Annotated in this window: 43 protein-coding genes and 1 tRNA gene (2 of these 44 cut by a window edge); 14 read left to right on the top strand and 30 right to left on the bottom strand. The window is 34.9% G+C overall.

From position 1 onward, the window contains the following. On the bottom strand, window positions 1-98 hold the 5' portion of the coding sequence (locus tag M4I44_RS09465; protein WP_249967131.1) for a hypothetical protein. The gene continues 160 nt to the left of window position 1, outside the view; the window shows 98 of its 258 coding nt (coding positions 1-98); it begins with the start codon at window positions 96-98; its stop codon lies off the left edge, out of view. A 206-nt stretch (window positions 99-304) separates the two neighbouring features. Here M4I44_RS09465 and M4I44_RS09460 point away from each other — a divergent pair, with 206 nt between their 5' ends. The 3 genes from M4I44_RS09460 (at window position 305) to M4I44_RS09450 (ending at window position 2,551) form a co-directional block, all read left to right on the top strand. Beyond that, window positions 305-1,831: a glycosyltransferase family 39 protein gene (locus tag M4I44_RS09460; RefSeq protein ID WP_249967130.1), complete on the top strand. Its 1,527-nt coding sequence runs from the start codon at window positions 305-307 to the stop codon at window positions 1,829-1,831. Then, a complete protein-coding gene (locus tag M4I44_RS09455) occupies window positions 1,828-2,352 on the top strand; it encodes a DUF4269 domain-containing protein (protein WP_249967129.1) in 525 nt (174 codons plus the stop codon). Before M4I44_RS09460 ends, M4I44_RS09455 begins: the two co-directional genes overlap by 4 nt. 126 nt (window positions 2,353-2,478) lie before the next feature. Next, window positions 2,479-2,551: transfer RNA gene (locus M4I44_RS09450), tRNA-Met, on the top strand. Window positions 2,552-2,799: 248 nt separating this feature from the next. Here M4I44_RS09450 and M4I44_RS09445 read toward each other — a convergent pair. The 4 genes from M4I44_RS09445 to M4I44_RS09430 all read right to left on the bottom strand — a co-directional run bounded on the left by M4I44_RS09445 (window position 2,800) and on the right by M4I44_RS09430 (window position 5,114). Then, entirely contained in the window at window positions 2,800-3,270 is a 471-nt protein-coding gene (locus tag M4I44_RS09445) for a hypothetical protein (protein WP_017497828.1), read from the bottom strand. A gap of 1 nt (window position 3,271) precedes the next feature. Next, window positions 3,272-4,186 carry a GDSL-type esterase/lipase family protein gene (locus M4I44_RS09440; RefSeq protein ID WP_249967128.1) on the bottom strand — a complete coding sequence of 305 codons (915 nt, stop codon included), beginning with the start codon at window positions 4,184-4,186 and terminating at the stop codon, window positions 3,272-3,274. Window positions 4,187-4,252: 66 nt separating this feature from the next. Continuing rightward, window positions 4,253-4,546, bottom strand: a complete 294-nt coding sequence (locus tag M4I44_RS09435) for a transcriptional regulator (protein ID WP_017497826.1) — start codon at window positions 4,544-4,546, stop codon at window positions 4,253-4,255. A gap of 4 nt (window positions 4,547-4,550) precedes the next feature. Then, on the bottom strand, window positions 4,551-5,114 hold the full coding sequence (locus tag M4I44_RS09430) for a hypothetical protein (RefSeq protein WP_017497825.1): 564 nt from the start codon (window positions 5,112-5,114) through the stop codon (window positions 4,551-4,553). 669 nt (window positions 5,115-5,783) lie between these two features. Between M4I44_RS09430 and M4I44_RS09425 the strand changes: the two genes are divergently transcribed. Beyond that, window positions 5,784-6,302 carry an endonuclease V gene (locus tag M4I44_RS09425; RefSeq protein ID WP_249967127.1) on the top strand — a complete coding sequence of 173 codons (519 nt, stop codon included), beginning with the start codon at window positions 5,784-5,786 and terminating at the stop codon, window positions 6,300-6,302. A gap of 163 nt (window positions 6,303-6,465) precedes the next feature. Here M4I44_RS09425 and M4I44_RS09420 read toward each other — a convergent pair whose 3' ends face one another. After that, on the bottom strand, window positions 6,466-7,014 hold the full coding sequence (locus tag M4I44_RS09420) for a hypothetical protein (RefSeq protein WP_249967126.1): 549 nt from the start codon (window positions 7,012-7,014) through the stop codon (window positions 6,466-6,468). Between the two features lie 137 nt (window positions 7,015-7,151). Between M4I44_RS09420 and M4I44_RS09415 the strand changes: the two genes are divergently transcribed. The 4 genes from M4I44_RS09415 (at window position 7,152) to M4I44_RS09400 (ending at window position 9,398) form a co-directional block, all read left to right on the top strand. Then, on the top strand, window positions 7,152-8,042 hold the full coding sequence (locus M4I44_RS09415; protein WP_249967125.1) for a winged helix-turn-helix domain-containing protein: 891 nt from the start codon (window positions 7,152-7,154) through the stop codon (window positions 8,040-8,042). A gap of 117 nt (window positions 8,043-8,159) precedes the next feature. Then, on the top strand, window positions 8,160-8,564 hold the full coding sequence (locus tag M4I44_RS09410; RefSeq protein WP_017497821.1) for a helix-turn-helix transcriptional regulator: 405 nt from the start codon (window positions 8,160-8,162) through the stop codon (window positions 8,562-8,564). Between the two features lie 275 nt (window positions 8,565-8,839). Continuing rightward, window positions 8,840-9,166, top strand: a complete 327-nt coding sequence (locus tag M4I44_RS09405; RefSeq protein ID WP_249967124.1) for a hypothetical protein — start codon at window positions 8,840-8,842, stop codon at window positions 9,164-9,166. Further along, window positions 9,156-9,398: a hypothetical protein gene (locus tag M4I44_RS09400; RefSeq protein WP_017497819.1), complete on the top strand. Its 243-nt coding sequence runs from the start codon at window positions 9,156-9,158 to the stop codon at window positions 9,396-9,398. The genes M4I44_RS09405 and M4I44_RS09400 overlap by 11 nt, the downstream gene beginning before the upstream one ends. A gap of 74 nt (window positions 9,399-9,472) precedes the next feature. Here the strand turns inward: M4I44_RS09400 and M4I44_RS09395 are convergent, their stop codons facing one another. Together M4I44_RS09395 and M4I44_RS09390 are read right to left on the bottom strand one after the other, a co-directional pair. Further along, on the bottom strand, window positions 9,473-11,485 hold the full coding sequence (locus M4I44_RS09395; RefSeq protein ID WP_249967123.1) for a M13 family metallopeptidase: 2,013 nt from the start codon (window positions 11,483-11,485) through the stop codon (window positions 9,473-9,475). Between the two features lie 197 nt (window positions 11,486-11,682). Then, window positions 11,683-12,417, bottom strand: coding sequence for a bifunctional 2-polyprenyl-6-hydroxyphenol methylase/3-demethylubiquinol 3-O-methyltransferase UbiG (locus M4I44_RS09390; protein ID WP_249967122.1), 735 nt, complete (start codon window positions 12,415-12,417; stop codon window positions 11,683-11,685). A gap of 514 nt (window positions 12,418-12,931) precedes the next feature. On the opposite strand from M4I44_RS09390, the gene M4I44_RS09385 reads away from it, so the two are divergent. Then, on the top strand, window positions 12,932-14,029 hold the full coding sequence (locus M4I44_RS09385; protein ID WP_249967121.1) for an exopolyphosphatase: 1,098 nt from the start codon (window positions 12,932-12,934) through the stop codon (window positions 14,027-14,029). A gap of 99 nt (window positions 14,030-14,128) precedes the next feature. Here M4I44_RS09385 and M4I44_RS09380 read toward each other — a convergent pair whose 3' ends face one another. From M4I44_RS09380 to M4I44_RS09360, 5 genes are all read right to left on the bottom strand, one after another. Beyond that, on the bottom strand, window positions 14,129-16,078 hold the full coding sequence (locus M4I44_RS09380; protein WP_249967120.1) for an outer membrane beta-barrel protein: 1,950 nt from the start codon (window positions 16,076-16,078) through the stop codon (window positions 14,129-14,131). Then, a complete protein-coding gene (locus M4I44_RS09375; protein ID WP_371923044.1) occupies window positions 16,075-16,425 on the bottom strand; it encodes a MauE/DoxX family redox-associated membrane protein in 351 nt (116 codons plus the stop codon). The genes M4I44_RS09380 and M4I44_RS09375 overlap by 4 nt, the downstream gene beginning before the upstream one ends. Window positions 16,426-16,467: 42 nt before the next feature. Further along, window positions 16,468-17,466, bottom strand: coding sequence for a hypothetical protein (locus M4I44_RS09370; RefSeq protein WP_249967118.1), 999 nt, complete (start codon window positions 17,464-17,466; stop codon window positions 16,468-16,470). 68 nt (window positions 17,467-17,534) lie between these two features. Next, window positions 17,535-17,699 carry a hypothetical protein gene (locus M4I44_RS09365; protein ID WP_249967117.1) on the bottom strand — a complete coding sequence of 55 codons (165 nt, stop codon included), beginning with the start codon at window positions 17,697-17,699 and terminating at the stop codon, window positions 17,535-17,537. Between the two features lie 436 nt (window positions 17,700-18,135). Further along, window positions 18,136-19,845 carry a hypothetical protein gene (locus M4I44_RS09360; RefSeq protein ID WP_249967116.1) on the bottom strand — a complete coding sequence of 570 codons (1,710 nt, stop codon included), beginning with the start codon at window positions 19,843-19,845 and terminating at the stop codon, window positions 18,136-18,138. Between the two features lie 254 nt (window positions 19,846-20,099). On the opposite strand from M4I44_RS09360, the gene M4I44_RS09355 reads away from it, so the two are divergent. Both M4I44_RS09355 and M4I44_RS09350 read left to right on the top strand, forming a co-directional pair. Then, window positions 20,100-20,816, top strand: coding sequence for a S24 family peptidase (locus tag M4I44_RS09355; RefSeq protein WP_249967115.1), 717 nt, complete (start codon window positions 20,100-20,102; stop codon window positions 20,814-20,816). A gap of 123 nt (window positions 20,817-20,939) precedes the next feature. Then, window positions 20,940-21,488 carry a DUF4494 domain-containing protein gene (locus M4I44_RS09350; protein ID WP_017497813.1) on the top strand — a complete coding sequence of 183 codons (549 nt, stop codon included), beginning with the start codon at window positions 20,940-20,942 and terminating at the stop codon, window positions 21,486-21,488. 749 nt (window positions 21,489-22,237) lie between these two features. On the opposite strand, the gene M4I44_RS09345 is transcribed toward M4I44_RS09350, so the two are convergent. From M4I44_RS09345 to M4I44_RS09275, 15 genes are all read right to left on the bottom strand, one after another. Then, window positions 22,238-25,792, bottom strand: coding sequence for a DUF6443 domain-containing protein (locus M4I44_RS09345; protein WP_249967114.1), 3,555 nt, complete (start codon window positions 25,790-25,792; stop codon window positions 22,238-22,240). Between the two features lie 4 nt (window positions 25,793-25,796). Further along, the gene (locus tag M4I44_RS09340) at window positions 25,797-29,054 is read right to left on the bottom strand and encodes an RHS repeat domain-containing protein (protein WP_249967113.1); all 3,258 of its coding nucleotides are present in this window, start codon (window positions 29,052-29,054) and stop codon (window positions 25,797-25,799) included. 372 nt (window positions 29,055-29,426) lie between these two features. Beyond that, on the bottom strand, window positions 29,427-30,431 hold the full coding sequence (locus M4I44_RS09335) for an isoaspartyl peptidase/L-asparaginase family protein (protein WP_070908807.1): 1,005 nt from the start codon (window positions 30,429-30,431) through the stop codon (window positions 29,427-29,429). A 116-nt stretch (window positions 30,432-30,547) separates the two neighbouring features. Next, a complete protein-coding gene (locus M4I44_RS09330; RefSeq protein ID WP_233430752.1) occupies window positions 30,548-31,450 on the bottom strand; it encodes an ROK family protein in 903 nt (300 codons plus the stop codon). 173 nt (window positions 31,451-31,623) lie between these two features. Then, on the bottom strand, window positions 31,624-33,084 hold the full coding sequence (locus M4I44_RS09325) for a glycoside hydrolase family 125 protein (RefSeq protein ID WP_249967112.1): 1,461 nt from the start codon (window positions 33,082-33,084) through the stop codon (window positions 31,624-31,626). A gap of 4 nt (window positions 33,085-33,088) precedes the next feature. Next, window positions 33,089-35,374: a GH92 family glycosyl hydrolase gene (locus M4I44_RS09320; RefSeq protein WP_249967111.1), complete on the bottom strand. Its 2,286-nt coding sequence runs from the start codon at window positions 35,372-35,374 to the stop codon at window positions 33,089-33,091. 138 nt (window positions 35,375-35,512) lie between these two features. Then, window positions 35,513-37,789 carry a GH92 family glycosyl hydrolase gene (locus tag M4I44_RS09315; RefSeq protein WP_249967110.1) on the bottom strand — a complete coding sequence of 759 codons (2,277 nt, stop codon included), beginning with the start codon at window positions 37,787-37,789 and terminating at the stop codon, window positions 35,513-35,515. 236 nt (window positions 37,790-38,025) lie between these two features. Then, the gene (locus M4I44_RS09310) at window positions 38,026-40,014 is read right to left on the bottom strand and encodes a glycoside hydrolase family 2 protein (RefSeq protein ID WP_249967109.1); all 1,989 of its coding nucleotides are present in this window, start codon (window positions 40,012-40,014) and stop codon (window positions 38,026-38,028) included. 549 nt (window positions 40,015-40,563) lie between these two features. Continuing rightward, on the bottom strand, window positions 40,564-42,081 hold the full coding sequence (locus M4I44_RS09305; protein WP_070908741.1) for a SusD/RagB family nutrient-binding outer membrane lipoprotein: 1,518 nt from the start codon (window positions 42,079-42,081) through the stop codon (window positions 40,564-40,566). A gap of 15 nt (window positions 42,082-42,096) precedes the next feature. Beyond that, window positions 42,097-45,186: a SusC/RagA family TonB-linked outer membrane protein gene (locus tag M4I44_RS09300; protein ID WP_026110041.1), complete on the bottom strand. Its 3,090-nt coding sequence runs from the start codon at window positions 45,184-45,186 to the stop codon at window positions 42,097-42,099. Between the two features lie 311 nt (window positions 45,187-45,497). Continuing rightward, window positions 45,498-46,508, bottom strand: a complete 1,011-nt coding sequence (locus tag M4I44_RS09295; protein WP_249967108.1) for a LacI family DNA-binding transcriptional regulator — start codon at window positions 46,506-46,508, stop codon at window positions 45,498-45,500. Between the two features lie 298 nt (window positions 46,509-46,806). Further along, window positions 46,807-47,775 (bottom strand): type I phosphomannose isomerase catalytic subunit, encoded by a 969-nt coding sequence (locus M4I44_RS09290; protein ID WP_249967107.1) that lies wholly within the window; start codon window positions 47,773-47,775, stop codon window positions 46,807-46,809. Window positions 47,776-48,006: 231 nt separating this feature from the next. Next, window positions 48,007-50,109, bottom strand: coding sequence for a glycoside hydrolase family 97 protein (locus M4I44_RS09285; RefSeq protein ID WP_249967106.1), 2,103 nt, complete (start codon window positions 50,107-50,109; stop codon window positions 48,007-48,009). Window positions 50,110-50,320: 211 nt separating this feature from the next. Further along, entirely contained in the window at window positions 50,321-50,626 is a 306-nt protein-coding gene (locus M4I44_RS09280) for a hypothetical protein (protein WP_017496961.1), read from the bottom strand. Window positions 50,627-50,863: 237 nt separating this feature from the next. Continuing rightward, a complete protein-coding gene (locus M4I44_RS09275; protein WP_249967105.1) occupies window positions 50,864-51,577 on the bottom strand; it encodes a Two component regulator three Y domain protein in 714 nt (237 codons plus the stop codon). Between the two features lie 179 nt (window positions 51,578-51,756). On the opposite strand from M4I44_RS09275, the gene M4I44_RS09270 reads away from it, so the two are divergent. After that, the gene (locus tag M4I44_RS09270) at window positions 51,757-52,245 is read left to right on the top strand and encodes a DUF1761 domain-containing protein (RefSeq protein ID WP_249967104.1); all 489 of its coding nucleotides are present in this window, start codon (window positions 51,757-51,759) and stop codon (window positions 52,243-52,245) included. Window positions 52,246-52,362: 117 nt separating this feature from the next. Then, the gene (locus M4I44_RS09265) at window positions 52,363-53,508 is read left to right on the top strand and encodes a peptidogalycan biosysnthesis protein (RefSeq protein WP_249967103.1); all 1,146 of its coding nucleotides are present in this window, start codon (window positions 52,363-52,365) and stop codon (window positions 53,506-53,508) included. A gap of 264 nt (window positions 53,509-53,772) precedes the next feature. Here the strand turns inward: M4I44_RS09265 and M4I44_RS09260 are convergent, their stop codons facing one another. Beyond that, window positions 53,773-54,642: a diacylglycerol kinase family protein gene (locus tag M4I44_RS09260; protein ID WP_249967102.1), complete on the bottom strand. Its 870-nt coding sequence runs from the start codon at window positions 54,640-54,642 to the stop codon at window positions 53,773-53,775. A 62-nt stretch (window positions 54,643-54,704) separates the two neighbouring features. Here M4I44_RS09260 and M4I44_RS09255 point away from each other — a divergent pair, with 62 nt between their 5' ends. Continuing rightward, complete coding sequence (locus M4I44_RS09255; protein ID WP_017496966.1) at window positions 54,705-55,667, top strand: App1 family protein; 963 nt, start codon at window positions 54,705-54,707, stop codon at window positions 55,665-55,667. 181 nt (window positions 55,668-55,848) lie between these two features. Here M4I44_RS09255 and M4I44_RS09250 read toward each other — a convergent pair whose 3' ends face one another. Further along, window positions 55,849-57,671 carry the 3' portion of an ABC-F family ATP-binding cassette domain-containing protein gene (locus M4I44_RS09250; RefSeq protein WP_249967101.1) on the bottom strand. It continues 91 nt past the right edge of the window, so only the last 1,823 of its 1,914 coding nucleotides appear in the window; the start codon falls outside the window, past its right edge; the stop codon is at window positions 55,849-55,851.

Below are 57,671 nucleotides of genomic sequence, written 5' to 3'. Positions count from 1 at the left end.
GCAGGGCTTTTAATACCATCACCATTTAACACAAACAATTGTTCTCTTTTTAAAGTACAGTTTTTAAATTTGTCTAATTTCAAACTTTCCAGTTCCATAATTAATAGCATTTAAGTTTATAAATAATTGATTGATGCAAGTTAACTAATTTGTAAGCATAATCTTAACCTATTATCGGTTAATTATGTTCTATTTTAGAAGAATTCTAATGAAACAAATCTTACCACAAAACCCAAAATAAGCTTATATTAGCTTTAATTTTAAACTATTACCAAAAACGACCGCTCCAAAACCAAAAACCACCATGACCAAAAAAACTGCCATTCTACTCGGGTTTATCGCTTTAAAATTTATACTGCAATACCTTTTAATAAGCCCCGAATATGATTTGCAGCGCGACGAATACCTGCATCTGGATCAGGCGCATCATTTGGCATGGGGATATTTATCGGTCCCTCCGGTTACTTCCTGGATTTCTTACCTTATCCTTTTACTTGGAAATTCCGTTTTCTGGGTAAAGTTTTTCCCTGCCCTTTTTGGAGTTTTAACGCTCTTGATGGTTTGGAAAACTATTGAAACTTTAAAAGGAAACTTATACGCCTTGATTTTAGGCGCCACCTGCATTACGTTCTCGACCTTGTTAAGAATCAATATCTTGTACCAGCCCAACTCGTTGGACATCTTATGCTGGACTTCTTTTTATTATGTGATTGTGCAGTACATGACCACCGAAAATAAAAAATGGTTTTACATTGGCGCTGTTGTCTTTGCTTTTGGTTTTCTGAACAAATACAACATTCTTTTTCTAATCATTGGGCTCTTGCCTTCTCTTCTCCTATCTGGTCAAAGGAAGATATTTACAGAGAAAAAACTCTATTGGGCACTCCTTTTAGGGCTAGTTCTGATTTTACCAAATATTCTATGGCAATACAACAACCATTTCCCCATTGTACATCACATGAAAGAATTGGCCAAAACACAGCTTGTTAATGTAGATCGAATGGAATTTTTGAAAAAGCAATTGTTATTTTTTATCGGTTCTTTCTTTGTTCTTCTTGCGGCTTTGTATGCTTTGTTGTTCTACAAACCATTCGAAAAATACCGATTCTTTTTTGCTTCGATGATTTTTACACTGGCAGTGTTTCTGTATTTCAAAGCCAAAGCTTATTATGCTATCGGTTTGTACCCTGTTTATATTGCTTTTGGAGTTGTTTTTCTTTCTCAGGTACTGCAAACAGGCTGGAAACGTTATCTAAAACCTGTTTTCATCATCCTTCCGTTGTTATTTTTTATTCCCATGTACAACTTAGCCTTCCCTAATAAAAGTCCGGAATATATCGTAAAAAATCCGGAGGCCTATAAAAAACTTGGTATGCTGCGTTGGGAAGATGGAAAAGACCACGAACTGCCACAGGATTTTGCCGATATGCTGGGCTGGAAAGAACTCGCCCGAAAAACAGATTCTGTTTATGCCCTAATTCCAAATCCAAAAACAACTCTGGTACTCTGTGATAATTACGGACAAGCCGGAGCCATAAACTATTACTCTAAAAAAGGAATCAAAGCGGTGTCTTTTAATGCCGATTATCTCAATTGGTTTGTTCTTGATGTACCCTACAAAAATGTCATTAGAGTTAAAAACTCTTGGGAAAGAACTGCTGAACTTGAGGAAACCAGTCCTTTCTTTCAATCTTCCCGTATTGCAGGTGAGATCACCAACAAATATGCAAGAGAGTATGGAGCTACCATTTTTGTTTTTATCAATGCCAAAATCGACATCAACAAAAGACTCAAAGATGAAATTAAAGAAGAAAAGAACTATAGTAAATGATCGATTTTACCACTATTGATTATCTAAAAAATGGAAATAACAGACAAATTCAGGCTTATGAAATCCTGACTCAGCATCATATTTTGTCTGATATTGCCGAATTCGAACCTATTTTAGCAGGCACCATCCCCATTGCGATCGATATCGAAAGTAGTGATCTGGACATCATTTGTTACTGGAAAAACAAAACTAAATTTATCGAGAAACTCCATGTTGCTTTTGGAAGCAAAAACAATTATACCATTCGGGAAACAATGATTGATAACAGGGAATCAATTATTGCTAGTTTTCGAATAGATTTTTTTGAATTTGAAATCTTTGGACAAAATATTCCAACTCAACAACAGAATGCCTATCTGCACATGCTCATAGAACATAAAATTCTGCAATCGAAAGACGAAAATTTCAGATCAAAGATCATCCAACTGAAACAAAAGGGATACAAAACCGAGCCTGCTTTTGCCTTTTTATTAGGTCTAAATGGAGATCCGTATGCTGAATTACTGAAATATAAAATTTAAACTTTTTCAAACGAAACATAACTAATTACAAACCAATAATTTACACCAAAAACCAAGATATTTAAAAATATTTTCATTTTTTGCTTGCATAACCGTATTTACTGTGTATCTTTGCACCCGAAACATCGCGGGATAGAGCAGTAGGCAGCTCGTCGGGCTCATAACCCGAAGGTCACAGGTTCGAGTCCTGTTCCCGCTACTAAGATAAAGCTTCAGAGAAATCTGAAGCTTTTTTTTTACGATAGTATTAATCTAGTAAAGATTACGGATGCGAAGTCAGGAGACATTTGCACAGCTTTCCATAATTACACTTCGAAGAGCGGATTTTCAAAGCACAATTTTCAATAAACTGCAAATGTGAATTAGAACTACTAATGTTTAAATTTAGCACTTGTGCCCCAATTTTACAAACCCCTCTTTAGCAATCCTTTGCTCTTCATTTCCTTATCATACTTGTTTGTATAACACAGGACGTGAAAGCGCTATAAGCAATAATATTTCAATTATTATCATCAAAATTGGTCTGTGCCACGAAACTGCTATCCAAAGATTAGTTTGCTTTTGAAAGTCAATATTGTCTGTCATATTTTTAAATATTTCCAATTTTTTCGCAAAGAATATGCTTATTATTGTGATATACATGTAGCAGATGAATGCTGACAGGACTAATTTTTTTCGAGTTGGGGTTTTCCAATTAAAAATTAATGATAACACCATTGTAAGTAAGATCAGAAGATGAACGGGTATCCAAAATTTTACAGCTTGTCCCAATTGGTTATTACTTTTGGTTATCATCGTTGACGGATTTTTTAGCATTTCCGGAATACCAAATAAATGTTCATAAAGCCCTGCTGATGCACTTATACTTAAAAAGATAATACAGGCAATTAAAATCGGATTTGTCAATTTCGTTTTCATACTATTTTGTGTTTGATAATTTATTGATTAAAGATTTCGCTATTGCTTTTTGCCCATCAATTGTAAGGTGTATACCATCATACTGAACGAATTCAGTATTTACAGGATTCCCAAATTCTTCTGTTAAATTAATTACAGGTTCTGGTTGGGCTTTCAAATATTTACTAATTTCATTTAAATCTGAATTTTTCAAACTCAATTGTTGAGTTTTGAATGGCTGAAAATTTTCTGCTTTTTTCTCGTCAATTGATACTGGTGTAAGCCAAACAATATTTGCTTTTGCGTCTTTATTAATTAACTCTTTTATAGCATTTAGGTTTGCAATCGTCTCTGTTAAAGAAACGGTTGTTTTTTGGTTTCCATAACGCATACAATCATTTGTGCCCAAATGACAAATTACCCAATCGGGACTTAATTTTACTTGTGTCGTTATTTTACGAAGTGCTTCTGTTGTAGTTTGTCCTGAAATCGCAGCATTAATTACACGAATATTGTCTTGTGGTCGTCTTTGATTTAAAAGATATTTCAGAATATAAACCCAGGAATTTAAAGCATCTGCTGTACTTTCGCCAATTACTAAAACAGTCTGATTTTTCTTGAAAGGGAGTTTATCAATTTTAAATGCAAAGTCTGAATTTATTAAAAGTTCCGATGCTGCATTTTGAGCCTGGTCATCATAAACTTTTTTAGCTAATTGATATTCTTCTATTGACATACCGTATAGGTGTGCAATTTGCTCATCATTTAAGTTTGGCAAAAAATTCAAGAACTTTTCCGGGTGCATATGAAGCAATATCTTGTCTGCGTATGCTATTTTTTTTGTCTCCATTTTGTTAGTTGTTTTTTCTTGTGCGTTTACGTTTCCTATGTTATTTAATAAAACTAGCGTGAGAAATACTTTGTTTATTGTTTTCATAATAGCTAAATAATTTTAGTTTGTAAATAATTCTAGTTTGTATAGCAAACCAAAAAAGCAAAAAAATTAGAGGTGCAAATATTTTTTTATTGTTTCTACATAACTTTCAAAGGCAATTTTCCCCGTTTTTGTTAGTTTACAAATTGTTTGCGGATAGTTTCCTTTAAATGTTTTTTCTATTTCAATATATTTTGCTTCATTTAGTTTTTTTATCTGATGACTTAAATTGCCTTGTGTTGTTTTGGTTATCTCTTGTAAATAACCAAAATCAGCTTGTTTCATTTTAACAAGTGCAGAAACAATAGCCAAACGAACTGGTGCATTCAAAACAGGGTCTAGTTCCTCAAAAGTCTCCGCCATTCTATTATAATTTTGAATTTTTAAGTATGTATCCCGGAATTAAATAACCTACAGCAATTGCAAAACCGTGAAGCAAAACTTTGAATTCATCTGTAATAAAAACACAACAAATAGATGCAATAAGAAAACAAACACCACCAAACATCAACGGTTTAAATTTCATTGCCATTCCCGAAACTGTTGTGCCAATCGCAGCTAATATCAATGTATAAGTAAAGGGTTCAATTTTTTGATAAACACTTACAAATACTATCGCAATAAATCCAAAAGCCAAAGCCATCCAAAGTTTTTTAAGAAAAAAATTCAAATGAGTTTCTGATGTTTTATTTCGGTTGTAATTAATTGTGATTATCAATGCAATAGCTACCAAAATAGGGAATGGCAAAAAATAGTATTTAAAATCAGTTTTTGTTCGAATCAAAAATTGAAAAATACTTGCCATAGCCAAAATCCAACCCCAAAGCAAAAATATAAAGCTATGTGATTTGATGTTTTCTTTTGTTTGATTAATTACTTCTGTAATAAGCTTCAAACTCTGTTCCGGTGTCAATTTGATTTCTTTTTCCATAAAGAAGATTTTAATTTACTCTGTAAATGTAAAGTAGTTTGCAATACAAACCAAATTTTTAGCAAAATTTTAAACTCGTTTGTATGTATGTTTCAGAGTGTAGTAGTTCTGCAATAACTGCTAACTTGCATATATTTCTGAGAAATGTTGGTGTTTGTTTGTTTTCAAAAACAGAATTTTATTTGATAAATCATCAAATACTTTTATTTATTGAATACTTTTGGCATTAACAAGGGGGAAATTTCAGCGGTCTTACTACTTTAATTACTTAATGAAACCTATCTTTGTTTTCAGCCGTGTCCGGAAGATCCCAAAGTATCAAAGTCTGGCTCCATGCAGAACCCTTCAGTTTTTTTTATTCTAGCGATCAATTCGGGATTTTTTTCAAACATACTGTCACGATCTTTCACAACCAACAATAAGACTCTCATTATAAACACCATAACAATCCTCAATAAACTGGTTAGATATTTGAAAGTTTCCCGCTACTAAGTAAAAACACCACTTCAACAAGTGTTTTTTTTACCCCTATTTATTAACATTTCGTTGCGTTCACGAACGAGGAATTTTACACTTTGAAAAAGATCGAAAAAACAATAGCTTAAATTTCATTTGTCCAATATAACCGTACATATTAAATACCTTTGATACAATAAAACCAATAAAATTATGATAGAAAATTTTGTGCTTTTAGCATTTGACACTTATTATTTTGACGGAAAGGCTAAAACCGTTTGTATTGAATTCAATCAATGGAATCAAGACAAAGATTATAAAGTACATTCAGAAATAATTGACAATATTGAAGACTATATCCCAGGAGAATTTTATCGAAGAGAATTACCTTGTATCTTAAGTCTTTTACAAAAGATGGATCTGAAAAATATTGACGCTATTATTGTCGATGGGTATATTTATCTGGATGATGATAAAAAATATGGCTTAGGAGGTTATCTGTACGAAAAACTAAACCAGAGAATTCCAATAATTGGTGTTGCCAAAACTAACTTTGCCTCACTAAACAAAGACAAAAAAAGCTTGTTTAGAGGCGATAGTAAAAAACCTCTTTTTATTACTTCAATCGGTATTGATTTGGACGATGCATTTACAAAAGTCGAAAATATGGCGGGAGAATTTAGATTCCCTACCTTATTAAAAGAATTAGACAGACTGACAAAAGAAATATAGGTTATTCACAAATAATTTTACAAAAATCATTCATAAGTTCGTCAAACATTTGAATGCTTCTAAGTACTAAGACAAAAGCTTCAGATTTCTCTGAAGCTTTTTTTTCTTAAATAAAAAAGTCACAACAAAGCGTAAATTTTGAATGTCTTTCGTAATTTATTTACTAGCAACCGTCTTTAGGAATTACACGTTTATAAACTACCTTACCATCACGTTCTACATAATCACCCGATAGTATTGGGTAGGAATACTTGGGAGAATGCGATACGCTATGGCTTTTTACAATTATTCTGTCGTTAACTTTTAGGCCATGTAATTGCCAAAACCCATCGTCATTAAAGTTTTCTGGTCCAAAACTAAGTATATAATCATCCCCTTTAATCCTTACCATTACCCCGAAACCTAATCTCGAGTCAGGCGGAAGAGAAAGTGAGGTTATAATTCCATCCATGTTGGTAAAATCACTAATGGACTTTCTTATTTTTACTTCACTGGCGTATACTTTTTTACCTGCGGGAGACTCTTCCCATTTTTTGTACACAATACCATCTGGCGTAGTCTTCCATTTCTTCAATTTGACTTCCCTCTCAGCAATAGAGATTGGTTTTTGAGTTAATTTTTTAGGAGTTTCAGTTTTGATTTCACGATTCGCAAATACCAGTCCGCTTACCGCAACCAGCGATAAGATCAGCGCATAAATGATTTTTTTCATGTTCTTTTTGGTTTAATTAATAACATCCTTATATCTCTCTTTAAAGTTTATACGGCTAAATTACTTTGACATTTTTCGGTTTAATAGATTTAAATTGTAAATAAAAATGTAAACTTTGTAAATAAAACATTGACAATATGCTTAATAGCCAAAAACTTCTTTATGGAAAACGCAGATACCTGTTTACACTAATAGTATTCTTATCTATCTCTGTAATCTGTGTGGCTTTGGATATGGGAGATGATAATGATTTTGATATTTCGAGAAGAGAAGTTTTACTCCGCAGGATCGGACACGAACTACTTTTACAGTCGGGTGACAGTACATCAAGGGTACTTCCTGTAAAAAAGATTGCCGAAAATGAATATCAAATCAATTTTGAGAATGACTTTACTTTTCAGCCAGATTCTCTACTAAATATTACCAGCCGTTTTTTGGACAAAGCTCCCGGCGCAAGTAATTATATTGTTAATGTTCTTAATTGTGACAATGGTAGCGTAACTTACGGATACGCTATCTCAAAAAATAAGAAAGATGCTATTGTAGCTTGTATTGGGAGAAAACAACCCAAAACATGTTACAGGATTAATATTAAGTTTAAATCAACGGGCATTATTACGGCAAAAAACGGCTATCTTCTTGGGGGACTTTCATTTTTAGCATTTGTTGGATTTATTTTTTTGAAATCAGTTAAACCTCGAAAACATTTACCCGAAAGTCAACACGCTACTACATTCACTTTGGGTTCAGTATTGTTCAATGCAAACGATCGTAAGCTTATCATCAATGAAAAGACAATAGACCTGACTGTTACGGAGACCCGTGTATTGCTCATTTTTGCATTGTCTCCCAACAAGACCATAGAGAGAAGCCGACTGCAAAAAGAGATATGGGAAGACGAAGGCGTTATTGTGGGCCGTAGTCTGGATATGTTCATATCAAAACTTAGAAAAAAACTGGAAAATGATCCGAACATCAAAATTGTTGTGGTGCGCGGCAAAGGATATAAACTTGATATCCCTTTCTAATTTGAGCATAATATCTGGCAAAAAAGACATTTCTATGAGATGTTTTTTTATCTTTGAAATTAAGGCTTTTAGTCCAGATAACTTTATCTTTGAACCTTCAGAAAAATAATATTCATTATGGAACAGAAAATTCATCAGGGAAGAAACGTTAAACGTTTTAGAGAAATGCTTGGTATCAAACAGGAAGCACTGGCTTATGATCTGGGAGAAGACTGGAACCAGAAGAAAATTTCAATGCTGGAGCAGAAAGATGTTATTGAGGATAACCTCTTGAAGCAAATCTCAAACTCATTAAGAATTCCTGTTGAAGCCTTTCAGAATTTTGATGAGGAACAGGCAATAAATTTTATATCTAATACTTTTAATGATCAATCTAACGGATACAATTATTATCCAACTTTTAATGTAAACCCAATAGAAAAATGGATCGAAGCTTTGGAAGAAATTAAGAGGTTAAATTTAGAACTTTTGAAAGCCAAAGATGATCAGATTAAGGTTTTAGAAAAATTAATCAATAAGTAATTTCAAAACTATTTTCTCAATTCAATTCTGAAAGCCGTAAGCATAAACTTCACTCCTTCAAATAAATACACTTAAAGACATCTCGAAAAAAGTCAGAGACTTTTGAGGTGTTTTGTATTTAAAATTATAAAAAAATACGCAAAGTCAGAGACATTTGCGTAGCTTTTCATGAGGAACTCTTACGGAGCGGAGCATATTTTCTTTAACACTTTGCAATAATGGGCAAATTCGAAATAAGTGTAAAAAAATCATTACTTTTGTTAAAAACAACTGAGATGAAAGATGTTATAGAAATTAAAAATGGTAAAATTACCGCTCGCCTTTCAGTGACTGTAAAAAAAATAGATTCTTCTTATATAGGATATATCCCTTCTTTCGATATCCCTTTTACTTCTCCAACTGAAGAAAAAGTCAGTGAGATAGCTAAAGGCCTTATTAATGTATTATTTAAAAGATGGTTAGAAAAGGGAAAAATAGATTTTTTTAAAGAAAAGTTAGAAAAACACGAATTCTCTCCTCACGATAGATTCCACCAAGTTCGTTTTGAGCACTCAACCCCTTCAAAATCAACCCAATTCAAAGAAGAGTTATATGTTGTTTGAACCTAGTTGTTTCATTAAATTTATCGAAGATCATGATGTTGGTGTAATTGAATATACAGACAACTGGACAGATGGCGCTGTGGTAAAATACCATTTTTTTAATGATGATTTAGTTATAGATATGCAACATTGTATTCATATTGAAGTTGCTAAACACTATTTAAAAAAAATCAACGCCGCTTTTCTTATTAATAAATTAGAAAACATAGATTGTCCTTGTTCCGATAAGTAGAACCCAAAAAAATGCGCAAAGTTCACAGGAACATTTGCGCATCTTTTCATAGAAATACTTTTGAGATGAAGGTATTACCAAATCGTTATTCTGTCCTTCTTCGGTAAAAACATTTTATCTTTAGGCTGTACATTGAATGCTTCGTAAAAAGGTGTAGTATTCATTAAAGGACCATTCACACGCCAGTTTGGTGGAGAATGCGGATTATTGTTAATCCACAAACGCAGGAACTCGTCTTTCATTTTTACTCTCCATATTTTGGCTATAGAAATAAAGAAGCGTTGATCTGGAGTAAAACCGTCTATTTTTGTGTTCCCTTTTCCTTGTTCGGTCATTTTAAAAGCATCATAAGCAACTGCTATTCCGGCAATATCTGCCGTATTTTCGCCAACTGTCAGGGCACCATTAATGTGCAGATCGCCTAAAACCGTATAGGTACTGTACAAATTGATCACCTGTTGTATTCTTGACTTAAACTCTGCGTAATCCTCTTTTGTCCACCAGTTTTTCAGGTTACCATCCTTGTCATATTGAGCACCCTGATCGTCAAAAGTATGGGTTATTTCGTGACCAATCACCATTCCGATACCTCCATAATTAAGGGCATCATCTGCGTTATTATCAAAATAAGGCGCTTGTAAAATACCTGCAGGAAAAACAATTTCATTTGCAGTAGGGTTATTATAGGCCGTAACCGTTGGAACTGTAGTATACCATTCTGATCTGTCAACCGGTTTACCCAATTTTGCCAATTGAAATTGATAGGCAGCTGTAGAAGCCGAAACCATGTTCTCAAAATAAGCATCTCTGGCAATATGTACCTTGCTATAGTCTCTCCATTTATCCGGATAGCCTATTTTCTTAGTCATGGCTGCCAATTTTTCTTTCGCCTTTTGTTTTGTAACCGGACTCATCCATTCCAATTTATCAATTCTTACGGCATAGGCTTTTTGCAAATTATTCACGAGGACTAGCATGCGTTTTTTAGCATCTTCCGAAAAATATTTCTTTACATACAATTCCCCTAATGCTTCACCTAAGTAAGCATCCAAAACACTGGCCATTTTTTCGCCACGTGATTTCTGAACTGCCTGACCTGAAAGTACTTTGGTATATTCAAATGAAGCATCTACAAAAGGTTTACTTAAATCATCGGCATATCTTTCTAAAGAATTTGCTTTCAGGTAAATTTTCCAATTACTAATAGGAATGGTTTTTAAAAGCTTATTAAGAGCATCATAATAGGCAGGTTGGCCCACATTAATAAAATCGGTTTTAGCACCTAAATTATTTAAAAAAGTAGTCCAGTTTATGTTAGGATGTCTTTTTACAAGATCTGCCACTGCCGTTTTATTGTAATTGGCCTGCACATCGCGAAGTTCAACTTTTGTTTTATGCGAACCTGCTAGCTGTTTGTCGATATCATAAACCAAATCAGCATTCTTTTTAGCCTCACTGGCATTGCTGCCTGTTTGTTGAAATAATGTAACAAGGTATTTTTTGTACGCTTCCTGTATGGCAACAGTAGGTGCATCCGATTTGAAATAATAATCTCTATCCGGTAAACCAATACCCGTTTGATAGATTTGAGCAATGTTCATACTGCTGTTTTTTTCATCAGGTCCAACTCCAAAAGCTATAATAGACGAACTACCTACTTTTACTTCATTCCCTACAAAGTTCATTAGGGACGGTAAATCGCTAATGGCTTCGATTTTGGCAAGCAGGGGTTTGATAGGTGTATAACCACGTTTGTCAATGGTTATCGTATCCATACCGGACGCATAAAAATCTCCTACTTTTTGCGCTATACTTCCTGCTGAATTCTTGCTTTTTGAAATACTGTCCAATATTCCCTGCAGACGCATTCGCTGTGGATAATTCATAAACATATAAACACCAACTCCGGCTTGAGATGCTGGTATTGATACTGAATCATACCATTTGCCATTTACATATTTAAAAAAGTCATCTCCGGGCCGCAATGTGGAATCTATTCCAGTGATCGCAATATTTTTTTTCCCTTGATGTTTGGAGCACGCTGTAAAAGCTAAGAACGCAACGAAAAGCGCTAATGTTTTTTTCATAATCTAAATAATTTCTATTAAAATGAACTGAAAAACGTTTGAAAGCAGGTATTCTAAAATGTATTATGACTGGCATATTTAATTTTAGCAGAACAATATACGAATTCAGTTTTTAATTCTAAAGTTCTTATTTGAATTACTACTTAAAAAAATCAGAATTATAAGTCGCTCTTTATCGTTACTATAGAATCATTCGTTTATGATTTGCCGGCAGCAATCATAATAAAAATAGGCCTTCTTAATTCGTCTGTCATTTCCGGATATTTTTCAATGATTTCTTCTGACGGCTTAGGCTCGGATATTTGTGTGATGTTAAAACCTGAATTAACGACAGCATTTAGAATACTTGCTACAGTTCGATGATATTTCACTACTTTATGACCTAAGAAATTGGTTTGCCGCACTCCTTCGTTCTGGTAATGGTCAACTGGCCAATGCAGTCGGTTTTCATTTTCATCTTTATACCAATCTTGCTCCGCTTTTGCTGTAAAAACGGGATGTTCCATAGAAAAAACGAAGCTCCCTCCTCTCTTTAAATATTGGTTTATTTTACCGAAAAGGACCTCCAAATCTTGTATGTAATGAAACGTAAGCGAACTGAAAATAATATCAAACTGCTCCTTTTCAAATTCAATATCTTCAACTGGCTTTTGATAATATTCTATTGATAGCCCTTTCGAATTTTCCTTTGCTTTATCAATCATTTTTTTTGACAAATCAACTCCAATGACATTCTCTGCTCCTTGTTCTTTTGCATAAATACAATGCCAGCCATAACCGCAACCCAGATCCAGAACATTTTTGCCCCGAAAATCAGGCAGCATATTTTTTAAAACATGCCACTCTCCTGCTGCGTTTAGACCTTCTATCGAACGTGGCATTTTACCATAGTTCTCAAAAAAATCAATATCATCGTAAATATTTTGTTTCATCTCTTACTCTTTTTTATTAAACCTAAATCATACAACAACGAATATCTTATCTCTATCAATCTCATCATTTTGTACTAAAAGTGGAATACACAAAAGTACAAAACTTAAGAAAATTATGCATACCCGCTCAAAATGCCCACACCGCTTAACAATTAAATAATATGTTTTCTTAATAACTGGGTTTGTATTCGTAATTGTTTTTATAAATTTGCGTCCTAAAATATTTAGTAGTTTTTTAGCTCGCTGTATTTCAGGCCTGATAAACAATTACCCATTAATTTAGTCATTTACACATTAACAATTATGAAGTCCTTTTTACTTTTTAAAGTGATTCCAAAAACCTCTTAATCACTCTTAAAAATTCATTTTTCGGTTTTTCTTTTTATATCAAAAACCGTCATTCACAACTTAACTCATTAATTTCCAAACAACAACAACAACAACAACAACAACAACAACAACAACCTACAGTCTTTATCAACAATAAATTATATTACAATCATAACTAAATACAATGCTTAAAAAACACAGCCCCAAAGTTCTAATTTTCATACTTTTCAGTTTATTTTTCTCCATTAGTTCTCTTGCTCAAAAAAATATTTACGCCGGAATTGAAATCGGCCGCAGAACGATAAAAGTTTCTGTTCTCGATGTAAGCAATATTAAAAAAGCAGATTACAAAATTATCTATTATTCGAATGACGAAGGTTTGAGTTTCGCCAAACATATCACTGCTACTGGCGAACTTACTCAGGAAGATATCAATAAAGCCGGTCTTATCGTTTTTACTCAATTGACAAAAATAAGAGCCCAATTTAAGATTCCGGAAGAAAACATCTTTTTAGTAGCTTCTTCTGTTTTCGGATCTGCACGTAATGTTGATGCTTTAAAAAACAAAATCAGTACGTTAACCAACAAAGAGCTTGATATTATCAATGTTGATGAGGAAGCTAAAATATTGGTTAAAGGTTCTATACCACCTGTTGATTATTCTAATGCTCTGCATCTTGATATTGGTGCTGCAAGTACTAAAGGCGGATATATTGACGAACTTCAGGATGGTAAATTAGAGTTTATTCCTTTAGAACTTGATTTTGGTACGATGTCACTTACTGATGCCGTAAAAAAGACGGTTGCAAACCAAAGTCAGGCCAGCGATATGTCTGTATATCAGGAAAAATCTTTTGATTTTAATCCGATTGTTCGTAAAAAGATAAAGGATATGCTTGATGCAAATCCGCTTTTATTAAAAAAGGAAAAAATCTATCTGTCCGGTGGAGCTGTATGGGCTTTTACAACATTGTATTACAATGAGAATACGAAAGACCATTATCTGCCAATAAAACTGGAAGATGTTATTGATTACGATGCCGTTCTAAAGAATAATTTCAACAAGTTTAACACCCTTGCTAAAACCAACACCGAAGCTGCAAGAGTATTAAACATATACGACCAGAAATACCTTATTTCGGCAAATAACATCCTACAGGCCTGTGTGGAGAGTATTCCTAATTTAGAGAAGAAAAAAATATACTTTGTAAAAGAAGGCCCAATAACCTGGTTGATCTCTTACATTGCAGACCGTTCTAAAAAGGTAAATACCAATTTTTAAGAACCTCATCATCAAGACAAAGCTTCAGAGAAATCTGAAGCTTTTTTGTTTATAAATCACATGAAAAAGATTAAACAAAACATTCAGTTTTGCACTAGTTTACAGTTTCATATCTGAGCTGATATTCCGAATGAATTTGCGATTTACTTTAAATGTTTTCCCGAAATTATAGGATGCATTTACTAAAATCATGTGGGATGTATTTCTATTGTCTAACATATAATAATTGGTACTATTTGTAAACCTCAGCATTCTGTTTGCATCCGTATTCAAAATATTTCTGTATTCCAGATTAATGTTTAATTTGTCTTTTAAGAAATTTCGAGATACACTGAATGAGATATCCGGTTTCACTGAACGATACAAATTGAAATCGTAAAACCTGTCGATATAATAGGAATTAATAGTATACATCGTTCTTTTGTCTATATTCCCGCTAACCGATAAATCAAGATAATTTACAAAACCCTTATGCATTTCATTCTCTCGCCTCATTTTTAATCTGGTATAACTATAGTTTAAATTAAATCTGGATTCTTTATAAAATTTGAACGATACTGAAGTACCAACAGAACTACTGCTATAAGAATCCAGATTTGTATTTTCAGAGATCATTTTGTAGTCCTTTAATTCATTAACAATAGAAATATTGTTAGCCGATGTCAAATAACCAAAGTTTAGCGTTAAGTCGACTTTCTTTATATTCTTGACCAAATCGAGAGAAAAAGAATTATTGATTTCCGGCTCTATGTAAGAAGGATTTACAATTGAATTATTGTTAAAATCCTGATACGTGAAATTAGAAATTGATCTCACATTTGGTCTGACAACATACCGCTTATAATTGAACTCCAAATCTACTATCGAATCAAATTTCGAAAAATAAGTAAAATTAGGCAGATAAAAATGATGATCAAAAACAGCTTCATTGTTGACTTTATCCTGAGAAAGCTGAAATCTATTTCCAAAAACAAATGAATTATTAGGGTTTAAATCATAACTAAAACTGATAAAAGGGGTAACAATGTTTTGCTTCACTTCACTCCTGTTTATTACATTGTCAAAAAGATAATTGCGATAGGTGAAAACTAAAGCAGATTGAATATAAAATTTATCAATTGACTTTGAAACCGAAGCACTAAACGTCCATTCTGTAAATTTTTGATTCGACTTATTGAACTTATTCTCAATTTTATTATTGTTACTTACATAGTCTAAATTGAGTTTATACTCTACATTATTTACTGCCTTCTTCTCGTACCTTACATTTGTATTATAATCTCGAATAAGAAAAAAATAAGATGCCTCTGATAAATCCGGAAAGACACTTGCTCTGTTTTCATCTACGATTGAGCATTTATTTCGTAACGAAAGACTGCTTGACTTATCGATCTCATAAATATTAAGCATTGAAAAATTAGACTGATACAAAACCCTATGATTGGAATAGTTTAAAGTTCTATCATTGAAAGTTTCTTCCGAACTATTATCAGAAATATTTTTAAGATTAGAGACATTCAGCACTGTCGAAAATTTATTCTTTTTATAAAACAAATTCAAACCGAAAAAATTGAACTCCTGCAAGAGACCTAGCGTTCCATCAACCGTACCTTTTATATTATCAACATTACCGTTATTATCCATTACTTTTATAACAAGTTCGGTCTCGCCATTGGACAAATTAAAATAATTCTCGACAATTTGAAAAGAAACAATGTTTTCAGATAGTAGCTTAAAGAACTCTTCCTGAGTAATCACTTTATCATTATAAATGTAGTTTTTGATTCTTTTACCTTTAAAGTAGACTGTTTTATTATTATCTAAAGTAATGCTCTCAACTCGCCTCAAAGTTTTACCCATATTTTCATTCTTTAGAATTTCTTTGGGCATATGAAGCTTATAAACTCCTGCTTTTCTCTTATTTTTAATGATTTTTATCTCTTGAAGATTTTCAACTTTTGAAGAATCAACTTGCTCATTATTCACTATTTCCTGAGAGAAAACGAAAAATGAATTTATGATCGATAGGAACGTAATTATTCTTTTCATTGTGATACTAAATAGGCTATCGCAACGATAACAGTTAAAACGCTATTAAAAATAAGATGAACATTCCATGACATATTACCAAGAATACCCCCGCAACTGCAAGGGATGTAATAAGAAAAATACATCAGATAGCCAATATATAAAGAGAAAAACATCATTAAAACGAAAGACAGTATCAATGTCTTCTTAAATTCTTTTTTATAAACAAAATAAACTACCAAAAATTCAACAATTAAAACAGCTGTTCCTGCTTTTTCCTCCATATTAAATGGCATTAATGGGGATTTTGCTAATTGTTTAAAGAAGATGTCTAATTCAACCATTTTTGAGATAGCTGCATAAAAAATAATACTGCCATCATATAAGCAACGCCTTCTATATATTTTACTTTATAATTCATAAACAACAATTTTAGAATTAAACAATAGATACAACTTATTCTTACACATTTTTGCATCATGAGCTTTTTCACTAGCATCATTTGGTAAATAAAAACTATAACGATATTTACCACTATTAACATTATAAACATCCACTGTCCTATATTTCAAAAACTTACTCAAAACATCTGTCTCACCTTTAGCAAACGATATTACAAATAGTTTGTCTCTATGGATCAATGAAAACAGATTAACATTTAATACTGGTTTTGAAAAATAAAATGAAGAATCTTTAGAAATTTTTATATCACCAACTCTATTTATTTTATCTATTGTTTTAAAACTTTTAATACCTTGTAAGTTGATATCAATTTTGTAGAATTGTCCTTTATTATATTGAACATAAAACAAACTTTTTTTTTGATAAGTAAAGAAACCATCACTCGATAGTCCCCCATCAATTACAGAACTATCATTTAACCGAATTGGAAGCTCATTACTTTTTAACTTTTGAAAATCATAACTTTTAAAAATCCCCTTGGTAAAATTCTTATTGGAAGCTCTAAACAAAACTCTACTCTCTCCAATTGCGATTGCTCTATCAAAAGAAAATTTAAAATCAATACTGTCTATTCTCCTTAAATTAGCATCATACCTAAACCCCATTCTCAAATGAGGATCAAAAGAATACAAAGTATCATTTACAAAATTTGAATTATGATCTCTATGCTTTAAATCTAATACTGTCGTTTTTTTAGTGTTAAAATCTATTTTTATTATTGTATTTAAACCTACTTTATTTAAAATAATATATTTATCGTTTACTTCAATGATGTTATTACATTCAAAGGGCAGGTTTATTTTATTGTTTTTACCAAAATTTACATTGCTAAAATTTCTTTTAAACTTCCCTATATTTATATTTTGCTTCAGACAAATTGTATGCAAAACAAAAATGAATAGAATAGGTCCCAGGCAAAGCAATAGGAGTACAACTATTTTCTTCATATGAAAATGCTTTATTTTTACTATTGATAATAAAGGCTGTTTCATTACAAAACAGCCTCCATAAACTATTAATGCTGTATGCCTCCGTAATAAATACTTCCTCCTTTAGTCTTACAGCAAATCTGGTTATTATTTCCGCAACGATTTGGACATTCATCATTACCTTCTTCGCCAGCAAATGCGTTCACTCCCAGCATCAGAGCAATTGCTCCAAAAAACAAAATTTTTTTCATTTTAATTATGATCAACTATGCATAATTGCTTAAGGCTGTAGTCTATGATCTATAATATGCAGCCTATTTTTACAGTAAATCACCCTTGCAAGTAACGCTGCCAAAAAAGCGCAATGATCTATCTATAAAATTTAAAATCTTACACTAAAAAGGCAAAATTTGGCGCAAATAAAACAAATTAAAAAACCTCAATTCAATTATTTTTATAAAAAAAGTACCACAAGAAGCGTATCGGATAAGATACTATCAGGCCAGGATAATATGAGTCAGATTTTAAAAGTTATCTAATCTTGAAATTATAACTTTCTATTACTTCTTTATTTCAAAATGTAATAGTGCAACTTCAGTTTATTCATCTTTAGAAACCAAAAAAATTGCACCGGACCAAAAAAATCTGTGTGCAATTTTAAATCGAACTCTCTACCAAGTTCAGTAATCAACTAAAATATCTTAATTCCTTAAAATCTAACTTTCCGGCTTCTTTCGCAACCTGATCTTTTGCGTGTTTTAAAAATAAGATGCATCTGTTTTCTATCAATTTATCATAATCGTTATTGCAGTCTTGCGCTTCTTTATTTATAGATACTACCGCCGTTTCAAACAGGTAATGCAAAATCTTAGCTTCTTTTTCATTTTCAGGATCAAAAGGCAGCTCGATTTCCTTAATGTATTTTAATAATGCAAACAAACTGTTCATGGACAATTTATTTGAAAAATACCCTAAATGCAAATAGATGAGTCCTGAACTAATTTGCTCAATTGCTCTTCTAAAAAGTACCTTTTTAACGGTAACATGACTATCACTCAAATAATACTCTGCCTCATTAAAAAGCTGTTTTGCCTTTAAAACTTTTTCTTTCTCATATTTTTCTTTGAATTCAGGCTCCCAGCTCGGAAGATGTTTTTTTAAATAAACAGAATAATAAGGAGCATTGTAAATTAAAATACCATGTGTTTTGACATAATCGAAAAAATACTTCTGGCATGTCTTTTCCTTACGAATCAATTCTGCTGAATGACTAAGAATGGTTACCTGATGCCTGCCCTCGAATTTTTCCAAAATAAGTTCCTCCATTGGAGCGATTTCATTTTGAGTTTGATCCAGATTGATGATCAGCAAATAAAAATGATACCCGGGAAGTTTATTAGAAAATTTTTTGGGCTTATTTTCCTGATTGTGAAGTATGGTATAACCAAAACAGTAGACACATCTTATGTTTGAATTAACAATCATCAAATCGTTAATACTTTTTAAAGCATTTTCAACAAAATAATTGGAGGGAATCTTTTCATTAAAAATATACTTTCCCGTACATTCCTGCCTGCTCAGTTTCTGCATCTTTTCCTTGCATAATGCTTTATACTCCAAAAACAATCTGTTCAATTCTTTCTGCATTAATTCCACTTTTGTTTTTGCCTTAATCATCAGCTCCGGATCTATGTCACCCATCTCTGTATTTTGCATGGCGCAGGAATAAGCCTTATTAAGCATTATAACTATCTCATTGTGAAGTGCCCTATTCTTATTGAGTATTCTTTTAAAGGAAGGCGCATATTTAATGATGTAATCATATTGTTGAAACAAACAAGTATTACTAATAAATACAGCAGTGAAAAATTCTGAGGCACAGATATAAATATACCTTAAGGTCTGATACAAGGCAAATACGGCTTCTTCATTTTTATTTTTTCCGCTGTAAACCGACACATTTCTAAAAGATACTACTGCAGCTTCCATATCAAGAGAGAATCTTTTTTTTGCTTTTTTAAGCAGCTTTTTAGAGGTGTCTTCCCGAGGGTAAAAAACTTTGGCTCCCGGTTCAAAATAAATTAATTCATTTAACGTACAATGCTGAACAAAGTAAGGCTTTCCATTTTTAAAGCCCTTTTTAGCACAGTCAGAATCCATAAATTTAAAAATAAACTCAGGATAGATATTTATTACTTTCTCCTGTAGCTCCTCTAAAATCTCCTCCTCCTTATCCGTCTCTTTTTTTAGGATAAAAGTGACGACTGTTACTTTATTGCTTTTATTAAAAGACAGATAAACGGCTTCTGCACCAACAAACGGAAGTAAGTTTACAATGGCCATTTCTAATCGTTCTTTATACGGGTTTTTCGGATCTATTCTGAGTATATAATTCATCTTTTATTCTTTTTATGTTAAACCTCACTGACCTATCTTTCCTTTACTTTCATTTTATAACTTAAAGAACACCTGAGAATAATAGCTTTATTTTTCTTCTGAAATTTTGACTACATCACCCTTTAGTAGTGTATTTTATGTTTTTTTTCGTACGTTTGTTCAAAACATGTTTTTTGTGCTTTTTTACTTACAAATATATAGATTTTATTCTATAAATAGCAACAAAAATATGTTATAATCTAAAAATAACTACAATGATCGTAAACAGAATCTTACAAATTATTGAGTATAAAGGAATTAATAGAAGAAAATTTTATATCGAAACGGGGCTTTCTAACGGCTTTTTGGATAAGGTTAAAGATGTTGGTGTCTCAAAAATAGAACAGATACTTCGCATTTATCCTGAAATTAATCCGGAGTGGCTCCTGACAGGAAAAGGTCATATGCTTGAAAATGCAGCCTTTTTTGAGTATGAATGGGGAATTAAAATGAGTGAAATTGAAGAACCTTCTACTGTTTACGAAATCACTACTACAAAAACACTTAAAAAACAATTTGTACCGGTCTATGATGTTGAAACAGCAGACGGAGTGGTTTCACTGTTTAAAGAATCTGAGGAAAAACCAATTGATTATGTCTCGGTTCCTAACTTACCCAAATGCGATGGTGCTATTTATGTAAGTGGAGATCGAATGTATCCTTTTTTAAAGAGCGGTGATCTTATCATTTATAAAAAAATGAGCAGCAGGATTGAACATATTATTTGGGGAGAAATGTATTTGGTTTCTGTTGTAACCGATGAACCGGAAGAATTTCTCCTGATCCGATGGGTACAAAAATCAGACAAAGGAGAGGAATGGATTAAACTGGTCAGTGAAAACAGTCGATACGAATCGACTGATGTTCTCCTTAAAAATGTTGAAGGATTAGCTTTAATAAAAGCGACAATTCGGATCAATTCCAACTTTTAACATTAAACACTAGCAATCAAAAACTTAACTAAAATCTCCTAAAATTGTGAATATCTATTTCACAATTTTAGGAGATTTTTTTTCGGTAAAATCTATCTTTGGCATCCTTAAAAAATAATAAAGATGAGCGCAACTTGGTACGAATGCAAGGTAAAATATAGAAAAACGGACGAAACCGGAGGGCAAAAAGTTTTAACAGAGCCTTATTTGGTAGATGCTTTGTCTTATACAGAAGCTGAAAGAAGAATTAATGAAGAGATGTCGGCTTATATCAGTGAAGAATTTAAAATCACCAATATAAAAGTGGCCAATTACGCCGAAATTCACCCTTTTGAAAATACAGACCGTTGGTTTAAATCTAAAGTATCTTTGCTGGCTTATGATGAAGAAAGCGGTAAAGAAAGAAAGTCAAATATGTACATGTTGGTTCAGGCCAATGATGTAAGAGAGGCTTACGACAACACACTGCATGTAATGCAAAGCACCATGGGAGAATATTCTATCCCGGCCGTTTCTGAATCGCCTATTATGGATGTTTTTCCTTATTTCAGTGGTGAAGAGGGAGAAGCGGAACAATTGGAAAGATTCAATAGACTAAAAGCATCTAAACCGGCACAGGCAGCCGTAGAAACCATTGACCATATGGAGTTTGAAACTGCAATGGAGGAATAGACTCAAAAGAGCCGCAAATAGTGTACGCGGATGAGACGGATTCGCTAAAGCGAAAACGCTGATTTAGACGGATTTCTTTTTTAAATTATAAAAAGCAAAAGCTTCGGAATTCTCTGAAGCTTTTTTTGTAAATTCATTTTTTAACGAATCAGATGAAAGACTTTGAATGAGTCATAAAACAGTAAACAGTAAGGAAGTAGGTAGATTTAACGTCGCTAAAATTACCTTAGCCCCCATCATATTTTATTCTAAAAACGCCTTTATAAACAAAAAACAACCCGAGGGTTGTTTTTCTATTTTTAAATATGGCAATGTCATAAATAATCTTACAAGTATTTTATCGAATAATTATCGAGCCCTATATCTGTAACATTACCTTATTTTCTGTTTTTAATTATTAGAATCATTAAAATTACAAATGAAATAAATATATAAAAGAATAAAATCCAACCGTGTAGTTTTTCATTTTTAGAAACACCGTTCATCAATAAAATTTCATTTTTCGGGAATAATTTACTAAGTATTAAATAACATACAAAAATAACTATTAACGAATAAACATAAAGCTCTACTCGCGAATGGTTGGAAAAAATCATTACTGACAAAGTGGGGAAAAAAAATATCAATACTCCAAATATATTCATGAAAAGCAATAATAAAAGTGCAAAAATTGAACTTTCGTATGGAATTCTAGCTGTAGCATCTTTATTGTAGTATTTGTAAAATAAATAGATAATATATTTCATTTTTTAGTGTGTTAAAATTGCTGAATCTATTGAGTTCCCTAATCCATCATAAATTTTATCTGAAACCCCCGTTACATCCATTATTCCTAAAGTTAATCCAACAATAGGATTCGCCCTAACGAATAACATTCCTGTATTAACAGATGCTTTGAGAATATTAGCAGTTGTGGGATTATTATAAGCTTCAATTGTCGATGAAAATGCACTAGCTACACCAGCTGCTTTACCTAAAATTTCAGTTCCCTTTAATAATTTATTGGCCGCTGGTGTAAACTCCAGTTGATCGGCCATTTTCATTGTTATCTCCTGAGCTCCCATAGCAACTCCAACAGCATCAGCAGTATCTCCTATTGTCTTCGTATCTATTGATTCGGTATCTATAGCAATTGAACCACCTACTTTTACTGCGGCGATTTCTGTACGACCTTCTGCTCTGTCTGGTGCTGTTTTTTGAGTATCATTACTACTACTTGACCATTTTCCTCCTTCTTTTAAGGTTATTGTACTATCGCCATTAGTATAGGTATTGTTCGTTTTACCATCGGAGTAATCTGAATATCCTGCATCTTTAGCCTGTTGTGGAGACGTAATATCACTTCTAAATACCCAACTTGATCCATCTCTTACCCAATCTGTTGGTCCTGCTATCATTCCATCAGGATCAATAAAAAATACCGGATTATTAAGAGCATAAGTATATGGATTAAATCTACGGGATTTTTCTGCTAGTAAATCAATATTCATCCAACGTCCTAATGCAGGATCATAATTTCTTGCACCATAGTCATAGAAGTTGAGTCCTAACTCTCCTTGTAATTCTTTTCCATTGTACTTGAATTTCTGTGCCGCTGAACTTCCTAACGTATTTACAACATTCGTATGTGATTTTTGCTCTAAACCAAAAGGATAATAGTTATTTTCTTCTATAATACTTAAACTCTTGTTATAGCTTAAACGAATATTCCCTAAGTGGTCTTTGTATTGGTAAATATACTCATAAACTCCATTATTATGGCGTACATATCCTTCTTGATGAGGAAAAAACTGGAGGTTATTGTTTTCATATTGAAAACCTCCGGCATAATCGGTAGTAATACCTCCGGCTACTTTACGCTGTTTTAGTCCTGTTGCATCATACGTGTAACCAATTGTTCCTCCCGGAAGTGTTATTAAAGTTGGTAATCCTAAATAATTGTAGACGATAGGAGTAGTTATACCTTTATTCACATCGGTAATCATGTTACCATTAGCATCATAATTATAATCAATACTTGCTCCGCTATTTCCGTTATTAAATCCTTCTTTATTAGCAGATCCGTCTTCTACTTTAAGTAATCGGTTTCCTCCATCATAAGTATAAACTAAATTATCTATGGTACCGTAATTTGGAGTATTCAGAACGGTATTTCCATTTCTGAATAATTTCATCATATTTCCATTCTTATCATAAGAAGAATTCTCGTTGTAACGTCCTAAATTATCAGCTGCTTCCGTTAAACGATTTAAGGCATCGTAGGTATAAGAATAACTTCTTAAACTCTTATCGGTGTGCGCCGTTTTCCAAAAAGTCTGACTTATATTTCCGTTGTACAAACGTTTTAAAGGATCTGCCGCATCATTGTAATTGACCTGGAAAGCAAATAAATTGGCTCCTATATTATTGATATCATTGATATTTTTAAGCCATCCCCGAATATTATACTTGTAATTTACTGTTTGCACACCGCCCACAATCTTTTCTCTTAATTGTCCCAAATTATTGTACGTATTTGAAACAATGGTTTCCTGAGCCTGATTGTTTATTTTTTGCTTTTGTGTTAACACCCTTCCCATATGATCAAATGTAAAAGTATTTGCGATCACGATTTCTGCATTTGCCCCTTTTTTATGAGTCGAGATTGTTTCTAAGACCCTGCCTGTAAAATCAAGCTTGCTTTTTGTTGTACTTATAGTCGAGAGGAAATTGTTTTTACTATAGTTGTAAATCCCCCTGCCTTTACTATCATAATAATTTACATTGGTAGTCCATAAAGAAGTTCCAACTATACGCACTTTACTAGTGGTAACAAACCCTTTTGCTGTAGCACTTGGTGTAATCCCGAAAGAAGGAACAGCTGTTGCACCATCCAGATCAATATTACTATAATGATCGTAATAACTAATCGTCAATAAATCAATACCACTGGTTGGAAAACAGACATTACTATAATAAATGTTAGTTCCTGCAATAGATATTGCAGTTGGAGCTCTATTTTCGAACAGCACCGTTCCGTTGGCTAGTCCCTGAACAGCCGCTCGGGTGGTTTGCAGTGAATTTAAATATTCTCCTGTATAAACTGGTCTGTCAAAAGCATCATACTTCGTAAAGATCCATTTATTCAAAGCTCTTAAATTACCATCCTGAGTTAAAATCGGTCTGTTTAATTTATCATATATAATAAACTCCCATTCTTTACCCGGCATTTTTTTCTCGACCGCTCGATTGAGATGATCGTATTTGTATTGATAACAAACATCTCTTAAAACATCAGCAGTCACGGACTTATCTGCTTTGGGAGTCAATACAAAGGTCAAATTTCCGTAAATATCATAAACATAATAAATATCATGTGGTGTACTTATGGCAATATTATTTACAATTGAAACACCATAAGTTCGTTTAAGGATTATGCGCCCTTCGTTATCTTTAAATTCTTCAGTTGTGTTTTCATTGCCGCTCTTCCAGTTCTCATTTTTGATCACTGTTTTGTTCAATTCGCCTGCTCTATAAAAAACATTTCCTGGTGCATTTCCTAATGTGATGTCATATATACCAAATGCTGCATTCCATGTGGTTAGAGCCGTAAAAAGCTTTACCTCATTTACGCCATTAGTCTGATAATCGAATTTCTCTTCATGCCCGGTTCCCAATGCCCAGTCTTTCCCGGGCGCTGCCTGAAACAAGACCCGGTTCAAAGGCGATTCTTCAAACTTTTTCTGAGAAAAAGGGTTCGGATTCGTGTTACTAATTTCTGAGGGATAATTTGAAATATAGTAATTATTCGTATTTGTACTGGCAGTCGTTCTGTAAGAAGCACTGGTTCCTACAGTACCTAAATAAGGCAAATACTCTTTGTCCTGTCTGCCTACAGCATCATACTCAATAGGTGTTATTAGATCCACTTTTCCTGGCGAAGCCTTAATCGCAACACTTTGCATCGGTCGTCCCAATCCATCAAAGTAAGAAATATTTTCAATCACCTCATCATTATTCGTAATTTCCGAAAGCGATCGCACCCCTTTTTGATAAGAACGTGTAAAGACATAATTTTCATTACTAAATGTGCTCGGGATATAACTGTTAGAATTTACATTAGCAGCAAAAGTACTTCCCGCTTTTATCCAGGTAGTAGGTTTTAATACAATACTTTGTGCGGCTAGGAGTGTTTCTTCTCCGGTTACAATATAATCTGTACTTGGAGCTTCTGGTTTTATTATCGAAACTGGCGTCTGAGCAAACACATTTACATTAATAAAAACCAGCAAAAATGTTATTTTATTTAAAACTTTTTTTATCATAATACTAATTTTTATAATGGTATTTGTTCTCTGAAATAAGGTTACCCTCTTTATCCTTTACCGTCTCCAACCTGCCATAAGTATCATACTGGTAATAAGTTATATTTCCATTAGGATCGGTAATACTACTTACCCCTACTAAAGGTATATAAGTATAGATGGTAACCATCGTATTGGGCAGAGCAGTTCTTAGAAAGTCAAGTGAATTGGCAGATAAACTACCATCATTAATTTCTTCATTTAAGGTAAAATCTATTTTTTTTATCAATTCACTATGTGTGATCCCCTGTACTTTTAAAACAGGATGTTTATCGCCATACCCCCAAACAATTGCTGTAGGAATACCATTTTCAGTAGAAAATTGCAACAAATTCCCTTTACTGTCATATTTGTCATACTTGATTTTACGATCGACATTGGAGCTTGGATTAATATCCTTTCCTTTCTTTTTGTGTTCGGCAGATTTTAGAATAAGATTATTTAAAACACTATACTGGTTGTAGGTTTCCGCTACATATAAATTGTTTACTTTTTCACGAATAATAATAGGATTAGCAATCATATTACGGTTTTCCATTTCTTCAAAAATTGCAGCATTAGGATCTGCATCATTCCATAAATCAGGTGCATATTTATATTCCTGAACAATATCTTCATTCTTACTATTTCTTGTACTTATTGTACTCGGAAATTTATGAAATCTACTATCGTAACTATAATTAATACGCTTAACCAGAGGTGGTAAAGAAGACATCGGGAAATAAGTAGAATCAATAGTTGCCGCGACTACTTTTACAATATCAGTAATGATCTTATATTTTGATGCTCTTAAACTAATACCATGCTTATACCCTTCAGTAGCATAATCGCCTGGTCGGCCTAAAGTGATTTCTGCCATTTTCAGACCATAAACATTGTGAGGTTCTTTAGTCCCATGTTTAAGTCCCGGCGCATAGTTTTGATAAAGAGTAACGGTTCGCTTCAATTTTCGATTTTGTTGATCAAAAACTTCCTTCGAAAGTAAATGCCCACGATTCCAATCATAATTAGGTGATGGTGGAAAAGGAAAAGTATTCTTGACCGGCAGGTCTAAAGCAAAGGCAGACAAACGATAGCTATCATTATGATTACCATAAGACAAATGGTGTATCATAGGAGGCTCAAAGAGACCGTCACAATACCCAATGGAAAAAGGATTGGTACAAGGTCCATCATCGTCAACATGAATATCCGTTCCTACATCTATAGTCCCATTATTTGAATAGGTACTCACCGTTTTTCCATTACCAGGTCTTATTTCAGATACCACACCATATCCGATTAGTCTGTTATCTATTGAATTAAACTCCATTTGCGAATCACTGAACCTGCTCAAATTTGCCCTATAATAGTTAAAATTATACTCTTGATAATTCGTGAAGTGCGAGAGCATTCTCGCCATCATAGGTTTTCCTATTATTCTTCCGGAGGTCTTTCCTTGTTTATCTTTATATTCATACAAAAATGATTCGTCTTTTTTTCCATCGTTTGTCGTTATCTTTTTGATACGTAGCCCCGGTCCTAAAAAAGTTTCTCCTCTATCTATATATTCGTTTGGTTCATACTCATAAACGGTGCTTCCACCGGTGGGATAGCTAATTTTATTCAACATCCCTATTCCCATAAAATTCGCAGCCGGGGATCTGTTTGCTCCTTCAAAAATAAATTCTGTCCCGGTATAAAGATTTAATTTCTCTACTCTAAAACTATCACTTCCGGGAAAAGCCGGATAAACATACATTTTTGGTATTAAAGTCGTATTTTGATTTGCTCCATTATAAAAACCCCATAAATCAGTCGCAAAAGAATTCATTTGCGGCAGTTTCTGTGTAGCATTTTCCCCAAAATCTTTCAAATTATACTGAAATTTATGAGAACTAAACTGAGTCAGATTCGCAGGATTATAATACCTTTTGACCTCTTTCAGTATCATTCGTCTATAACCCGGTTTCTCCGCTGTTTTCGCACTTTCTATTCCATCCGAAATAGAAAAACCATAGTTTAAGCCTATCTTTTTAACGAGCATCCCTGCTAAAGAGTTATATACATTGATCTCTTCTAAAGCCTTACCTCTATTTTCGTCTATTGGAAGCTTATTCTGTTCGGATTTAAATTCTACAATGGTGTTTGGCAAATAAATCTTAGATAATCTTTTAAGAACCATTGTAGTACCCTGACTTCTTGATGCATAAAATATTTCAGGTTCCCAATACTTTTCATGATGCTGACTGCCCGTTTGCATCCCTAATGGCTTAAAATGAATCATTTCCTCTTCATATTCAAAGTTAACTACATTCTGATTAGAAGTTACCACTTTACTTAAATGCCAGGCACTTCTGGTATGACTTATATATTGGCCTCCAGCCCTTTCCCATCCTCGTGGACCAACACCTAAACCAGTATCATCTGCAACTCCCGGATTGTAACACAACTGCCACGTATCCATTATATCGTTCGTTATTTCAAATGCTTCAAAATAATATTTTGTATTGTCGGTATCGGTAATAACAAAACTATCAATATTGTAATAATCCCGACCACCAGAAGTTTCTTTCCCCATTTTGTATTCGATTTTCAGTCCCATCCATGGAACCTGATGAACAGAGATTGCACCGTTGACATTATCAAAAATAAATTTGCCTGATTTTCCATTAAAATTAAACTCAAAAATATCGGGTTGACTATCGGTCCTCGGAAAGATATCGTAGTCACCATTCGTAACATAGAATGGATTTAACTTATTACTGAAATCGGTATAATTCGTTGTACCGGTAGTCTGATGAAAATTAAACAGATTTAGATCGCGAACGTTCGCCTTACTGTGCAACCATCCCTTTACTTCTATAATTTTTCCCCTTTCCTCTCGAAGTACAATAACATCATCCGGCTCTCCTTTAATATTTCTTGTGATACTGCCTCCTGCTGAAAGATACCATCCAAGTCCTACATTGGTAGATTTTTGCGACACCCGAATTCCACCCGTACTATACTGAAGGGCTAAATTAAGTTTATACCCGTCGATATCGAAACTTTCTAATGGAATTGCAACTTGAGGTGTCCCTGTAAACAGGCTGACTTCATTTGCACTAACCTTTGACATTTCGGCGGCGTTTGGAGCTTTTGTTGGTTTAAAAAGATCTTGTGAGAATGACCAATTCTGCATTAAAAGAATCAGAAAAAAAACAATTTTTCTCCAAAACTCTTTTTTTGTTTTTGTTTTCATACTATTTTTTAAGGAAGTGAAAGAATTTAAAAGAGGCTAATAAATCCTAATTTTTAATGAACAATCTAACTTTGATAATAAAATATTTTAGGATACAACTACTTTATTTTTTTCAAACCTATTGATAGTAAGGGTGGTTACGAAACAAGAGTGTAATTCTGTATTCATTATTTAATTTATTAAGTTTATTCTGTAAACCTAAAACATTAGAATTTCCTGTACATTAAAATAACATTAGAATTCCTCCTAAATAAAACCAATCCGATGTCCTCCATTTTATAGTTTAGTAGGGTATAAAAAAAATGCGCAAAGATCTTTATGACCTTTGCGCATTACAAAATAACTAACCCTGCTAAGGGGTAAATCAGTATCCTACTTCAGAAAAAAATCGGCATCGATTAAACGGTTTCCGGTGTCGTCATAGACGGCATAGTTAAAACCTCCCTGAATGCAATAGGAACCATATTCTCCGGCTTTGTTCAGGGCGATAAAACCTACCTGAATGTCTTTTAAGTCTTTGTTTCTGTTCTTTGTTAATTTCACAATTCGTGCAACGGCTTCTTCGCAGGCTTTTTGAGGAGATTTACCTTGTCGCATCAATTCGACCACAAGATGACAGCCCGAAATCCGGATAACTTCTTCACCGTGACCGGTAGCTGTTGCGGCTCCTATTTCATTGTCGACATACAAACCAGCTCCGATAATTGGGGAATCACCAACACGTCCGTGCATTTTAAATGCCATTCCGCTTGTAGTGCAGGCTCCGGAAAGATTACCATTGGCATCCAAAGCAATCATTCCAATGGTATCATGATTTTCGATATTAGCAATGGGCTTGTATTTGCTGTCTTTGAGCCACTCTTTCCATTCTTTTTCGGATTCCTCTGTTAGCAGGTTTTCTTTTTTAAAACCTTGTGCTACTGCAAATTGCAGAGCTCCATCGCCTACCAGCATGACATGGGGTGTTTTTTCCATGACTGCTCTTGCAACCGATATGGGATGTTTGATATATTCTAAAGCAGCAACCGATCCTATATTGGCATTTTCGTCCATAATACAGGCATCTAACGTTACACGGCCATCTCTGTCCGGACGTCCGCCGTAGCCTACACTTCTTTCTTTAGGGTCGCCTTCGGGAATTTTAACTCCGGCTTCAACAGCATCTAAAGCGGTTCCTTTGCTTTTTAGAACTTCCCAGGCGGCTTCATTGGCCTGAATTCCAAATCTCCAGGTAGAAAGCACAATGGGCTTTTTTCCTTTTTTAGAAACTATGTTTTTTTCTTCTTCTTCCGAATTGGATTGAAAAGATTGCAAGGCTACCGCTACTGAAGCAATAGCGGCAGTTTTTATAAAATTTCTGCGATTTGAATTTGTCATATCTATTCTTTTATGGACCACTGATCCTTTTTTTTACCACAGATTAGAGGATTCAAAAGGATACTCTAATCTGTGTTGTAAATCTTTTTAATCTGTGGCATCTAATATAATCAAAACTATGCTGTATAAAGCAAACTTGTTGCGCCTAATAATGCTGCAATTTCATTATCTGTAGAAACCGAAACGCTAACGTTACTTCCCGCTTCTTTTAATTTTTTATTGAAAATCGGTAGAAAAAATTCGCTTGCATTGGCTATTTTCCCTCCAATAATAAAACCATCTGCCGAGAATTTTTCTAACCATGGAATAACAATCGCTGCTAAATCTTCTCCCATTTTTTCAAACACCTCTATCGCTACTTTATCTTCGGCTTTCGCCAGATTAAAAAGCTCCAATCCGTTGTTTATTTTTTTTCCGCTTAAAGCGAAATAACCGGTTATAAGTCCACGTGCGGAAACATAATCTTCGGCAATTCCGTCTTGATAAGGCAGATCGTATATTTCTCCGTCTTTTGGTACTAAATCGCCCGTACTAATCGATTCGCCTTTGTCTATAAAACAGGCTCCAAGTCCGGTACCCAATGTGATGGCCATTACTTTTTTAGAAAGGTTTTCGGCATCTTTAAATACTTCTCCTTTACCAAAACAAACGGCATCATTTTCAAACAATATCGGAAAATCACCCGACAGCTTCAATTGATTCTGAAACAGATCACGGACATTGAGTCCATAAAAATGCTCGTATTTTGATTGCCCTTTTATCCAACAAACACCATTCGTATAATCAAACGGACCCGGCATGCAAACAGCCAATCCTGTGGTATTTTCTACTTTTGAGTTTTCGATTGCAGTGCGAATTGCTTTTTCCCAGATGGTCATTACTTCTGCTACAGGCAAATTCGAATCGAAAGATTCTTTGTGCAGTGAAAAATCGATCACTTTCATGTCTACTATATCAATAATCGCTGCGGTGATATGTGTACCTCCAATGTCTAATCCAACGGCATATTCTTTATTCATTCTTTTGTATTTTGGATTTGAACCAATATGCAGATTAGAAAAATTTAGTTTTATTTTTTTCACCATTAAGAAATTAAGCTTATTAAGTTTAAATGCTTCATTTTTCTTAATTTCTTAATGGTGAATATTTTTATCTCTAGTTTTACTAATTCCTTAATGGTAAATATTTTAGTTTAAATGTTTTTATCTTTTAAAATTTGAGGATAATGAATACTGGTATGTACAATCATTTCTCCAAATAAGGTGTTGGCCCATGCAAACCATTTTCGGGTAAATTTGGCTACATCATCTTTATGGAATGACTCGTGCATGAAACCGGTATCGGCATTTGTTTTGATCAGGTTGCTGATACATTGTTTTATTTCCTGCTCGTCTACACTGGTAATAGCTCTCAAAACGATACTCATTGGCCAAATGGTGTCTGTCCCGGTATGCGGACCGCCAATTCCTTCTCCTGCTTTTCCTTTGTAGAAAAACGGATTGTTTTCTGAAAGTACCACTTTTCGGGTATTCAGATACAGTGGACTGTCGGGTGCTATCGCGCCTAAATACGGTAAGGACAATAAAGAAGGAACATTCGCATCGTCCATCATGTGGAAACTGCCGTAACCGTTGACTTCAAAAGCTATGATTTTTCCGAATTTAGGATGTTCGATAATTCCGTTTTCTTCCAGTCCTTTTTGAACCTGTCCGCGTAATTCTTTGGCTTTTGCTACCAAATTATCGTCTTTTAAAGCCGGTAAAGAGAAAATTTCGATCAGATAACCTAATACTTCGATCGCGAACATATTACTCGGAATTAAATAACCAAATAAAGTACTGTCGTCACTAGGTCTGAAAGTCGAAACGATTAATCCGCATGGTTTTACCGGATAACCATAACCGCTTAAAGGCACTCCGTCTGTCGCCCAGGCGGTAACTCTCTGGAAATTGTACGGCCCTTTATCGTGCATTCTTTGTTGTTCTTTGAAAGTCTGCAATACTAAAAGCATCGCTTCTTTCCACTTACTGTCGAATAAACTAATATCTCCTGTTTCCTTCCAGTAGCCGTGCGCCAATCTTATCGGGTAACATAAACTGTCGATCTCCCATTTGCGTTCGTGAATACCGGGCTGCATCTTGGTCATGTCGTTTTTCCACTCGCTTACTTGTGCAAAATCTTTGTAAAAAGCGTTCGCATACGGATCGAGTAAGATACATTTGGTCTGACGGTTGATTACTCCTTTTACCAATTCAGCCAGTTTTTTATCTTCTTTTACAAATGGAATATAAGGCCAGATCTGCGCTGTACTGTCACGCAGCCACATGGCATCGATATCTCCTGTAATGACATAAGTATCCGGTTTTCCGTCGATAATTTCAAAATCGACAGTGGTATCTAAGGTGTTCGGAAAACAGTTTTCAAACAACCAGGCAAGTTCCGGATTGGCGATTTGTTTTTTGATTCTTACAATGGCAGCTTCAATTGCTTTACTGGTAAATTTTCGTTCTGCCAACGGAGGTCTTTTACTAACAAAATCTTTAATCGAAAAATGAAATGCATCCGATTGCATCCCGAAAACATCCGTTTGAAGCGCCAATAATCCTGCTGAAAAAATCCCTGCATTTTTTATAAATTTTCTACGTGACTGCATAGTATTATTTTGAAGTTGAATAAGAATATGGATAGGCACTTGAAGAAGTTCCTCTTTGTAAATTTGGTTTACTGCTCATGTCGAAATTGAATTCCCCTCCTTTTAATACCTCAAAATGATTGATGAAGTTTTTGGTATGAGTGGTGTTATTCCATTTTAATTCCTGAACATATTTGTTGTCCGCTGAATTGTTTGGAGCATTGATGACCAAATGTTTTCCGTTTTCAAGTTCAAGCGTAATTTTTTTGAACAAAGGCGCTCCAAGTACATACTCGTCCGTTCCCGGGCAAACCGGATAGAATCCCATAGCCGAGAAAATATACCAGGCCGAAGTTTGTCCGTTATCCTCGTCTCCGCAATAACCGTCAGGAGTTGGTTTATAAAGGCGATTCATCACTTCTCTTGACCAATATTGCGTTTTCCAAGGCTCACCGGCATAGTTGTACAAATAAATCATGTGCTGAATCGGCTGATTACCATGGGCATATTGTCCCATATTCATAATTTGCATTTCGCGAATTTCATGAATAACAGCTCCGTAATAACTGTCATCAAAAACCGGAGGTGTTGTAAAAACAGCATCTAATTTAGCGGTGAATTTTTTCTCCCCTCCCATTAAACCAATCAAGCCCTGTACATCATGAAATACACTCCAACTGTAATGCAAAGCATTTCCTTCTGTAAAAGCATCTCCCCATTTAAGCGGATTAAAATTTTTCGGGAAACTTCCATCTTTATTTCTGCCGCTCATCCATCCGATTTCAGGATTATAAAGATTCTTATAATTCATCATTCTTTTTTCAAACAAATCGATTTCTTTTTTCGGACGGTTTAATGCTTTCGCTAATTTCCAAATCGAAAAATCATCGTAGGCATATTCTAAAGTTCTTGCGGCATTTTCATTAATTTTCACATCATAAGGAACGTATCCTAAAGTATTGTAATACGATACTCCTTTTCGTCCTACTGCTTCTAAAGGTCCTTCGTTATTGGCTCCATGCAATAAAGCTTCATACAATTTATTGATGTCATAACCTCTCAATCCTTTTATATATGCATCTGAAACTACTGAGGCGGAGTTGTTTCCGACCATCACGTCTCTGAATCCCGGGCTTGACCATTCCGGCAAAAAGCCTCCTTCTTTATAATCGTTGATGAGTCCTTCCTGCATTTCTTTGTTAATCGAAGGATAAACTAAATTCAACAAAGGATACAAAGCACGGAAAGTATCCCAAAAACCTGTCCCTGCGTACATATAACCCGGCAATACTTTACCATTATACGGACTGTAATGCACAGTCTCTCCTTTTGCATTGATCTCATACTGTTTTTGCGGAAAACAAACGGTGCGGTATAGGCAGGAGTAAAACGTTTTTAATTGTTCTTCGCTTCCGCCTTCGGCATTTAATTTTCCTAAAACTTTATTCCATTCCTGTTTGGATTGTGCTACAGTTTCGGTAAATGATGCTGTGCCTAATTCATTCTTTAAATTCAATTCGGCTTGTTCGAAACTAATAAATGAAGAGGAAACTTTTACGTTTACGATTTCTCCTTTTTTAGTTTTAAATCCAATAACAGCACCTACATGATTGTCTTTTAATTCGAGTTTTTCTTTTTCTAAAACTTTCCCGTGCCAGGCAGCAGTAGTGGCAAAAGGCTTATCGAATTGCAGTACAAAATAGTTTTTGAAATTCTCCGGAACTCCACCACTATTGCGGGTGGTATAACCGATAATTTTATTCTCGGACGGAATTATTTTGATGTAAGATCCTTTGTCAAAAGCATCGATTACGATAGAAGACTGTTCGTTTTCCGGAAAGGTGATCTGAAAATGTGCGGCTCTTTCGGTAGTGGTGATTTCTGTAGTTACATCGTAATCGGCTAAATAAACGCTATAATAATACGGTTTTGAAACCTCTGCTTTGTGACTGAACCAGCTTGCTCTTTCGTCTTCGGTAAAAGCCAATTTACCGGTTACCGGCATGATCGAAAACTGTCCGTAATCGTTCATCCAAGGTGAAGGCTGATGGGTTTGTTTGAATCCTCTAATCTTCTCGGCAGTATAAATATAAGCCCAACCGTCACCCATTTTTCCGGTTTGCGGTGTCCAGAAATTCATTCCCCAAGGTCTGCAAATCGCCGGATAAGTATTTCCATTCGAAAGACTGTGCAAAGATTGTGTCCCCATTAACGGATTTACATACTCTACAGCATCTATTGCTTTGATCTGTGCATTGACAAAACCGAAGCATTCCAATAGTCCTAAAAAAAGTAAACTCTTTATTTTCATGTTTTTATTTTTTTGCTTTAGGCTTTAAGCGATAGGCTATAAGCTAAAAACGGTAACTGATCTCTTCTAAAAATCTATACTCTTTATTCTTTATTCTTTGTTCTTTGTTCTAAAATCTGCAATCTAAAATCTAAAATCCTAAAGCGGTCTGTCTTCTTTTTTCACTCCAAAAGTTATCGACGGTTTGCTTCCCATAAACAATTTAAGCTCTCCTCCTTTTACAATCATATCGTGTGTGATGTATGACTTTGTGTAAGGTTTCCCGTTATACTCTGCTTTTTGGATATAAATGTTTGTCTTGCTATTATCGACAGCTTTCAGGGTAAACGAAATGCCTTCTTTGTGATGTATCGTTGCCGTATTGACTAACGGACTTCCCAATACATAAATTCCGTTGGCCGGATTAACCGAATAGAATCCCATAGAAGAGAAAACATACCAAGCCGACATTTGTCCTAAATCTTCGTTTCCGCACAATCCATCCGGTTTTGTCGAGTAGAATTTCTCATCGATTTCACGGATTAGTTTTGCCGTTTTCCAGGGTTGACCTGCGTAGGCATATAAATACGGAATATGGTGATTCGGTTCGTTTCCTTGTGCATACTGACCAATTAAACCGCTAATATCCGGAGAGATTTCCTCGCCTTCTACTTTGTCTGTGATTAAGAAAAGAGAGTCTAATTTGGCCAGAAATTTATCTTCACTTCCAAACAAATCAATCAAACCATAAGGATCCTGTGGAACTAACCAGGTGTACTGCCAGGCATTTCCTTCTACATAATCATCTTTTCGGTGTGCTGATGAAAGCGGATTGAAGGGCGTTCTCCAATTTCCATCCGTCAACTTACCTCTCATAAAAGTGGTTTCTTTATCGAAGTACAATTTGTATAAATTGGCTCTTTTGAAGAAATAATTATAATCGTCGGTTTTGTTCAGATCCTTTGCCATTAAGGCTACGCAGTAATCATCGATAGCGTATTCTAAAGCGTTTCCAACAGATTCGAGCATTTTATCTGCAGGGATGTATTGCAGTTTTTGTACATAATCCATTCCGTCGCGGGTTTGCATTGCTGTTTTTTTGATGGCTTCGTAGGCCAATGCAACATCATATCCTCTGTATCCTTTCATATAAGCATCAACGATAACCGCTATGGAGTGATTTCCGTTCATGGTATTGGTTTCGTTCCCCATTAAATGCCATACCGGTAATCTTCCCTGCTGTTCGTAGATCGCCAAAAACGATTTTACAATGTCATTGATTTTATCCGGCTGTGTAAGGGTGTACAACGGATGCAGTCCGCGATACGTATCCCAAAGTGAGAAGGTGGTATAGTTGGTAAAATTTGCTTTTTCGTACACTTTTTTATCGGTACCTCTGTAATCTCCGTTAACATCATTAAAGATGGAAGGTGCAAACATGGTGTGGTACATCGCAGTGTAAAATACCTTCATGGTTTTATCATCTGCTTTGATCTGAATTTTGTTCAGTTCTTTGTTCCATTTTAAAGTTGCTTCTTTGGCTACGGCCTCAAAATTCCAACCCGGAATCTCAGCTTTAATATTTGCTGAAGCATTCTCATAACTTACCGGAGATATTCCGACTTTTACTAAAATCTGTTCGTTTTTTACCGTTTTAAAATCTAAAACCGCTTTCATTTTTAAGGCTTCTCCCTCGTTTCCGGCAATTGCAGTGGTAGCATCATACAAGGCCATCGCAGCAATTGGTTCCGAAAATTCCATGGTGAAAAAAATGCGCTGATCGGCAGCCCAGCCAGCAGAATAACGATAACCCACAAGCGTGGTTTCATTGACTTTTTTGATAAACGTTTTAACCGGTTTGTCCCAGCCAATTCCGTCTGCAAGATCCAGTAAAACATGATTATCAGTAACGGAATTAAAAGTATACTTATGAAAACCAACTCTTTCGGTGGCTGTCAGTTCTGCTTTAATTTTATATTTGTCTAAGATAACGCTGTAATATCCGGCTTTACTCACTTCATTCTGATGGGAGAAATAAGAGCCGTAACCGGTAGTCATGTCTTCTTTTGTCCCTTTGGTAAGTGGTACTTTTCCAGATACCGGCAATAAAAGAATATCGTTTAGATCTCCAATTCCTGTTCCACTCAAATGGGTATGTGTGAAACCTAAAATGGTATTGCTGGCATAGTTGTATCCGCTGCACCAATCCCAGCCTTCAAAAACATTTACAGGGCCTAATTGTACTGCTCCAAAAGGAACATTGGCTCCCACAAATACATGTCCGTGGCCCGCCGAGCCTATAAACGGATTCACATATTGGGTATAATCTAAATTCGTTTGTTTTGCCTTCTTTTGCTGTGAAACAACCGGATTGGCAAAAAATAGGTTTAAAGCTAAAATGCCGCTAAAAGCTATTCTGTTATATTTTGTAAACATACTTATTTTTATATTGACTTGTGTTGATTGGCCACGGATGACACTGATTAAACTGATTAAACTGATTTACACAGCTATTCTTTAATTTTGAACCAAAAAATTTAACCGCTAAGTGCGCAAGGATTTACGCAAAGGCCGCCAAGCAGACGCACTGCCAGAAAACCTTTGTGGCTTTGAACCTTTGCAACTAAAAATCTCAGAACCTCAGCCTCTCAGAACCTTAGTACCTAGAAGGCTTAGTACCTTTTAAGAACATCATACAGAGAATAAACTCTAATAATCGGCTTTGCTATCGCACCTTCAAACGTGATGGTTTTCTCTTCTCCTGCTTTCAAATCGAAATAGTTGTCGCTCCACTTTCCGGTATATCCTTTTATAGAAACATTGACGTATTTGGCAAATTTCGAGGCTTTTAGAATCAGCTTATTTCCTTTTACCTGCCAGGTGATTTTTGGGTCTTCCAATTTTAGATTGATCGGACGGGTTAAATCAATTTCCGGCGTTTTATCATCGCGGTAAGCTTCTTTCATGGCGTACCATGCTGCTTTGGGCTGTCTGTCGTAATAATCGGTAACGCTCCAGCTTGCTACCGGCCAACAATCGTTAAGCTGCCAAACCAATGTTCCCATATTGTAAGGTGCTTTTGAACGATGGATTCCGATAATATTTTTAAGGGAATAATATTGTAAACACTGTGTGAGATACGTATAATCTTCGACATTCATTTTCTTAATTTTAGTCGAATCAATAAAATATCGGTTCAGGTACGAATCTAATTTCACGAATCCTTTCCCTGCTTTTTGATGGGCCTGTAAGATATCGGAATATAAATATCGATCTTCAGCTTTTGTAAATCTTTCGATCGACGAATAATTGGGCATTGCCTGCATTCCGTATTCGCTCACAAAACGTCCTGTTTTATTTTGCACGGCTTCCACATCTTCCAATCCCCACCAGGTTCCCCAATAATGGCTGTCACCTTCGGTTAAACTTTTTGCTTTTGACCAGTGGAATGATGGTGAAGAACTAATATATGGTCGTTTATCATCTACTTCTTTTACCCATTTTGGGATACTGTCCTGAAACAAACGAACGTAGTCTTTCCATAAACGAATTGAATCCTGCTTAGGCATTTTCATACTTTTTTGCCATCCCCAATCTTTAAAGGCTTCGTCGATTTCGTTATTGCCACACCACAAAACAATACTCTTGTGATGGCGTAAACGTTTTACCTGATACTGAACTTCTTTTTTTACATTGGCGAAAAAAGCATCATCTCCCGGTACCATTGTCCCAGCAAACATAAAATCCTGCCAGACATAGATGCCGTTTTTATCGCATAAATCATAAAAGTAATCGTCTTCATAAATACCACCTCCCCATACGCGAAGCATATTCATATTGGCATCTTTGGCCATACCAATTACTTTTTCATATTCTTTTTTGGTCACTCTGGAAAGAAACGCATCCGACGGAATGTAATTGGCTCCTTTCATATAAACCGGTTTTCCATCGATTTTAAAATAAAATGTTTTACCCACCTTATCCGGTTCCTGAACCAACTCGATTTTACGGTCTAACACATACGGTTTCTCAGCTTCTTTTTTGTCGTAAGCTTCTAAACGCGGGGTTTTCCAAATTCCGCAAGTGGTGAATTTGGGTCCCCAGTCCCATCCAAAATGGTATTGTGCTTTACGTACATACGCACGTGGATTGTCGGGAATTACAAAAGGTAAATCTTTCTTGGCCAGGGAATCGACTACATTTTGCGCCGATTTAAACACAATAACCAGGTTGTTATTTCCTGATTTCAGTACTTTTTTTACATCTACACGCCATTGCAGGAACATGTTGTCGGCTTTTAAAACTACCTGATTGTTCAAATAAACGGTGGCATAAGTATCCAGTCCGTCAAAAACCAATTCTGTATGTTTTTTAGCGAGTGTTGCCGGGCTTACCTGAAAAGTCGTTTTATACTCCCAGTCTTTCTTTTCAATCCAGGTCAGTTTTTTTTCATTGTCCCGGTAAAATGGATCCGGTATGGTTTTATTGTTCAGCAGATCGGTATGTATTTCTCCCGGAACTGTCGCAGGATACCATTTTTCGGTTTTAGTCTCCCGATACTGCCAGCCGGTTTTTAAATCTTTATTTTGGGCATTTGCCGCCAATGAAAAATTGGCGAGACAAACGCCGACAAACCAATAAAATCTTTTTGTATACTCCATTTTATACCAATTATAATTATGTATCTAGTCTTCTGGTTTCTGGTATAATGCCGATATAGTATGAAAATAGTCGAATTTTTATGAGACTATATTGAATACATAATCGGTATTAGCTGAATAATAAATTATTATATTTTTTCAATGCTGTCGCCGGCAGTTGGAGAAGGATAAATCTTTTTCAATTATTTCCTTCTCGCTTTAGGTTTTTATTACGGAATAAAAGCAACTAACAAAATATTCTGAAATCATTTCCTTTTTTTTACGGCTGCCAAGCTTTAATTCATTTTAGATCGTTGATTTTAAACTCTCGATTTCTGATTTTCGATTTCTTAAAAGTCTGTCCTAATTGTGATGTTCTTTGGATGATAATTCCATCTTTTTCAGCAGAAGCTAATTTCTTTTGCGAAAAAAAGGGATTAAGATTTATCGAACTTTTCTGGATACAACTCCTCTAATGTAATGAAAATCAAACAGAAAATTAAAAAATAAGCCGGGAGGTACAGGTATCCCTACCCGGCTTAACTCAACTAACTCACCTAACGCATAAAATTATTGCTTGTCCCACCAGATTCTGGTTGTCATTAAATCCAACCCCTGGCGAGCAATTGCTTCTTTATAATTAGCGGAATTGGTAATCAATTCTGACTGATCGTAGATTAATCTTCTTGGTATAGTTCCTTTTGTTTCTCCTGTTGGATCATTTACCGGAACTAAAACCGGATATCCTGTTCTTCTGTATTCTGAAAATGCTTCAAAACCATTGAATAGTAGTACAATCCATTTTTGAGTGATAATCTGCTCGATTTTTTGAGCCTCGGTTCCTGCTGCCTTAAATGGATTTGCAGTAATATAAGCGGTATATTCTGCAGGCGTAACTGCCGGTACTTTATCTCCAAAAATAGTAAGCACTTCCATAGCTGCTTTTACACCGTCTTCATAAAACTTTTGTGCATTTCCTCCAACACTCCATCCTTTTACTGCTGCTTCTGCCAATATAAACTGAACCTCAGCGTAGGACATAATTAAAGTAGGAGCATCTAAGCGTAATACTGTAGAAGTGTTAGGATCTGAGAACTTCTTTTTGTCTCCACCCGGAAATTCTTTAGCATCATTAGCAAGACCTTGCTGACTTGCCGGATTGTTGTTTCCTGTAGCTTCCAGTTTAGCATAAATTCTCAAACGAGGATCATTATTGTTTTTCAATGCATCAATAAATGTTTTACTGAATTTAATGTTCGCTTCTCCTCCATTTAAATCATTTCTAACCCATGAAGAGGTAATTGGATTGGTTTTCACTCCAACCGGACCTGCATCATGTTTTAAAACTAAACTGTCATCATTTGAAGTAAAAACTCCTTTCGATACTGCTTTCTCTACATATTGTTTTGCTTTAGCAGGATTTACTTTAGACAAACGCATCGCTACTCTCAACATTAAAGAGTTGGCCAGTTTTTTCCATTTAGTAACATTACTTTGATAATATAAATCGGCATTACCAACGAAAGGTTTAGTAGCATCTAAAGCATCTCCGGCTTCGTCTAATTCTTTCAAAAGATCATTGTAGATAACTTCCTGCGTATCGTACTTTGGAGCAAAAACATTTCCATTGTATCCTTTACCTGCATCAAAATAAGGAACTTCACCGTAAGTATCCGTCAATTTTTGAAACATAAACACCTTCATGATTCTGCAAGCCTGAATCATATTAGAGTTTTCCGGTGCATCTTTTGCCACTGACATCAATTGGAAAATCTGATTCAAACCTTTACCATACGACTCACTAAAAAGTGCTGCAGAATATTCCGGGGCATAACTATATTTTGAACCTGGCCCTCCTAATGAAGAAAATTGCTGAACGATTTGTGCCGCATACAAATTATTCCCTCTGGTATTGGAGAAATCTTGTCCGTCAACATAGATCTCAGCAAGTGTAAACATTGATTTTACAGCCGGATCAGTCAAAGCATTTGGATTCTTATTTAACTCTTCGAATCCTTTATCGCACGAAGTAAGCGTCATGGCTCCTACGATTGCGATACAAAATATTTTTATATATTTATTTTTCATCTTTCAGTTTGATTATTAAAATTTCACATTAAGTGTCAGTCCATAATTTCTGGTCAAAGGCATAGAAGCTCTTTCAAGACCTTGCGCATTACTATTAGAATAGTTTGATTCCGGGTCAATGTTTGGAACTTTATCGTAAATCGTCCATAAATTATGTGCTGAAAACGCTAAGCTGATCGCTTGAAATGGTGTTTTTGACAAATAAGTTTTTGGGAAATTATAACTAAATGAGATGGCTCTTAGTTTCACAAAATCAGCATCGTAAACAAAGTTTGAAGTTACATCACTATAGCTTCTCCAGTAATCGTAAGCAGAAACTGTTGTGTTTACCGGATTTCCGTTAACATCTGTTCCTTTTACTGCAACTCCTCCTTCACGGCCTGAAACAGTTTGTTCTGTTAATCCGTAACGGGTTCCTAACTGGTTAGTTGCAGAGTAAATCTCTCCTCCAAATTTAGCATCTACGAAAACGGAAAGTGTAAAGTTTTTGTACTGGAAGTCATTTGAAAGTCCCATTGAAGTTGGAGCAACACCTTGTCCTGCAATAATCAGGTTTCCTCTCAGGAATTTACCATTGGTATCAAGTACAATATTTCCGTTAGCATCTCTCAAATAATCGTAGGCTTTGATTACTCCGAAAGGCTGTCCTTTTTCTAACACTACAGAAGCTCTACCGTCTCTGTTTCCTTCCAATGATTTGGTTGTAATTTTATCTGAAAGTTTAAGAACCTCACTATTATTGTAAGCAAAATTATATCCTACGCTCCAAGAGAAGTTTGGTGTTTTAACTGCTTTTACATTGATCGCAAACTCAACCCCTTTGTTCAGGATCTCTCCTACATTAATCTTAGTTGTTCTGTAACCTGAGGACTGAGAAATATCAGCATCCGTAATATCATTTGTCGTTTTCTTGCTGTAGAAAGTCAAATCAGTACTTACTCTGTTATTGAAGAAGGTATTTTCGAAACCAAATTCGATTGTGCTTACATTATAAGGTTTTAACGTTCTGTTTGGAACTGTTTCTCCATTCACTCCTAAAATTGGCTGTCCTAAAGAGTCTGTTTGTCCGTCAGGTCCAATATAAGTCAAAGCCAAAGCATAAGCATCCGGTAATGCTCCTCCAACGTTACCCCAACCTGCTCTTAACTTTCCGTATGACATCCATTCCGGTAAATCAATAACTTCAGAGTAAATAAAACTTGAACTTACAGATGGGTAAAATGTACTGTTACTTGATGGATCTAAAGTAGAAAACCAGTCTTCACGACCTGTTAAACTTAAGTATAAGAAATCTTTGTATCCTAAATCGGCCGAATAGAAAAGAGAGTTTACTTCACTTTCTGAAAACAATTTCTCCGATTTGTCCGGTTGTGTATTTCCATAGAAATATTGGAATGGAACAATAAAGTTATTTCCTCTCATTTTAATTCCGCTGAATCTGTTGTGTTGACGGTTAGCTCCAATGAAAGCATCTAAAGATAAATTTTTAACGATATCACCTTTGTATCCTAAATAAGCCGAAGCATTATATTCTGAGCGGTTTTCTACTCTGTTCTCATAAGATCCTCCAGGATTGTAGTTAATTCCTGTTGGTTCAATCTCCGTATACTCATAATTAATATCATCTACTCCAAGAACACCTTTTGCATAGATTTTATCAGTGATGTTGTAGTTTACCTTTGCAGAACCAATGAAACGTTTTCTAAGGTCATCGTTTAAAGGAGATTGTGTTGCATAATAAGGGTTTGTGTGGTAAACATTTGCCCCAAAATAATCTGCCTCACCACCATTAGCATCAAAACCGTTACTAATCCATCTGATATCGGTACCCGGTGTTAAGAAAGTAGTCGGGAAAGAAGGATTTCTAGGTGAATCATTCAAATAAGGTCGGTTGTGACTTTTCTCTGTGATATACTGAGCGTTAGTCTCGATGCTTATTTTTTTATTTACTGCTGAATTTAAACTTAAAGCAATGTTATTTCTGCCAAAGTTTGTTCCCGGCATGATTGATTCATCTTTTGTATTTCCGAAAGACAATCTGAAATTAGTAGTTTCACTTCCTCCCGAAATTGCTAAAGTATTACTGGAAGAAAATCCGGTTCTGTAGAAATTTTCAACGTTATTTTTTCCGTAAGCCTGATAAGGTCTGGTCGTTCCGTCAATACCAAGAGAAGGTGTTCCGTCGTATTTGTCTCCCCAGGCAAAATAATAAGAATCTCTAAGTTCCTGTAGGTTATTAAATCTTGTAGCTACGCCGTTTACCGGTGCTCCCGCTCCGTATTTATCTTGCCAGTTTAATAAACTTGCAGGCGTGTTAAATGTAGCGTTAGTACTAAAATCTACTCCTATTCCTGTTCCGCTCTTTCCTTTTTTGGTTGTAATTAAAATTACACCGTTTGATCCTCTGTATCCGTAAAGAGCAGAAGCCGCACTACCTTTTAATACCGACATAGACGCGATATCATCAGGATTGAAAGACGACATACCGTCTCCTTTATCGGCACCTCCCCACATTCCTGCGTTTCCTTGCTGGCTGTTGTCAATCGGAATACCATCAACAACATATAAAGGCTGGTTCAATCCTGAAGCTGAAGTGGCTCCACGAATTACCACACGGCTTGATCCTGAAGGTCCTGTAACCGGTGCAGAAACGTTAACTCCGGCAATTTTTCCCTGAAGAGCATTTCCTAAGTTAATTTCCTTATTCTTTGTCAGTTCGTCGCCTTTCAGCTCTCCAACGGCATATCCTAAACTTTTCTTTTGTTTTTTAACTCCAAATGACGTTACTACAACATCTTTTAATTCCTGAGTATTTTCTACTAATACGACTGAAATTTTGTTTTGGTTTTGCTGCAATACTACTGATTGCGGTGTAAAACCTATAGAGGATACATTTAAAGTAACCGGTCCTTCGGGCACATTCATTTTAAATCGGCCTTCCGCGTCAGTGATTGCACTATACGGTTTTCCCTGAACCTCAATCGATGCAGCAACAATTCCCTTGTTCTCTGCATCAGCTACTATGCCTGTTATCAATCGGTTTTGCGCCACAGCTCCTAAGCTGCTTAACAACACCATTCCTAACACTGCCAATATTCGTTTCATAAGCATTTTTTTTTGGTTATTTGTTTGTTTTGATTTTTGTGATTGTTTCTAATTTGATTGTTTTAAATAATTAATAAAAATTTTGAACTCCTTTTTAATTAGGATACTTATAAGGTTTGCACCTTATAAATATCCCGGCCTTATTTATAGTCATGTTTATAAGCACTCCTTTAAGAAATCGATATCGTAAACTGATCAGGAACATCACTCATTTTCAATTTAATTGATCTAAAATTTACTAAAACGATTTAGTAAAACGGTTAAAAAAAAACAAACCGTTTCTTTTCTTTTTTATTTTTTTTCTCAAAATTTTAAACTGATTCTCTAATAATCAATTTTCCTTTTTTAAGACTTTTTTCTACTTCAAACTTCTCCATATCAGTCATCTGACTCATTAACAATTGTATCGATTTTACAGCGATATCTTCTATCGGCTGTTCAATAACACTAATGGTTGGCGTATGCAGTTTAAAACTGTCATGATCATCAAAACTAATTACCGAAATATCTTCAGGAATTTTGATTCCCATTCTTCGGAAAGCCTGAAGTCCCGCAAGTCCCATGTAATTTGCCAAAAACAAAACGGCATCAATATCAGGGTTCTTTTCAAAGAAATCTATTATTCCCGCAATTCTCGCCTCTTCATTAGTATGGTAATCCATGTGAAGAACAAGTGACGGATTGTACATTTCTGCTTCCTTCAAAGCATCTCTGTATCCATCTTCACGCAGCTTCATCTGAATCATCTCGGAGGTATTATTTACCACCGCAATATTTTTGCGTCCTTTGCTGATCAGGAATTTTGCAGCCGAATTAGAGGCTTCATAATTATCCATCACCACATGACTCACTCTTTGTCCCGGAAAATACCTGTCGATCAATACAACCGGCTTTTTTAACTTTAAAAGAAGATCAATACTGTTTTCCAGATTTTGAGTTGGCGTTACAATAAAACCATCCACATTGGCCTGTAATAAACTATGTATCAACTCTTCAGAACGTTCATCATCTCCTCCTGTACTACAGTAAAAAACCCTATAATCAATACTCTTCGCTTCATCTTCAATAACTCTGGCAAGATCAGCAAAAAACTGATTCGAAATATCTTCAACAATAAGTCCTATAGACCTGGTTTTCCCGGTTCTAAGACTGGTAGCAATCATACTGGGTCTATAATTAAGCTTTTCAGCTACTTCCTGTACCTTTTTGATCACTGCCGGACTGATGCCCATTTTTTCCCCTTTACCATTGATAACAAAAGATACCGTTGATATGGATACTTGAGCCTCTGTAGCAATATCCTTAATAGTAATCTTTTTCATCAATGAGTTAATTTTTTATTAAGCAGTTATTAATTATATCACAAATATATACAAAAACAGTTACTAAAACGATTTTGTAATTCCTTTTTTTATACAAATCATTATTTTAAAGTTAATTAAACATATAATCATCAGTATTTACAGGTGTTTTATCTATTTATCATTTTTTCTGTTCCTGATCATCGCTATTGTTTTTAATATGAATTCTCTTCAATTCTCTATTTTTCAAAGCGATAAAATTATCATGAACCCTAATTAAAGACCAGTAACGTGACAAAAATAGTCTCCGTCACTTTCTTTATGAGATATATACTTCTAAAATTGAAGCAGCTCCTTTTATGCTGTAATTGTGCATTCCTGCAGGGATTAATACAGTATCTCCTTGCTTGTATTGGTAATTTACGTTTTGATAAGCAACTTCAAAATTGCCTTCCGTACACATATAAACCGTAAAAGTTTCTCCTTTTTTACTTACTTCAAGAGTTCCGTCAAGCGGAAGGAAATTAGTAGTGAAATAAGGACAATCTACCACCGCATTTGATTGATTTAAGGTCGTTTCATACTTTTTCTGCGTCTCAACTTTCTTATAATTGATAGCGTCCAATGCTAAATCAACGTGCAATTCTCTTTTGTTGCCCTGAGCATCTGTTCTGTCAAAATCATATAAACGATAGGTAATATCCGATGTTTGCTGAATTTCTGCCACAACCAAACCCGCACCTATAGCATGAACTGTTCCGGTTTCTAAAAAGAAAACATCCCCTGCTTTGACTTTTACATCATCCAATATTGAAACCAAGGTGTTATTATTTAGGTTTTCTAAATATTCTTCTTTACTGGAATCTTCTTTAAAACCAACAATAATTCTCGCATCTGCATCTGCCTGCATCACGTACCACATTTCAGTTTTACCAAAAGAATTGTGACGCTCTTTCGCCAACTCATCGTTTGGATGAACTTGTATCGATAAGTCTTCTCTTGCGTCCAAATATTTAAAAAGCAAAGGAAACTGATTTCCAAATCGTCCGTAAACTGCTGTTCCTAAAATTTCATTTGGCGATTGATCTATTAAATCTGTTAAAGAATGTCCTTTTAATGCTCCGTTTGCAACAACACTTACATCTCCTTCTACAGTAGACAATTCCCAGCTTTCTCCTGTAATTTTTGATGTAATTGGTTTATTCAGAATTGTTTTTAACTTTTCACCTCCCCAGATTCTTTCTTTTAAGATTGGATCAAATTGTAATGGATAAATTTTCATGCTCATTATTTTATGTCTTTGAGAAGAACGAATTAATCTTGCCCTCCGGTTATTTTTTATCTTTTGCCACAGATTAACAGGATTAAAAAAGATTTTTTTCTTTATAAAACTGTTTTTTTATCGTTGAAATCATTTTATTCTGTGACTATCTTTTTCTCGCGCAGGTTAGACCGTTTTCTTATTCGCAAATATCCGAAAAAAAATCGGCGTCATCTGTGCCTCATTTCTAACACTTTTCTACTTTATAGAAATTGCCACACCGCCACTTGCGACTAGTTTTTGTTTTAACTTCGTTTTACTATTTACATTCACTTTACGAATGTTGTACGATTGTGGATTGCTCTTATAATCGGCTGTTTTTCCGTCTTCATAAATCGTTGCGGTAAATGATTTCCCAGCAGGCAAAAAACTAAAATCAATGAAAGCAGTACGTGGGTTTTCATCCGTAATTCCACCTACAAACCATTCTTGTTTTCCTTTAGCTTTTCTGGCTATTGTGATATAATCTCCTGGCTCTGCTTCGAGAATATAACTGTCATCCCAGTCCAGTGCAACATCTTTTATAAACTGAAAAGCATCCTTAAAACGCATATAATTTTCAGGCAAATCGGCCGCCATTTGCAACGGGCTGTACATCGTTACATAAAGCGCCAATTGCTTCGCCAATGTTGTACTTAACTTGTTTTTCTTTGAGCCGTAAACGGATAAGTCTCCCTGAAAAATTCCCGGTGTATAATCCATCGGCCCACCCATAAGACGTGTAAATGGCAAAATTGTAGTGTGATCAGGATGAATCCCCTCCATAGCCTCAAACTCAGTTCCTCTGGCTGATTCCTGAGCAAACCAGTTGGGATAGGTACGATGCAATCCGGTCGGACGAACTGCTTCATGGGAATCTACCATGATTTTATGCTTTGCTGCCTCTTTAGCTACATATGTATAATGATTGACCATTTGCTGTCCGTCATGGTGTTCTCCTCTTGGAATAATTGGTCCTACATAGCCCGTTTTTACAGCATTATAGTTATTATCGACCATAAACTTTAAGGCATCCGGAAGTTGTCTTTCATATTCTGAAGCTGAAGATGTCGTTTCATGGTGCATGATGATTTTCACTCCCTTCTGCTTGGCATACAAACTTAAATCTTTAACATCAAAATCCGGGTAAGGCTTAGTAAAGCTATAAATACGTTCTTTTTTAAAAGCAGTATTGTCTTCCCAGCCTTCGTTCCAACCTTCCACCAGAACTGCGTCGAAACCATTTGTCGAAGCAAAATCGATATATTCTTTTACGTGTTTGGTATTGGCTCCATGTGTTGCATTAGGCTTCAGTTTAGAAAAATCAGTAGCTCCAATTACCACATCCTGATTATCCGAATACGCCCAGGTAGATCCCCCGCCGGTAAAATATTCCCACCAAACTCCAATATATTTCACCGGTTTAATCCATGAAATATCTTCGAAAGCACAGGGTTCATTCAGATTTAAAATCATTTTTGAAGCCAGAATATTTCGCGCATCATCACTCACCACAATCGTTCTCCAGGGTGTAAAGCTTCCGGTTTGAATGTATCCTTTATTTCCAACAGCATCAGGAACCAAATGTGAACTCAGCGAATAAGCCTTATCATCAACATTAAGACACATTGCCGGGTAATTTTTCAAAGCTGCTTCGTGAATGTTAATATAAAGTCCATCATTAGTCTTCATCATCAAAGGCGTTTGCGCTGCCAGATTTTTAATCGTGGTTTGTGCGGCCATCGAAACGTGAGCAGCATTGTACATCAAAGATTGCATCTCCGAAATTTTTGAAGTGGTATAACTGTACTCGTTTGTATCATAATCCCCCGGAATCCAAAAAAGTTTATGATCTCCCGTTAAATTAAACTCGGTAGTTTCTTCCTGAATCACAAAATGACGCAGATTATCCTGTACCGGAAACTCATATCGAAATCCCAAACCGTCATTGAACAAACGGAAATAAATCGTTATTTTTCGCTTGCTTTTTTCCTGTATCAAATCAGCTTTCAATTCATTGTACTGATTTCTAATTTTTTTCTGCTCTCCCAATACCGGTTCCCAGAAATTGTCTTCTGATTGTTTTTGTGTACCAACAATCTGAAAACCTTTATTCATTTTGATATCCGACTTTAAAATAAAGCCCAATCTGCTTTCTTTGATTACTTCTTTTTTCTTGTAGGCTAGAAAATAAACCGGAGTACCCTCAGCATTTAAATTGAATGTCAATACCAAGTTCCCATCGGGAGACTTCAGTTCCTGAGCATTGATCCATGCATTCGAAACAATAATAAAAAAGCAGGTAAAAAGAATTTTCTTCATAAACAAAAGGGCTCTGAGTGTTGCTAAATCGATTTAGCAAACATAATAAAATTTATGAAACAGAAATACCTGAAAGAAAAAAATATAAAATTTTAATTAAAAAAACCAAAAAAAGTAATGCCTTGAACGAAAAGATAAAGTTTAGTCGTACAAAAAAAAGACTGCCTATAAAAGCAGTCTTTCAAAATAGTTGTGATAAACAAAGTCCGGCCTATGCCATAAACAATGCATATTTATTGTAATTGTATAAAACCAGGTCATACGGAACTAAAAGCGGCGCCACCTTTTCTGACGAAGCTTCAAATGTAATTCCATGGTGCTTTCTGAATAAATAGATCTCTTTTAAGCAGTTTGACAAACTCTGGTGAATTCCCGTAGTAAAAGTTGGCAGCTTTTTATCGCCAACCAATAAATCAATCTGGTAATTTGAACTGCTTTTAGACAGATTGTTTCCTATAATTCTTATTGTAAATGTTGTTGCTTTTCCGTATTGTTCTCCTTGATACTGTACTACCATAATTTTATAATTAAAGAGGTTAGATTATCTTATTGTACTCTGATTTTTTTTATTCTGCAAATTGAAGAATTAAAGTTATGAAAAAAAAGTAATGGACTAAAAAAAATGTTCTTTTTCATTCCAAAAAAAAGTAAAAACCGGACGTAAAAAAACCGTAACGGATTACGGTTTTTAAACAATTAACTAAATATATTTAATCAACTTTTTAACGAGTGTAAAATTCATTCATAAGCACGATTAATTTCTGGTGACCATTGTGGTTTCTTTTCTAGCGGCGATTTCTAATAAAAAAGGATTTCCTTCTTCATCAAACATCGTCATATTTAGAGCGTCCAACAAAATCAGATTTTTCGAAACGCCTCCTTTAAATTTATTATAGGAAAGATTCAATTCAGACAAATGACCTAATTTTTCTAATTCATTTGGAATTTCTCCTTCAAAATTATTATCAAACAAACTCAGGTTTTCCAAAACACCAAAGTTGCTTACTTCTTTGCTCAAACTCCCTGACAATTTGTTCTGATTTAAAAGCAAAACTTTCAACGTTTTTATCGTATAAATTGACCCCGGCAACTGCCCCTGAATTTCATTATTAAACAAAGCAAGGGTTTCTAATTGGCTTAATTTTCCAATCTCCAAAGGAATCTGTCCCTGGATTTTATTGTCGTGTAAATCGATGGTAATCAAATTAACCAAAGTCAACAATTCTACAGGCAGATTTCCCTGCAAATTATTATTTGCCAAATGAAGTCCGACGACTTTACCATTTTCAACTTTTACCCCATACCAGGTAGCTACCGAAAGGGATAAATCCCACTTTACCTTCCATTCCGATCCGTTTGTTGCTTCATACAATTTGATAAGCGCCTCTTTCTCTTTATCTGAAACAGTATCAGCAAAAATAGCAGGCGAAAAAATAAAAGCCAGAAAAAACAGGACTAAGCTTTTCATTACAAGATTGGGGATTTATTGATGCCATAAAATTATACATTTCATAGTTATAAAGCGCATAATGTCGATAAAGTGTTGATAAAATTTAATTTAATCAAAATTTTACTACTTTATTCAAAGGTGCTATTTGTGAGATTTTTTGTTTAAATTTGAGCAACTAATCCTAAAAACCTCATATTATGGAATTTAACCCTGTTGCATTATTCTTATCAGCAATCGTAACACTGGCTGTTGGTTTTATCTGGTACAACCCTAAAGTGTTCGGAACCATCTGGATGAGAGAGAACAATCTCACTCCGGAAGACTTACAAAAAGGAAATATGCTGAAAATATTCGGTCTTACGTATCTTTTCTCGTTAATGATTACCGTAATTTTAATGTCTCTTACCATTCATCAAACAGGTGCTTTGGGAATGGTGGGCGGACCTCCTTTAGTAGCCAGTGCCAAACCATCGTTTGCTGCTTTTATGAATGACTATGGAACAGCATACCGTACCTTTAAACACGGAACTCTTCACGGATTTATGTCAGCACTCTTTTTTGTCTTTCCTGTAATTGGAATCAATGGCCTATTCGAAAGAAAATCATGGAAATATATCTTTATTCATTCAGGTTACTGGGCGGTTTGCCTTACTTTGATGGGCGGAATTATCTGTGCATTTGCCTAACTCTAAAAAATACAAACCCGTTTGAAATTAAATCTCAAACGGGTTTTCTTAATAATAACTTAAACCAGTTGAGTTCTTATAAATATTCTCTAATTTTGAAGAAATTAGCTCCCTCATTTGACTACAACTTATTCTTTCGAAATATACAATAGCGCATCACTACTGCCCTTGGAATGGAATTCTCTCGCGGCCGCTAATATCTTTTTAACCAAAGAATACCTGGAAGTCCTGGAAAACTCCTGTCCGGTAAATATGATATGTCATTTTATCGGAATTTTCAATGATAGTCAACTGGTCGGAATTGTTCTGACCCAATTTCTATTTACGGAGAAACTGGAATCGTTTGGTGAACGCGATCAATGTTTGAAAACTTCGGTGCGAAATTTTGCTTTTAAGAATTTTGCCTCTCATGTATTATTTGTCGGAAACAATATGCTTACCGGACAAAATGCGTTTATATTTGTCTCAGACATCAAACAATCAATTGCTCTAAAAACACTACACAAAGCCATTAATCAGCTTAAAAAAAACCTGAAAGCAAGCGGAAGAAAGGTTCACATTACCAGCATAAAAGATTTTACAGCTACCGAAATTATTCCTTTACAAAACGAATTCAAAAACAATTATACGTTTTCAACTCAGCCTAATATGGTTTTTGAAATCCATAAAGACTGGGCATCTGAACAGGATTATATCAACGCTTTATCAAAAAAATATCGGGATCAGTACAAACGAGCCCGAAAAAAAGCAGACGGAATCGTAAAGCAAAAAATGTCTTTGGCCGACATTAAGAAATATGAAGATGTTATTTACGATTTGTATTTTCATGTGGCCAAAAACGCCCCTTTTAATACTTTTTTCTTAGCCCGAAATCACTTTAGTTTTTTTAAAGAAATCATGAAAGATGATTTCCTCTTTTATGGCTATTTTTTAGAAGAAAAACTAATCGGATTCAATACCTTAATTAAAAACGGAAACGCGATGGACACGTACTTTTTAGGGTACGACGAGACCATTCAACGCGAAAAGATGCTATACCTCAACATGCTTTACGACATGATTGCCTACTCTATCAATCATGGTTTTAAAGAAGTGGTATTTGCGAGAACTGCCCTAGAAATTAAAAGCTCTGTCGGAGCAAAACCGGTCAAAATGTATGGATTAATAACACACAGCAATACTTTAATCAATCACAATATTGGCCGATTGTTTAATTATCTCGAGCCCAAAACCGACTGGCAAGAGCGAAATCCGTTTAAATAAATATTCGTAAATGCCTGAATTTATAATGCTCCTAGTTAATAGATTTTAGATTGAAGATTACACAGATCGTTCCTACTGAACTCATAAAAATACCATCCTTATTTTCAACGGATTAAAACCCGTTGCTACAAAATGTTCATTCCTACGGAATTTTGAAGGCAACTCCGCTAGGAGTGGAATATCTATAGAAATAAATTCGGCCACCGTTTTTTAGCCCCATCGGGGCGGTACATTTCACAATCCGTTTCACACAGACTATAAAAACTACGGAATTGCAATTTTCATCTGCTTGTGCAGAATGTGAATTTCCAAATCCGTTTGTGCGCCGCAATACTCGCCATCAATCTGAAAATTCACTGGATAATCTGTCTTTATCATTGCTTTATCTGTGGAAATAATTACAATATCATCCGAGTCAATTGGCATGTTTCCAGTGATAATTTTTCCAATCAATAGTAAATCAAGGCTTTTTATAATGACCAATTCGAACTTCCCATCATTCATTGCACCATTTGGATTTATTACGACACCGGTTCCATATTTCTGAGAATTAGCAATCACAATCATTCTTGCGGTATGCTCCACGGTTTCGTTATTCGCCGAGATTGTAGCCACAAAAGGTTCTTCCGATTCTTTTAAAGCCGAATAGGCCTGTAAGGCGTAACCCCATAAACCGCGTAAATTACTCTCTTCGTAATTTTTTACCAGATTGGCATTTACGCCAATATCACTCAAATGAATACTTTTTTTGCCATTGATAGCAATCATATCCATTTCGATATAATGATGCAGAAAAGCAATTTTCAGGTTCTCCTCGAGTGTATCCGGCAGATTTAGATCGACCGACAATCCATTGGCCGAACCGGCAGGCAAAATACCAATAATGATATCAAACTGCTCCATGGCTTCAGCAACCATTTTTATGGTTCCGTCTCCACCGGCTACCACAATACGCTCAGGATGATACTGATTGTAAAGGATCTGTATTTCTTTTTGATCATGCTGCCCAGTGGTTTCATAAACTTCCAGATCAAAATGATACGCAACAGAAAACTCCTGTACAGCTTCTATTAAATCGGATTTATCCAGATCTCCCGAAATAGGATTTACAACAAATAAGATATTCTTTTTCAAAGTTTTATTTTTAAAATCAATTAAAATAATTAATTTACATCATCCATAAATATACACAATTAATGAAACCAATTTTACAATTATATCGCGGTTATGCCAATGAAGAAGAATTAATTGTAATGGGACATGTTTTCAGAAGAACGTATGAATATGATTATCAGAAAAAAAACTTCAAAAATGCCACTTCGATCATCAATCAATTCAGAATAAAAACGATTAAAAATTTTGATGTTTATCTAAAATGTGGCAATCAGGAAATTCACACTAAAACCCTGGACGACGGCTATTTCAAGTTTTGTATTCCACTGGAGAAAGAAACGCCCTTTGGATGGATTGAATACGAAGTTAGCATAAAACATAAGACTGAAACTATAACTGAAAAAGGCAGTTTCATAAGACCTCACAAAGGCAAACTGGGCATCATCTCCGATATTGACGATACTTTTTTGATTTCGCATACTGGAAATTTCTTCCGAAAAATATATGTTCTTTTATTTAAAAATGTAAATGACCGTAAAGTTTTTAAAGGTGTTGTACCTCATTATCAAGCTTTAAGTTCAGCCGGACGAAACAATAAGGAAGAAGAAAATGCCTTTTTTTATGTGTCGAGCAGCGAATGGAATTTGTATCGATTCATCGTCAAATTTACCAAAATACATCATCTGCCAAGAGCCGTAATTCTATTAAAAGACATCAAAAGAGGAATCCCTGATTTTTTCATGAGCGGACGCGGAAACCACGATCATAAATTCGACAAAATAAAACACGTTTTAGAATTTTATCCCAATCTTAAGTATGTTTTACTAGGAGACGATTCGCAACACGACCCCATTTTGTACGAGCGAATCTGTAAAATCTTTCCGGTTACTGTAAAGGCAGTTTACATTAGACAGACTGGCAAACACAAAAAAGAAGCCACTAAAACGATTATGAAAAACCTCGAAAACTTAGAGGTCTCTGTTTGTTATTATAAAGACAGCAGTGAAGCCATTATGCACTCTAAATCTATTGGTCTTATCTCGTGAAATATAAGATGTAATTTGTAAAATGCATGGAGTAAATGTAGTGTGTTTTCTATTTTTTACAAGGGATGGTAGACTTCAGACATAAAAAAAACTTTGCCAAAGTTCAAGTCTTTGACAAAGTTATCTATTCATTTCAAAACTGACACTGAGACCGAAGGCTGTGACAGCGACTGAAAACTAATTAAGCATTAAAGTTATCAATCTCTTCCTGAACAATTTCCCAGTCCAGCAACAATTGATCTAAATCTTCTTTCTTTTTGTTGTATGCGGTAAAAAACGAAGCATCTTCAATATGTTTGTCATAATTAGAAGCCAGCATTTTATCATCGTGCTGAATGTCTTTTTCTAATTGTTTGATTTGACTCTCTACCTTACTCAATCGGTTTTGAAGTGCTTTTCCTTTTTTCTGATCTTCGTATGACGTTTTCTTAGATTCTTTTGGAGTGGCTTCTTTTACGACATCTTTTTTCTCTACCTCACGCATGTTTTCAAGATTACGCTGCTCTAAGAAGTAGTTAATATCTCCTAAATATTCTCTGATCTTTTGGTCTTTGAATTCGTAAACGATGTTCGACATTCCCTGAAGGAAATCTCTATCGTGAGAAACCAATAATAAAGTTCCTCCAAATTTTTGAAGTGCTGCTTTTAAAACGTTCTTAGATTTAATATCCAGGTGATTCGTGGGCTCATCCATCAGTAAAACATTGATAGGCTGCAACAACAATTTACAAAGTGCTAAACGGTTGCGTTCACCTCCTGAAAGTACCTTTACTTTTTTCTCAACATCGTCTCCACGGAATAAAAAGGATCCCAACATATCACGAACTTTCATACGGTTTGTGTCTGTAGCAGCATCTTCCATAGTTTGAAGCAACGTAATTTCTCCATCTAAATATTCAGCCTGATTTTGAGCAAAATATCCTAACTGAACATTATGTCCTAATTTGATGTTCCCCTGGTACTCAAATTCGTTTACAAGAGCTTTAATGAAAGTCGATTTTCCTTGTCCGTTTTGTCCCACAAAGGCAATTTTACTTCCTCTTTCTACCAATAAACTAATATCTTTCAGAATCGTTTTGTCTCCGTAAGCTTTGGTAACGTTTTCAGCTTCGATTACTACTTTTCCCGGTTCTTTTGAAACTGGAAACGAAATATTCATTACCGAATTATCATCCTCATCTACTTCGATTCTTTCTACCTTATCTAACTTTTTAATTAACGATTGCGCCATCGAAGCTTTTGAAGCTTTTGCACGGAACTTTTCGATTAATTTTTCTGTCTCTTCTATTTTCTTTGCCTGATTCTTTTGAGTAGCCAATTGTTTTTCACGAATCTCGTGACGCAATTCTAAATACTGAGAATATGGCTTATTAAAATCGTATGCTTTTCCTAAAGAAATTTCGATGGTACGATTGGTCACATTATCCAAAAACATTTTATCGTGCGATACGATTACCACAACTCCAGGATAGTTACGCAGAAAACTCTCTAACCAAATGATACTCTCGATATCCAAGTGGTTCGTAGGCTCATCCAGAAGCAATACGTCATTGGATTGCAATAGCAGTTTTGCTAACTCGATACGCATTCTCCATCCTCCTGAAAATGTTTCGGTTTGGTTATTGAAAACTTCTCTTTTGAAACCTAATCCTAAAAGAATCTTCTCTGTATCCCCTACATAATTGTAACCTCCAAGAAGATCAAAACGATGGGTATAATCAGACAAATCTTCAATGATCTGACCGTATTCCTCACTTTCATAATCGGTTCTGGTCACCAACTGATGATTGATTTCTTCTAGTTTTTTCTCAACAATTTTAATTTCAGTAAAAGCCTCATACGCTTCTTCCAGCACAGTTCTTCCACGTTCAAAATCAATATCCTGACGCAAAAACCCCATTCGGATATCTTTCTCCTGGGAAATAACCCCTGAATCAGGAGCAAAATCTCTTGCTAACATTTTAAGCATTGTAGATTTACCCGCTCCGTTTTTACCAACAAGAC

It is taken from the genome of Flavobacterium sp. B183 (assembly GCF_023539155.1).
GTDB classification, from domain to species: domain Bacteria; phylum Bacteroidota; class Bacteroidia; order Flavobacteriales; family Flavobacteriaceae; genus Flavobacterium; species Flavobacterium tructae.
The sequence above is the reverse complement of the archived record's forward strand: the minus strand, read 5'-3'. Positions and strand labels throughout refer to the sequence as shown.

What these genes read in the sequence shown, in the direction of transcription:
- M4I44_RS09435 (WP_017497826.1), bottom strand. Translation starts at nt 4,546, where the DNA reads ATGGCGGAGACTTTTGAGGAACTAGACCCTGTTTTGAATGCACCAGTT.
- M4I44_RS09405 (WP_249967124.1), top strand. Translation starts at nt 8,840, where the DNA reads ATGAAAGATGTTATAGAAATTAAAAATGGTAAAATTACCGCTCGCCTT.
- M4I44_RS09355 (WP_249967115.1), top strand. Translation starts at nt 20,100, where the DNA reads ATGATCGTAAACAGAATCTTACAAATTATTGAGTATAAAGGAATTAAT.
- M4I44_RS09345 (WP_249967114.1), bottom strand. Translation starts at nt 25,792, where the DNA reads ATGATAAAAAAAGTTTTAAATAAAATAACATTTTTGCTGGTTTTTATT.
- M4I44_RS09290 (WP_249967107.1), bottom strand. Translation starts at nt 47,775, where the DNA reads ATGAGCATGAAAATTTATCCATTACAATTTGATCCAATCTTAAAAGAA.
- M4I44_RS09280 (WP_017496961.1), bottom strand. Translation starts at nt 50,626, where the DNA reads ATGGTAGTACAGTATCAAGGAGAACAATACGGAAAAGCAACAACATTT.
- M4I44_RS09385 (WP_249967121.1), top strand. Translation starts at nt 12,932, where the DNA reads ATGCTTAAAAAACACAGCCCCAAAGTTCTAATTTTCATACTTTTCAGT.
- M4I44_RS09430 (WP_017497825.1), bottom strand. Translation starts at nt 5,114, where the DNA reads ATGGAAAAAGAAATCAAATTGACACCGGAACAGAGTTTGAAGCTTATT.
- M4I44_RS09320 (WP_249967111.1), bottom strand. Translation starts at nt 35,374, where the DNA reads ATGAAAATAAAGAGTTTACTTTTTTTAGGACTATTGGAATGCTTCGGT.
- M4I44_RS09455 (WP_249967129.1), top strand. Translation starts at nt 1,828, where the DNA reads ATGATCGATTTTACCACTATTGATTATCTAAAAAATGGAAATAACAGA.
- M4I44_RS09360 (WP_249967116.1), bottom strand. Translation starts at nt 19,845, where the DNA reads ATGAATTATATACTCAGAATAGATCCGAAAAACCCGTATAAAGAACGA.
- M4I44_RS09315 (WP_249967110.1), bottom strand. Translation starts at nt 37,789, where the DNA reads ATGTTTACAAAATATAACAGAATAGCTTTTAGCGGCATTTTAGCTTTA.
- M4I44_RS09395 (WP_249967123.1), bottom strand. Translation starts at nt 11,485, where the DNA reads ATGAAAAAAACATTAGCGCTTTTCGTTGCGTTCTTAGCTTTTACAGCG.
- M4I44_RS09380 (WP_249967120.1), bottom strand. Translation starts at nt 16,078, where the DNA reads ATGAAAAGAATAATTACGTTCCTATCGATCATAAATTCATTTTTCGTT.
- M4I44_RS09420 (WP_249967126.1), bottom strand. Translation starts at nt 7,014, where the DNA reads ATGAAAAAAATCATTTATGCGCTGATCTTATCGCTGGTTGCGGTAAGC.
- M4I44_RS09350 (WP_017497813.1), top strand. Translation starts at nt 20,940, where the DNA reads ATGAGCGCAACTTGGTACGAATGCAAGGTAAAATATAGAAAAACGGAC.
- M4I44_RS09400 (WP_017497819.1), top strand. Translation starts at nt 9,156, where the DNA reads ATGTTGTTTGAACCTAGTTGTTTCATTAAATTTATCGAAGATCATGAT.
- M4I44_RS09415 (WP_249967125.1), top strand. Translation starts at nt 7,152, where the DNA reads ATGCTTAATAGCCAAAAACTTCTTTATGGAAAACGCAGATACCTGTTT.
- M4I44_RS09445 (WP_017497828.1), bottom strand. Translation starts at nt 3,270, where the DNA reads ATGAAAACGAAATTGACAAATCCGATTTTAATTGCCTGTATTATCTTT.
- M4I44_RS09460 (WP_249967130.1), top strand. Translation starts at nt 305, where the DNA reads ATGACCAAAAAAACTGCCATTCTACTCGGGTTTATCGCTTTAAAATTT.
- M4I44_RS09295 (WP_249967108.1), bottom strand. Translation starts at nt 46,508, where the DNA reads ATGAAAAAGATTACTATTAAGGATATTGCTACAGAGGCTCAAGTATCC.
- M4I44_RS09275 (WP_249967105.1), bottom strand. Translation starts at nt 51,577, where the DNA reads ATGAAAAGCTTAGTCCTGTTTTTTCTGGCTTTTATTTTTTCGCCTGCT.
- M4I44_RS09440 (WP_249967128.1), bottom strand. Translation starts at nt 4,186, where the DNA reads ATGAAAACAATAAACAAAGTATTTCTCACGCTAGTTTTATTAAATAAC.
- M4I44_RS09340 (WP_249967113.1), bottom strand. Translation starts at nt 29,054, where the DNA reads ATGAAAACAAAAACAAAAAAAGAGTTTTGGAGAAAAATTGTTTTTTTT.
- M4I44_RS09270 (WP_249967104.1), top strand. Translation starts at nt 51,757, where the DNA reads ATGGAATTTAACCCTGTTGCATTATTCTTATCAGCAATCGTAACACTG.
- M4I44_RS09255 (WP_017496966.1), top strand. Translation starts at nt 54,705, where the DNA reads ATGAAACCAATTTTACAATTATATCGCGGTTATGCCAATGAAGAAGAA.
- M4I44_RS09310 (WP_249967109.1), bottom strand. Translation starts at nt 40,014, where the DNA reads ATGGAGTATACAAAAAGATTTTATTGGTTTGTCGGCGTTTGTCTCGCC.
- M4I44_RS09365 (WP_249967117.1), bottom strand. Translation starts at nt 17,699, where the DNA reads ATGAAAAAAATTTTGTTTTTTGGAGCAATTGCTCTGATGCTGGGAGTG.
- M4I44_RS09410 (WP_017497821.1), top strand. Translation starts at nt 8,160, where the DNA reads ATGGAACAGAAAATTCATCAGGGAAGAAACGTTAAACGTTTTAGAGAA.
- M4I44_RS09390 (WP_249967122.1), bottom strand. Translation starts at nt 12,417, where the DNA reads ATGAAACAAAATATTTACGATGATATTGATTTTTTTGAGAACTATGGT.
- M4I44_RS09300 (WP_026110041.1), bottom strand. Translation starts at nt 45,186, where the DNA reads ATGAAACGAATATTGGCAGTGTTAGGAATGGTGTTGTTAAGCAGCTTA.
- M4I44_RS09370 (WP_249967118.1), bottom strand. Translation starts at nt 17,466, where the DNA reads ATGAAGAAAATAGTTGTACTCCTATTGCTTTGCCTGGGACCTATTCTA.
- M4I44_RS09330 (WP_233430752.1), bottom strand. Translation starts at nt 31,450, where the DNA reads ATGAATAAAGAATATGCCGTTGGATTAGACATTGGAGGTACACATATC.
- M4I44_RS09335 (WP_070908807.1), bottom strand. Translation starts at nt 30,431, where the DNA reads ATGACAAATTCAAATCGCAGAAATTTTATAAAAACTGCCGCTATTGCT.
- M4I44_RS09425 (WP_249967127.1), top strand. Translation starts at nt 5,784, where the DNA reads ATGATAGAAAATTTTGTGCTTTTAGCATTTGACACTTATTATTTTGAC.
- M4I44_RS09325 (WP_249967112.1), bottom strand. Translation starts at nt 33,084, where the DNA reads ATGCAGTCACGTAGAAAATTTATAAAAAATGCAGGGATTTTTTCAGCA.
- M4I44_RS09285 (WP_249967106.1), bottom strand. Translation starts at nt 50,109, where the DNA reads ATGAAGAAAATTCTTTTTACCTGCTTTTTTATTATTGTTTCGAATGCA.
- M4I44_RS09305 (WP_070908741.1), bottom strand. Translation starts at nt 42,081, where the DNA reads ATGAAAAATAAATATATAAAAATATTTTGTATCGCAATCGTAGGAGCC.